Origin of the sequence: Pseudomonas sp. GZJR-8 (assembly GCF_002916705.1) — a bacterium.
Lineage (GTDB): Bacteria > Pseudomonadota > Gammaproteobacteria > Pseudomonadales > Pseudomonadaceae > Aquipseudomonas > Aquipseudomonas synxantha_A.
Genome location: NZ_JXSI01000017.1, coordinates 1 through 57,057, shown reverse-complemented (window position 1 = coordinate 57,057; position 57,057 = coordinate 1). Strand labels below are relative to the sequence as shown.

General features: G+C 61.1%; 52 protein-coding genes and 2 pseudogenes. 21 read left to right on the top strand and 33 right to left on the bottom strand.

All coding sequences use genetic code 11. The features are described from left to right. Window positions 1–43 precede the first annotated feature (43 nt). Window positions 44–2,878, bottom strand: coding sequence for an excinuclease ABC subunit UvrA (uvrA, locus tag TK42_RS25055; protein ID WP_032879214.1), 2,835 nt, complete (start codon window positions 2,876–2,878; stop codon window positions 44–46). 178 nt (window positions 2,879–3,056) lie between these two features. Between uvrA and TK42_RS25050 the strand changes: the two genes are divergently transcribed. Together TK42_RS25050 and TK42_RS25045 are read left to right on the top strand one after the other, a co-directional pair. After that, the gene (locus tag TK42_RS25050) at window positions 3,057–4,451 is read left to right on the top strand and encodes an MFS transporter (protein ID WP_103735410.1); all 1,395 of its coding nucleotides are present in this window, start codon (window positions 3,057–3,059) and stop codon (window positions 4,449–4,451) included. A 9-nt stretch (window positions 4,452–4,460) separates the two neighbouring features. Beyond that, entirely contained in the window at window positions 4,461–4,976 is a 516-nt protein-coding gene (locus tag TK42_RS25045) for a single-stranded DNA-binding protein (protein ID WP_005791904.1), read from the top strand. Between the two features lie 105 nt (window positions 4,977–5,081). Here TK42_RS25045 and TK42_RS25040 read toward each other — a convergent pair whose 3' ends face one another. From TK42_RS25040 to TK42_RS25000, 10 genes are all read right to left on the bottom strand, one after another. Further along, window positions 5,082–5,693, bottom strand: coding sequence for a LysE family translocator (locus tag TK42_RS25040; RefSeq protein WP_032879215.1), 612 nt, complete (start codon window positions 5,691–5,693; stop codon window positions 5,082–5,084). 86 nt (window positions 5,694–5,779) lie between these two features. Beyond that, the gene (locus tag TK42_RS25035) at window positions 5,780–6,409 is read right to left on the bottom strand and encodes a LysE family translocator (RefSeq protein ID WP_005791901.1); all 630 of its coding nucleotides are present in this window, start codon (window positions 6,407–6,409) and stop codon (window positions 5,780–5,782) included. A 76-nt stretch (window positions 6,410–6,485) separates the two neighbouring features. Further along, the gene (locus TK42_RS25030; protein ID WP_177464533.1) at window positions 6,486–7,094 is read right to left on the bottom strand and encodes a formyltransferase family protein; all 609 of its coding nucleotides are present in this window, start codon (window positions 7,092–7,094) and stop codon (window positions 6,486–6,488) included. 60 nt (window positions 7,095–7,154) lie between these two features. Next, window positions 7,155–8,474 carry an aspartate aminotransferase family protein gene (locus tag TK42_RS25025; protein ID WP_103735409.1) on the bottom strand — a complete coding sequence of 440 codons (1,320 nt, stop codon included), beginning with the start codon at window positions 8,472–8,474 and terminating at the stop codon, window positions 7,155–7,157. 26 nt (window positions 8,475–8,500) lie between these two features. Next, window positions 8,501–8,644, bottom strand: a complete 144-nt coding sequence (locus TK42_RS27025; protein ID WP_005791897.1) for a hypothetical protein — start codon at window positions 8,642–8,644, stop codon at window positions 8,501–8,503. A gap of 31 nt (window positions 8,645–8,675) precedes the next feature. Next, a complete protein-coding gene (locus TK42_RS25020; protein WP_005791895.1) occupies window positions 8,676–10,517 on the bottom strand; it encodes a carbamoyltransferase in 1,842 nt (613 codons plus the stop codon). Between the two features lie 89 nt (window positions 10,518–10,606). Continuing rightward, entirely contained in the window at window positions 10,607–11,230 is a 624-nt protein-coding gene (locus tag TK42_RS25015; RefSeq protein ID WP_032881200.1) for a LysE family translocator, read from the bottom strand. A gap of 13 nt (window positions 11,231–11,243) precedes the next feature. Then, a complete protein-coding gene (locus TK42_RS25010) occupies window positions 11,244–12,287 on the bottom strand; it encodes a hypothetical protein (protein WP_005791891.1) in 1,044 nt (347 codons plus the stop codon). A gap of 17 nt (window positions 12,288–12,304) precedes the next feature. Further along, complete coding sequence (locus TK42_RS25005; RefSeq protein WP_032879217.1) at window positions 12,305–14,509, bottom strand: iron-containing redox enzyme family protein; 2,205 nt, start codon at window positions 14,507–14,509, stop codon at window positions 12,305–12,307. A 119-nt stretch (window positions 14,510–14,628) separates the two neighbouring features. Next, a complete protein-coding gene (locus TK42_RS25000) occupies window positions 14,629–15,636 on the bottom strand; it encodes an SGNH/GDSL hydrolase family protein (protein WP_032879218.1) in 1,008 nt (335 codons plus the stop codon). Window positions 15,637–15,951: 315 nt separating this feature from the next. Between TK42_RS25000 and TK42_RS24995 the strand changes: the two genes are divergently transcribed. After that, window positions 15,952–17,421: a PLP-dependent aminotransferase family protein gene (locus TK42_RS24995; RefSeq protein ID WP_078822458.1), complete on the top strand. Its 1,470-nt coding sequence runs from the start codon at window positions 15,952–15,954 to the stop codon at window positions 17,419–17,421. 86 nt (window positions 17,422–17,507) lie between these two features. Continuing rightward, entirely contained in the window at window positions 17,508–18,269 is a 762-nt protein-coding gene (gene tam, locus TK42_RS24990; protein ID WP_103735408.1) for a trans-aconitate 2-methyltransferase, read from the top strand. A gap of 21 nt (window positions 18,270–18,290) precedes the next feature. On the opposite strand, the gene TK42_RS24985 is transcribed toward tam, so the two are convergent. Further along, on the bottom strand, window positions 18,291–18,854 hold the full coding sequence (locus TK42_RS24985; RefSeq protein WP_078822456.1) for a cysteine hydrolase family protein: 564 nt from the start codon (window positions 18,852–18,854) through the stop codon (window positions 18,291–18,293). A gap of 96 nt (window positions 18,855–18,950) precedes the next feature. On the opposite strand from TK42_RS24985, the gene TK42_RS24980 reads away from it, so the two are divergent. The 3 genes from TK42_RS24980 to TK42_RS24970 all read left to right on the top strand — a co-directional run bounded on the left by TK42_RS24980 (window position 18,951) and on the right by TK42_RS24970 (window position 21,948). Further along, window positions 18,951–19,922 (top strand): GlxA family transcriptional regulator, encoded by a 972-nt coding sequence (locus tag TK42_RS24980; RefSeq protein ID WP_103735407.1) that lies wholly within the window; start codon window positions 18,951–18,953, stop codon window positions 19,920–19,922. 171 nt (window positions 19,923–20,093) lie between these two features. Beyond that, window positions 20,094–21,203 (top strand): DUF3182 family protein, encoded by a 1,110-nt coding sequence (locus TK42_RS24975; protein WP_103735406.1) that lies wholly within the window; start codon window positions 20,094–20,096, stop codon window positions 21,201–21,203. After that, a complete protein-coding gene (locus TK42_RS24970; RefSeq protein WP_032879226.1) occupies window positions 21,193–21,948 on the top strand; it encodes a S9 family peptidase in 756 nt (251 codons plus the stop codon). The genes TK42_RS24975 and TK42_RS24970 overlap by 11 nt, the downstream gene beginning before the upstream one ends. Before the next feature lie 3 nt (window positions 21,949–21,951). On the opposite strand, the gene TK42_RS24965 is transcribed toward TK42_RS24970, so the two are convergent. Genes TK42_RS24965 through TK42_RS24950 form a run of 4 tightly spaced genes read right to left on the bottom strand, consistent with a single transcriptional unit; the run spans window position 21,952 to window position 25,856 of the window. Further along, the gene (locus tag TK42_RS24965) at window positions 21,952–22,908 is read right to left on the bottom strand and encodes a lysylphosphatidylglycerol synthase domain-containing protein (protein ID WP_005791882.1); all 957 of its coding nucleotides are present in this window, start codon (window positions 22,906–22,908) and stop codon (window positions 21,952–21,954) included. Beyond that, window positions 22,898–24,160 carry a cardiolipin synthase ClsB gene (gene clsB, locus TK42_RS24960; protein ID WP_103735405.1) on the bottom strand — a complete coding sequence of 421 codons (1,263 nt, stop codon included), beginning with the start codon at window positions 24,158–24,160 and terminating at the stop codon, window positions 22,898–22,900. The genes TK42_RS24965 and clsB overlap by 11 nt, the downstream gene beginning before the upstream one ends. Next, window positions 24,157–24,933: an endonuclease/exonuclease/phosphatase family protein gene (locus TK42_RS24955; protein WP_032879229.1), complete on the bottom strand. Its 777-nt coding sequence runs from the start codon at window positions 24,931–24,933 to the stop codon at window positions 24,157–24,159. The genes clsB and TK42_RS24955 overlap by 4 nt, the downstream gene beginning before the upstream one ends. Beyond that, complete coding sequence (locus TK42_RS24950) at window positions 24,930–25,856, bottom strand: DUF72 domain-containing protein (RefSeq protein WP_103735404.1); 927 nt, start codon at window positions 25,854–25,856, stop codon at window positions 24,930–24,932. The genes TK42_RS24955 and TK42_RS24950 overlap by 4 nt, the downstream gene beginning before the upstream one ends. 269 nt (window positions 25,857–26,125) lie before the next feature. On the opposite strand from TK42_RS24950, the gene TK42_RS24945 reads away from it, so the two are divergent. Then, the gene (locus TK42_RS24945; protein ID WP_103735403.1) at window positions 26,126–28,204 is read left to right on the top strand and encodes a mechanosensitive ion channel family protein; all 2,079 of its coding nucleotides are present in this window, start codon (window positions 26,126–26,128) and stop codon (window positions 28,202–28,204) included. A 107-nt stretch (window positions 28,205–28,311) separates the two neighbouring features. Here TK42_RS24945 and TK42_RS24940 read toward each other — a convergent pair whose 3' ends face one another. Next, window positions 28,312–32,559, bottom strand: a complete 4,248-nt coding sequence (locus tag TK42_RS24940) for a DEAD/DEAH box helicase (protein ID WP_103735402.1) — start codon at window positions 32,557–32,559, stop codon at window positions 28,312–28,314. A 167-nt stretch (window positions 32,560–32,726) separates the two neighbouring features. Between TK42_RS24940 and TK42_RS24935 the strand changes: the two genes are divergently transcribed. Beyond that, the gene (locus tag TK42_RS24935) at window positions 32,727–33,611 is read left to right on the top strand and encodes a sugar nucleotide-binding protein (protein ID WP_032879234.1); all 885 of its coding nucleotides are present in this window, start codon (window positions 32,727–32,729) and stop codon (window positions 33,609–33,611) included. Window positions 33,612–33,736: 125 nt separating this feature from the next. On the opposite strand, the gene TK42_RS24930 is transcribed toward TK42_RS24935, so the two are convergent. The 5 genes from TK42_RS24930 to TK42_RS24910 all read right to left on the bottom strand — a co-directional run bounded on the left by TK42_RS24930 (window position 33,737) and on the right by TK42_RS24910 (window position 37,787). Beyond that, window positions 33,737–34,435 carry an OmpW family protein gene (locus TK42_RS24930; protein WP_005791869.1) on the bottom strand — a complete coding sequence of 233 codons (699 nt, stop codon included), beginning with the start codon at window positions 34,433–34,435 and terminating at the stop codon, window positions 33,737–33,739. Window positions 34,436–34,528: 93 nt separating this feature from the next. Continuing rightward, entirely contained in the window at window positions 34,529–35,050 is a 522-nt protein-coding gene (locus TK42_RS24925) for a DUF3299 domain-containing protein (protein ID WP_103735401.1), read from the bottom strand. An 11-nt stretch (window positions 35,051–35,061) separates the two neighbouring features. Next, complete coding sequence (locus tag TK42_RS24920; RefSeq protein ID WP_103735400.1) at window positions 35,062–36,327, bottom strand: ABC transporter permease; 1,266 nt, start codon at window positions 36,325–36,327, stop codon at window positions 35,062–35,064. A gap of 1 nt (window position 36,328) precedes the next feature. Next, a complete protein-coding gene (locus TK42_RS24915) occupies window positions 36,329–37,039 on the bottom strand; it encodes an ABC transporter ATP-binding protein (protein WP_032879239.1) in 711 nt (236 codons plus the stop codon). A gap of 148 nt (window positions 37,040–37,187) precedes the next feature. Next, entirely contained in the window at window positions 37,188–37,787 is a 600-nt protein-coding gene (locus TK42_RS24910) for a DUF2796 domain-containing protein (protein ID WP_103735399.1), read from the bottom strand. 127 nt (window positions 37,788–37,914) lie between these two features. Between TK42_RS24910 and TK42_RS24905 the strand changes: the two genes are divergently transcribed. Then, window positions 37,915–38,256 (top strand): hypothetical protein, encoded by a 342-nt coding sequence (locus TK42_RS24905; protein WP_032879241.1) that lies wholly within the window; start codon window positions 37,915–37,917, stop codon window positions 38,254–38,256. Here TK42_RS24905 and trxA read toward each other — a convergent pair. The 4 genes from trxA to TK42_RS24885 form a co-directional block, all read right to left on the bottom strand. Next, a complete protein-coding gene (gene trxA, locus TK42_RS24900; protein ID WP_103735398.1) occupies window positions 38,253–39,125 on the bottom strand; it encodes a thioredoxin in 873 nt (290 codons plus the stop codon). The two genes, TK42_RS24905 and trxA, sit on opposite strands and share 4 nt — an antisense overlap. A gap of 73 nt (window positions 39,126–39,198) precedes the next feature. Continuing rightward, a complete protein-coding gene (locus tag TK42_RS24895; protein ID WP_078822447.1) occupies window positions 39,199–40,200 on the bottom strand; it encodes an Abi family protein in 1,002 nt (333 codons plus the stop codon). A 261-nt stretch (window positions 40,201–40,461) separates the two neighbouring features. Beyond that, window positions 40,462–41,115: a methyltransferase gene (locus TK42_RS24890; RefSeq protein ID WP_103735397.1), complete on the bottom strand. Its 654-nt coding sequence runs from the start codon at window positions 41,113–41,115 to the stop codon at window positions 40,462–40,464. Further along, window positions 41,112–41,567 (bottom strand): YbaY family lipoprotein, encoded by a 456-nt coding sequence (locus TK42_RS24885; protein WP_005791855.1) that lies wholly within the window; start codon window positions 41,565–41,567, stop codon window positions 41,112–41,114. Before TK42_RS24885 ends, TK42_RS24890 begins: the two co-directional genes overlap by 4 nt. Window positions 41,568–41,707: 140 nt before the next feature. Here TK42_RS24885 and nrdR point away from each other — a divergent pair, with 140 nt between their 5' ends. From nrdR to TK42_RS24830, 11 genes are all read left to right on the top strand, one after another. Continuing rightward, window positions 41,708–42,172, top strand: coding sequence for a transcriptional regulator NrdR (gene nrdR, locus TK42_RS24880; protein WP_019818855.1), 465 nt, complete (start codon window positions 41,708–41,710; stop codon window positions 42,170–42,172). Further along, on the top strand, window positions 42,169–43,296 hold the full coding sequence (gene ribD / locus TK42_RS24875) for a bifunctional diaminohydroxyphosphoribosylaminopyrimidine deaminase/5-amino-6-(5-phosphoribosylamino)uracil reductase RibD (RefSeq protein ID WP_103735396.1): 1,128 nt from the start codon (window positions 42,169–42,171) through the stop codon (window positions 43,294–43,296). The genes nrdR and ribD overlap by 4 nt, the downstream gene beginning before the upstream one ends. 48 nt (window positions 43,297–43,344) lie before the next feature. Then, window positions 43,345–44,007 (top strand): riboflavin synthase, encoded by a 663-nt coding sequence (locus tag TK42_RS24870; protein WP_005791849.1) that lies wholly within the window; start codon window positions 43,345–43,347, stop codon window positions 44,005–44,007. A 15-nt stretch (window positions 44,008–44,022) separates the two neighbouring features. Beyond that, the gene (gene ribBA, locus TK42_RS24865) at window positions 44,023–45,114 is read left to right on the top strand and encodes a bifunctional 3,4-dihydroxy-2-butanone-4-phosphate synthase/GTP cyclohydrolase II (RefSeq protein ID WP_003194579.1); all 1,092 of its coding nucleotides are present in this window, start codon (window positions 44,023–44,025) and stop codon (window positions 45,112–45,114) included. 88 nt (window positions 45,115–45,202) lie between these two features. Beyond that, a complete protein-coding gene (ribE, locus tag TK42_RS24860) occupies window positions 45,203–45,679 on the top strand; it encodes a 6,7-dimethyl-8-ribityllumazine synthase (protein WP_078822443.1) in 477 nt (158 codons plus the stop codon). Next, complete coding sequence (gene nusB / locus TK42_RS24855; protein ID WP_032879249.1) at window positions 45,676–46,176, top strand: transcription antitermination factor NusB; 501 nt, start codon at window positions 45,676–45,678, stop codon at window positions 46,174–46,176. Before ribE ends, nusB begins: the two co-directional genes overlap by 4 nt. An 18-nt stretch (window positions 46,177–46,194) precedes the next feature. Next, a complete protein-coding gene (gene thiL / locus TK42_RS24850; RefSeq protein ID WP_103735395.1) occupies window positions 46,195–47,160 on the top strand; it encodes a thiamine-phosphate kinase in 966 nt (321 codons plus the stop codon). A gap of 54 nt (window positions 47,161–47,214) precedes the next feature. Continuing rightward, complete coding sequence (locus tag TK42_RS24845; protein WP_032879252.1) at window positions 47,215–47,949, top strand: ABC transporter substrate-binding protein; 735 nt, start codon at window positions 47,215–47,217, stop codon at window positions 47,947–47,949. Between the two features lie 120 nt (window positions 47,950–48,069). Further along, window positions 48,070–48,687: a GTP cyclohydrolase II gene (ribA, locus tag TK42_RS24840; RefSeq protein WP_005791841.1), complete on the top strand. Its 618-nt coding sequence runs from the start codon at window positions 48,070–48,072 to the stop codon at window positions 48,685–48,687. Further along, window positions 48,684–49,103: a nuclear FMR1 interacting 1 family protein gene (locus tag TK42_RS24835; RefSeq protein WP_032879254.1), complete on the top strand. Its 420-nt coding sequence runs from the start codon at window positions 48,684–48,686 to the stop codon at window positions 49,101–49,103. Before ribA ends, TK42_RS24835 begins: the two co-directional genes overlap by 4 nt. Next, the gene (locus TK42_RS24830) at window positions 49,100–49,885 is read left to right on the top strand and encodes a cobalamin-binding protein (protein WP_103735394.1); all 786 of its coding nucleotides are present in this window, start codon (window positions 49,100–49,102) and stop codon (window positions 49,883–49,885) included. The genes TK42_RS24835 and TK42_RS24830 overlap by 4 nt, the downstream gene beginning before the upstream one ends. Window positions 49,886–49,975: 90 nt before the next feature. On the opposite strand, the gene TK42_RS24825 is transcribed toward TK42_RS24830, so the two are convergent. From TK42_RS24825 to TK42_RS24795, 7 genes and pseudogenes are all read right to left on the bottom strand, one after another. Beyond that, window positions 49,976–51,850 (bottom strand): TonB-dependent receptor domain-containing protein, encoded by a 1,875-nt coding sequence (locus TK42_RS24825; RefSeq protein ID WP_078822437.1) that lies wholly within the window; start codon window positions 51,848–51,850, stop codon window positions 49,976–49,978. A 132-nt stretch (window positions 51,851–51,982) separates the two neighbouring features. Then, window positions 51,983–53,881, bottom strand: a complete 1,899-nt coding sequence (gene dxs / locus TK42_RS24820; RefSeq protein WP_103735393.1) for a 1-deoxy-D-xylulose-5-phosphate synthase — start codon at window positions 53,879–53,881, stop codon at window positions 51,983–51,985. 110 nt (window positions 53,882–53,991) lie between these two features. Then, window positions 53,992–54,879 carry a (2E,6E)-farnesyl diphosphate synthase gene (gene ispA, locus TK42_RS24815; RefSeq protein WP_032879258.1) on the bottom strand — a complete coding sequence of 296 codons (888 nt, stop codon included), beginning with the start codon at window positions 54,877–54,879 and terminating at the stop codon, window positions 53,992–53,994. Beyond that, complete coding sequence (locus TK42_RS24810) at window positions 54,876–55,118, bottom strand: exodeoxyribonuclease VII small subunit (RefSeq protein WP_005791829.1); 243 nt, start codon at window positions 55,116–55,118, stop codon at window positions 54,876–54,878. The genes ispA and TK42_RS24810 overlap by 4 nt, the downstream gene beginning before the upstream one ends. A 75-nt stretch (window positions 55,119–55,193) precedes the next feature. Further along, a pseudogene (locus TK42_RS27455) lies at window positions 55,194–55,297 on the bottom strand (hypothetical protein); the annotation flags it as partial. A 528-nt stretch (window positions 55,298–55,825) separates the two neighbouring features. Continuing rightward, window positions 55,826–56,158: a hypothetical protein gene (locus tag TK42_RS24800; RefSeq protein ID WP_103735391.1), complete on the bottom strand. Its 333-nt coding sequence runs from the start codon at window positions 56,156–56,158 to the stop codon at window positions 55,826–55,828. After that, window positions 56,155–57,057, bottom strand: a pseudogene (locus TK42_RS24795) (RHS repeat domain-containing protein); the annotation flags it as partial. The pseudogene TK42_RS24795 and the gene TK42_RS24800, both read right to left, overlap by 4 nt.

The window sequence follows — 57,057 nt, the reverse complement described above, 5'->3', positions numbered from 1 at the left end:
GTCACCGCAAAGTGACAGGGGCTTTTTATTGGGCTAGAAAAAGTCAGGCCCGGTCGCGCGCCAGCAACGGTTTCAAGTAGTAACCGGTGTGCGACTGTGGCATTTCGCAAACTTGCTCCGGCGTACCCACTGCGATGATCTGGCCACCCTTGGAACCACCTTCCGGCCCAAGGTCCACCAGCCAGTCAGCGGTCTTGATCACATCAAGGTTGTGCTCGATTACCACCACGGTATTGCCGTGGTCTCGCAGGCGGTGCAGCACGTCCAGCAATTGCTGGATATCCGCGAAGTGCAGACCGGTGGTCGGTTCATCGAGGATGTACAAGGTTTTGCCGGTATCGCGCTTGGACAGCTCGCGAGACAGCTTGACCCGTTGTGCCTCGCCACCTGACAGCGTAGTCGCCGATTGCCCCAGCTTGATGTACGACAAGCCCACATCCATCAGCGTTTGCAGCTTGCGCGCCAACGCCGGCACCGCGTCGAAGAACTCGCGAGCTTCCTCGATGGTCATCTCCAGGGTTTCATGGATGCTCTTGCCCTTGTACTTGATCTCAAGGGTTTCGCGGTTGTAGCGCTTGCTTTTGCACACGTCGCACGGCACGTAGATGTCCGGCAGAAAATGCATCTCCACCTTGATCAAGCCATCGCCCTGGCAGGCCTCACAGCGCCCGCCCTTGACGTTGAACGAGAACCGCCCAGGTCCATAGCCGCGCGAGCGGGACTCGGGTACACCCGCGAACAGCTCGCGGATCGGCGTAAACAGCCCAGTGTAGGTGGCCGGGTTGGAGCGTGGGGTACGCCCAATCGGGCTTTGGTCGATATCGACCACCTTGTCCAGGTGCTCCAGGCCCTTGATGCTGTCGTGCGCCGCCGCTTCCAGGGTGGTCGCGCCGTTCAGCGCGGTGGCACTGAGTGGGAACAGCGTGTTGTTGATCAGCGTCGACTTGCCCGAACCGGAAACACCGGTCACACAGGTCAGCAGGCCCAGCGGAATCTCCAGGTCGACATTGCGCAGGTTGTTGCCGCGCGCGCCCTTGAGATGCAGTGCCATCTTTTTGTTACGCGGCGTACGCTTGGCGGGCACTTCGATCTTCACCCGGCCAGACAGGTACTTGCCGGTCAACGAATCAGGATGCGCCATCACTTCGGCAGGCGTGCCCTCGGCAACGATATGTCCGCCATGCACACCTGCACCCGGGCCGATATCGACCACGTAGTCCGCCAGGCGGATGGCATCTTCATCGTGCTCGACCACAATCACGGTATTGCCGATGTCCCGCAGGTGTTTCAACGTGCCGAGCAGGCGATCGTTATCCCGTTGGTGCAAGCCAATCGACGGTTCGTCGAGGATATACAGCACGCCAACAAGGCCCGCACCGATCTGGCTGGCCAGCCGGATCCGCTGTGCTTCACCGCCCGACAAGGTATCGGCGCTGCGGTCCAGTGACAGATAGTCCAGGCCAACGTTGACCAGGAACTGCAGGCGCTCGCGAATTTCCTTGAGGATCTTGTCGGCAATTTCCCCACGACGCCCGGTGAGCTTGAGGACACCAAAATATTCACACGCATCGCCGATTGGCAGGTTAGTCACTGCCGGCAACGTTTTTTCGCCCACCCACACATGCCGCGCTTCACGGCGCAGGCGTGTGCCACGGCAATCCGGGCAAGGCTGTGTGCTGAGGAACTTTGCCAGTTCTTCACGCACACTTGCCGATTCGGTCTCGCGGTAGCGACGTTCCAGGTTCGGCACGATGCCTTCGAACGGGTGGGAGCGCTTGACGATGTCGCCACGGTCGTTCAGGTACTTGAAGTCGACATTCTGCGAGCCGCTGCCATGCAGAATGACCTTCTGCTGGTCTGCCGGCAGCTGGTTGAACGGCACTTCCAGGCTGAACTTGTAGTGCGAGGCCAATGACCCGAGCATCTGGAAATAGTAGACGTTACGCCGGTCCCAGCCGCGTATCGCCCCCTCGGCCAGGGTCAGGTCGCCATTGACCAGGCGCTTGATATCGAAGAACTGCTTCACGCCCAGGCCATCGCACGTCGGGCAGGCGCCGGCTGGGTTGTTGAAGGAAAACAGCTTGGGCTCCAGTTCGCTGATGGCGTGCCCACAGATTGGGCAGGCGAAGCGCGCGGAGAAGATGATCTCTTCGCCCGGCTCGTCATCCATCGGCGCCACCAGGGCAATGCCGTCGGCCAGCTTCAGCGCGGTCTCGAACGATTCCGCCAAACGCTGCTGCAGGTCGGCGCGTACCTTGAAGCGGTCGACCACCACATCAATGGAATGCTTTTTCTGCTTGTCGAGTTTGGGCGCTTCATCCAGCTCATAGAGCTTGCCGTTGATGCGCGCACGTACAAAACCCTGGGCGCGCAGCTCTTCGAAGACCGAAAGGTGCTCGCCCTTGCGCTCGCGGATGACGGGCGCCAGCAGCATCAGCTTGGCGCCTTCCGGCTGGGCCAGTACCAGGTCGACCATCTGGCTGACGGTCTGGGCTTCCAGGGGAATATCGTGGTCCGGGCAGCGCGGAATACCCACGCGCGCATACAGCAGGCGCAGGTAGTCGTAGATTTCGGTAATGGTGCCCACGGTGGAACGCGGGTTGTGGGAGGTCGACTTCTGCTCGATGGAAATGGCCGGCGACAAGCCTTCGATGGTGTCGACGTCGGGCTTTTCCATCATCGACAGGAATTGCCGGGCATAGGCCGACAGGGATTCCACATAGCGACGCTGACCTTCGGCATATAGCGTGTCGAACGCCAGGGACGACTTGCCGGAGCCGGACAAGCCGGTGATGACGATCAGTTTGTCCCGGGGCAGGGTCAGGTCGATGTTCTTCAGGTTGTGGGTTCTAGCCCCACGAATCAGGATCTTGTCCAAGATGGCCTCGCACGGCGGGCGTAAATAATGCCGGAGTATACGGCTAAAGACTGGATGAATATACACTGTCAAAAGGCCGCTTGCAGCCTTAGATGAAAGCTGCGCGGCAAAGCGCCGCATATACCCTCTCAATCGATGGGACTGGTAGAATCGCCGCCGGTTCACACGAGGTTTTTCCATGCACGATCCCCACAGCGAACGCATGAGTAGCGGCGAGACCCGAGCGGCAAGCGGTCTGGCCCTGGTGTTCGCTTTCCGTATGCTGGGCATGTTTATGGTGTTGCCGGTGCTGGCGACCTATGGAATGGATCTCGCAGGCGCTACCCCCGCGTTGATCGGCCTGGCGATTGGCGCCTATGGCCTGACCCAGGCGATTTTTCAGATCCCGTTCGGGATTATTTCCGACCGCATTGGCCGTCGCCCGGTGATTTATCTTGGCTTGATCGTGTTCGCCCTTGGCAGTGTGCTTGCGGCCCAGTCCGATTCGATCTGGGGCGTGATCGCCGGGCGCATCCTGCAAGGCGCCGGGGCGATTTCCGCCGCGGTGATGGCGTTGCTGTCGGACCTGACCCGCGAACAGCACCGCACCAAGGCCATGGCCATGATCGGCATGACTATCGGTCTGTCGTTTGCCGTGGCCATGGTGGTCGGCCCGTTGCTGACGAGCGCTTTTGGTCTGCATGGGTTGTTTCTGGCCACTGGCGGCCTGGCTCTGGTCGGGATTGTGATCGTAGCCTTTATGGTGCCGCGCTCTACCGGCACGCTGCAGCACCGAGAATCGGGCGTCGCACGTCAGGCGCTGCTGCCGACGCTCAAGCACCCGGACCTGCTGCGCCTGGATTTAGGTATCTTCGTATTACACGCAATGCTGATGTGCAGCTTCGTCGCCTTGCCCCTGGCCCTGGTGGAAAAAGCCGCCCTGCCCAAGGAGCAGCATTGGTGGGTCTACCTCACCGCGCTGCTGATTTCGTTCTTCGCCATGATCCCGTTCATCATCTATGGCGAGAAGAAACGCAAAATGAAACGAGTTTTACTCGGCGCCGTCGCGACATTGATGCTCACTGAACTATTCTTCTGGCAGTTCGGCGATAGCCTGCGGGCACTGGTCATCGGTACGGTGGTGTTTTTCACCGCGTTCAACCTGCTGGAAGCTTCGCTGCCGTCGCTGATCAGTAAAGTTTCACCGGCTGGCGGCAAGGGCACGGCGATGGGGGTGTACTCCACCAGCCAGTTCCTTGGCTCGGCGTTGGGCGGCATCATGGGTGGCTGGATGTTCCAGCATGGCGGTTTGTCGGTTGTCTTCCTCGGATGCGCCGGGCTGGCTGCACTTTGGCTGGTCTTTGCTGTTACCATGCGCGAACCTCCCTACGTCACAAGTCTGCGTTTGCCGCTATCGCCCGAGGCGATCCGCGAGGCTGGTCTGGTAGAGCGCCTGAAGGCCGTCGTAGGGGTAACGGATGCAGTCGTGGTCGCTGAAGAGGCGGCCATTTACATCAAATTGGACACCGAATTATTGGATCGCGCGACGCTCGAGCAACTGGTCAACCCAGTGCCGACAGCGCGCCCAGCCTAGGAGAACGTTATGGCCCGTGGGGTTAACAAAGTCATATTGGTCGGTACTTGCGGCCAGGATCCCGAAGTTCGCTACTTGCCTAACGGTAATGCCGTGACCAACCTGAGTCTGGCGACCAGCGAACAGTGGACCGACAAGCAGACCGGCCAGAAGGTCGAGAAAACCGAATGGCACCGCGTGTCGATGTTCGGCAAGGTCGCTGAGATTGCCGGCGAATATCTGCGCAAAGGTTCGCAGGTCTACATCGAAGGCAAACTGCAAACCCGCGAGTGGGAAAAAGACGGCATCAAGCGTTACACCACCGAAATCGTGGTCGACATGCAAGGCACCATGCAATTGCTGGGCGGCCGTCCACAGGGCGACCAACAGGGCCAGGGCGGCATGTCCAACTCGGCACCGCGTCCACAGCAGTCGCGTCCACAGCCAACCCAGCAGCCACAGCGTGAGTCGCGTCCAGCGCCACAACAGGCTGCGCCGCAACCGGCTCAGGATTTCGACAGCTTTGATGACGATATTCCGTTCTGATACTCAGCTTTTCAGAACGTAATCCAAAAAAGCGAAGCCATTGATTTGGCTTCGCTTTTTTTATGAGCGCAGATCTTGGTGGTGCAAAAAATACAGCGCCGGAACTCAGCTCGTCTGCTGCAGCAACGGATACAGCGATATCACCAGCAACGCCGCCATGCCGAAGTTGAACACGCGTAACCAGCGCGGGTTGCGCAGCACGTTGCGCAACACACTGCCGAATCCTGCCCAAACCCCCACGCTCGGCGCATTGATCAGGGCGAACACCGTAGCGATGATCACCACGTTCATGGTGTAGCCCTGCAACGGTGTGTAGGTGCTGATTGCACCGATTGCCATCACCCACGCCTTGGGATTGACCCATTGAAACGCCGCCGCGCCCCAGAACCCCAGAGGCTTGCCTTTACCTTCAGTGTCTTCGGATGCCGGGCCCGAACGGGCGATGTTCCACGCCAGGTACAGCAAGTAAGCCGCGCCCGCGTAGCGCAGGATGGTGTAGAGCACCGGATAGGCGGTAAACGCCGCGCCCAGCCCAAGCCCCACCGCCAATACCAGCACCAGGAATCCGGAGCTGATGCCCAGGATATGCGGGATGGTGCGCTGGAAGCCGAAATTAACCCCTGAGGCCAGCAGCATGGCGTTATTGGGGCCCGGGGTGACGGACGTGACAAACGCAAATAAAGCAAACGCCAGCATCAAATCAAACGACAAGGACATGGTTTTTTCCTGGAACGGGCCTTAGCACGTCACCTGCCACTCGGGTTTCGCGGTTACAGGTGTACGGAGGCCACTTAAAGTTGGAGTCAGAGCAACGAACTGAGAAAGCCGATGGCAACCATCGAGTAGAACGCTGCGCAAATCAGCCCGAAGGACTTGCGGGTCCGGGCAAAAAAAGGTTCTGCCGAATGGGCGGAAAACGCCAGGGCGTAGGTGCAGAAAATCAGGAAACCCAACAACGCACAGGCCGCCACCAGCACAAAACTCGCCCATGCCGGTGCGTTGACGCTCAGCCCCACTGTGGTCACGGTGAACCAGGTCAAGGCCGCCTTGGGGTTGGTCAGGTGAATGCCCAACCCTTGTAGATAGAAGCCCAGGTTGCGCGTCTGTTTTGCTCGCGCTTTGGCCACCGTCGTGGCGTTATGCGCCAGCGCACTGCGCACCGACTTCCAGGCCAGGAAGAACAGGTAGCAGGCGCCGAACACCTTCAGCCACAGGATGATCTGGGTGTTGGACATTAACAGCGCCGACACGCCGGCAGCGGTCATCGCGCCCCAGCACAACGACCCGGAAATAACCCCCGCCGCCAGCGCCAGGCCCGGTGTGCGCCCGTAGTTCAAGGAGGTGTTGGCGATGGCCAGGTTGCCTGGGCCCGGGCTGGCGGTGCCGATCACGTAGACCCCCAGTGCCGCTGCAAAACTTGAAAACTCAAACATAGGTGCACTCATACCCGTGGCGCCAGCGCGCAGTGAGCACCCCAAGCCACCGCGGCTTGAAGTGATGGTCAAAAAACTACTTGAAGCAACGATGATCCGGCTCTTGGGCGCGAATCTTCTCCATCCAGGGCTTGAGTTCCGATTGCTTGTACAGGCGCTCGCCCCAATTTTCCGGCGAAACCGGCAATGGCCGCCCCTGCAGGATGTAGTCGGTGAGCAGGTGAATGAACTGCTGCAGGCAATAGGCGCCCACGTGCAGGCGCAGCGAGGAAGCCGTCTCGGCGGGCGCGACGTTGAAGCGCGCCACATCGATGATCTGCCCGCTGTCCACCGAAGGGGCCAGGTGATGGCAGGTCGAACCGTAGGTTTCATCGTTGTAGTAGATCGCGTAATGCTGGCTGCCCAGGCCCCGATATTTGGGGGGCGCCGGGTGCAGGTTGATCGCGCCTTTGCGGGCATTCTTGTAGATGCTCTGCGGGAAGATGAAGTCGCCACGGTAGGAGATGATCCAGTCGCCTTCCCAATCATCCAGGTGATAAGGGTAGGGATCGCCCGGGTCCCAGCAAAACACCTCGAGGTTGGAGAACACGGTCTTGGCGAATTCCACGCCGTGATCACACCAGTCCATAGTGCACACCGACAGCAGGACTTTGTCCTTGCATGGTTCGATCGTCTGCATCTTCATTTCTCCCTTTCCAGCTAATGTGGGTGACAACGACCGTCCCCCGGTAAGCCCGCTCGATCGCTAGTAGGCGACAGCCCTGACCACTGCATTGAAGCGCTCGACCATTTGCCCCAGTTCCCCTTCGCTGGTGATAAACGGCGGTGCGAACAGCACATGATTGCCTTGTGTGCCTTGCACTGTGCCGCTGCCGGGATAAATCAGCAGGCCGCGTTGCAGCGCCTCTTGCTTGAGGGCCGCGGCATAGGCGCCGCCGCCTCTGAATGGCGCCTTGGTGGAACGGCTCTCGACAAACTCGACGCCCACGAACAATCCGCGCCCGCGCACATCGCCAACGATATCCAGGTCAGCCAGGCTTTCCCTGAGCCAGGTGCGCAGTTGCTCACCTCGTTGGCGCACTTGCGTCAGCAGGTCTTCTTCGACGATGACTTGCTGTACCTCCAGGGCAATGGCGCAGGCCAGCGGGTGGTTGACATGGGTTTGGCCGTTGCCCAGTACACCCGAGCCACGGGCCATCACCGAATGCACCCGGTCACTGATCAACAGCGCCGAGATCGGCATGTAACCCGCCGCCAGGCCTTTGCCGACCGCGACCATGTCGGGCACGATGCCGTCGTCGGTATAGGCGAACAGCTGCCCGGTACGCCCCATGCCGGCCATCACCTCATCAAGGATCAGCAGCACATCGTGGCGCTCGCACACCGCCTTGATCTTGCGAAAATAACCGGGCACCGCAGGCACCGCGCCGTTGGTGGAGCCCACTACGGTCTCGGCAAAGAACGCCGCGACGTTCTCACTGCCCAGGCTACGAATCTTGGCGTCCAGTTCATCGGCCAGGCGTGTGGCGTACTGCTCCTGGCTTTCGTCGGGCCGTTGATCACGGTAGGCGTAGCAGGGGGAGACGAACTCGGCGGGTGCAAATAGTCGACCGAATACCGACTGGCGCTGCGGGTTGCCGGAGATGCTCAAGGTGCCCAGTGTGCTGCCGTGATAGCTCTGTTGGCGGGAAATGAACACTGATTTGTCGGGCAAGCCGCGCTCGCACTGGTACTGGTAAGCGATTTTCATCGCCAGCTCCATCACCTCCGAGCCGCCGGACAAGAACTGCGCACGCGCCAGGCCGCCACTGGCTGCCACCAGGCGCTCAGCGAGCTCCTCGGCGGCAGCGGTGGTGAAGCTGCCCGCATGGGCCCAGGCCAGTTTCTTCGCTTCGCGCTCGAATGCCGCGGCGATCCGCGGGTGCCCATGGCCCAGGCTCGACACTGCGACACCGCCGCAGGTGTCGAGGTAGCGTTTGCCCGTTGCATCCTCAAGCCAAACCCCACTCCCGCCGACCGCCAGGATCGGTGAGCTGTTGAGGTTCTTGTAGATCACTTTTGACATGGGCGCAGTTCCTCAGGCAATGGGCGTTACCGTTTACTCACAGCGTGATCCCAGGCTGTCGGCGCCTGGTGAAAGCGCCGGCCGAAACGGGAAGAGTGAAACACCGAACGCGTCAGCCCGATGGGCAGCAACACGACGATAAACATCAGAAACGCAAGAAATCTCAGCACGGTAAAAGCTCCATTGAGTTAAAGGTAAGGATCAATCCAGCGGGATCTCGCTGCGCCAGTCCACAGCCTCGACGAAGGCCGGTTGGCCGGGGCGTTCCAGCACGTAACGGCCCAAAACCAGTACGTCCATTTCGGTGCGCATGAAGCAGGCGTACGCTTCCTCGGGTTTGCACACGATGGGCTCACCGCGCACGTTGAACGAGGTATTGACCAGCACCGAGCACCCCGTGCGTTCCTTGAAACTGCGCAGCAGGTAGGTGAACGGTGCGTTGTTTTCCTCGGTCACCGTTTGCACCCGTGCCGACAGGTCGACGTGGGTCACCGCCGGCAATTGCGAGCGAATATTGTTGATACTGCCCAGCCCGCGCTCCGGGCCGCCTTCTTGCCGCGACTGCTGGGATTTGATCGAGTCGGTGACCGGCGCGACCATCAGCATGTAAGGGCTTTTTTCGCAGATATCGAAATAGTTGCCGGCGTCCTCGGCCAGCACGGCCGGGGCAAACGGGCGGAACGACTCGCGGTATTTGATCTTCAGGTTCATGGTGCGCTGCATCTCGGGGTTGCGTGCATCGCCGAGAATCGAACGCGCGCCCAAGGCTCGTGGGCCAAACTCCATGCGCCCCTGGAACCAGCCCACCACCGCGCCCTCGGCCAGGCGACTGGCAACCTGGTCATACAGCCCGGCGTCGTCATAGCGGGTGAAGGGGTAGTGGTTTTCCAGCAGGAAGCGGGCGATTTCTTCGTCGCCAAAGCCCGGCCCCAGCAGGCTGCCGCTCATGGCATCAGACTTGCCACCTTCCAGGTGCGGACGACCGCTGTGCTTGACGGCAAAGTCCAACGCCGCCCCCAGGGCGCAACCGGCATCACCGGCCGCCGGCTGGATCCAGATCGAATCAAAGCGCCCCGAGCGGCTGAGCACGCCGTTGGCCACGCAGTTCAAGGCTACGCCACCGGCCAGGCACAGATTGCGCTCGCCGGTCTGCTTGACCGCGGCAGTGGCCAGGCCCAGCACCACTTCCTCGGTGACTTTTTGAATCGACGCGGCCAGGTCGCACTCGCGCTGTGAGATCGGACTTTCGGGTTGACGGATCGGCCCACCGAACAACTCTTCAAACGCTTCGCCGACCATGCGCTCACCGCGCAGGTACTCGAAGTACTTCATGTTCAGGGTGAACGAGCCGTCCTCGCGGATATTGATCAGCTCGTCGCGAATCTTGTCGGCGTAGATCGGCTGGCCATAGGGCGCCAGGCCCATCAGCTTGTATTCCCCTGAGTCGACCTTGAACCCGCAATAGTAGGTCATGGCCGAATACAGCAAACCCACCGAATGGGGGTAGGAAATCGAGTTTTTCAGTTCAAGATTGGTGCCCTGGCCGTGCCAGATCGTGGTCGAATGCCATTCGCCGATGCCGTCGATGCACAACACCGCCGCGTTCTTGAACGGTGACGGGTAAAACGCCGCCGCCGCGTGGGAGCGGTGATGCTGGGAGGCCTGGGTGCGCGGCGCCTTGCCCCGGCCCAGGATTTCGAGTTGCTCGTCGACGAACTTGAGCACGTTCCACTTCCAGCGAATCCATTCCGGCATCGCATTGATGAACGTACGTGCGCCGCCGATGCCGCCGCTGGCAAACGACGAAATCACCCGGGAGAATTTTTCCTGGGGGTCTTCGTAATAAACCACCGCTTCCAGGTCATCCAGGCTGATGCCCTCGGCGTCCAGGCAATAGGCAATCGCCTGGGCCGGGAACGCCGGGTCATGGCGCACGCGAGTGAAGCGCTCTTCCTGGGCGGCAGCGACGGGCACGCCGTCCTTGACCAGGGCGGCAGCACTGTCGTGGTAGAAGGCAGAAATCCCTAAAACATAATTAGCCATTTAACTGTGCATCCTCATCACATTCCGCCAATCCATGGAGTCGCCTGCGCCAATCGAACTGCTGGCGTGTAGGCAACCTTCTCTGCGTATCAAGACCACCATTGCGCGAATGGCAGGCTTCGTAGAACCGGGATCAAGGACACCACGAGCACCAGGCTCATGGTGATATTGAACGCCTTCAAACGTTGTGGCTGGGTCAGGAAGCGCCTCAGGTACTGCCCGAAAAACACCCAGACCATCGAACACGGTGAACCGAATACAAAAAACAACAGCGCAATCAGAAACACCTGCACCGTGTACGAGCCCAAGGGCGAGGTGTAGGCCAGCACTGCGCCCACCGCCATCACCCAGGCTTTCGGGTTGACCCACTGGAACAGCGCCGCAGCGGTGAACCCCAAAGGCTTGCCTGATTGGTCACCCAGATCGGTGGTGGGGGCACTTGCAATCTGATACGCCAGGAACAACAGGTACAACGCGCCGACCACCTGCAAGCCGTCATGCAACCACGGGTACTGGCGGAACACCGCCCCGGCCCCCAACCCGACCGCCACCAGCATCAGCGGAAAGCCGATGTTGATACCGGCCACATGGCGCAAGGTACGGCCGATGCCGAAATTGGCCCCGGACGACATCAACATCACGTTGTTCGGCCCTGGCGTGACACAGGTGGCAATCACGAACAGCACGATCGAGTAGTAATCCAGTGCCTGCATGGTCATGCCCTGCTCAACGGTAATCTTCCAGCGTGCCCTGTCGACGAATGTCCACGGACACACAATGGAAACCGCCGCTCAGACTGCGCGCGTGGCGCATCTTCAGCGGTGCCACATCGATGCCGTGTTTTTCCAGTGCGCGAATCAGCGGCACTTGCTGGTCATTGATCACCGCCAGCGACGGGTTGACCATGATGAAGTTCATGCCCTGCCAGATAGAGGCACGCGGGTACGACCAGCAGTAACCGGTGTCCACCATGTCGGGGGCCCAGATGATGTCCCAGTGCTTGAACACTTCGGGCACCTGATCCTTGCCGATGCGTTCGGGGTTCAACACCACCAGCCCTGGACGCACCAGGGTGATGGTGGTGTCCAGGTGCGTACCGTCGTAGAACCCGCTGAGGGCGTGCACGCGGTATTGGTCGCCGAGCACGCGCTTGAGCCACTCGTAGCCCATGCGGTTACCGCTGCGCGACACCAGGTAAAGAATGTCGCGGCCCATGCGCAGCACGTTGGCGGCATCGAAAATCGGCTCATCGTTGGCGATGATCGAGCCCTCGCGCGGGTTGACCCGGTAGGTACTGTCGGGCAGTTCCGGCTTGGGCGCGGAAATCCAGTTGGCGCCGCTGGCGAAGTACGCCTGCAGGTGTTCGCGGTAGGCAAAAGGTTCGAAGTAACGGCTGCGCAAGGCCATCGGCGCTTCAATGATGGTTTTGCCGATCGGCAGCAGAACGTCCCTTGGGCAGTAGTTGTATTCGCCGTCGGTCTTCCAGTCGCCGGTGCCGAACAGTGCCGCGTGATAAGTCTCTTTGGGCCGGCGCACGGTCACCCCATGGCCGACCAGGAAGGCGGCAAAGGCGTCCAGGTCTTCCTGTGCTTCTTCAACCAGTTGTTCGGGGTAAGGCCCTGACGGAATCTCATTGGGCGAGTCGTGGTGCTCGCTGTAGTCGAGGGCGAACAGGCCCTTGTCCGGCCGCGGCACGCGTGCGCCATGGGCAATACCCACGATCATTTCCTCGAGGGGGTCCCATTCGTTATGCACTTCTACCAAAGACATAATTGCTCCTCGTGGCGTTATTGTTCGTGGGTTTGCAGCAATACCTGCCGCGTGATCGGCAAGTGATGCAGATAGCCTTTTGAAGCCGCTGTGCGGGTTGGGCGCGGGAGTACATGGTCGGCCGATGAGAGGCGCAAGCGACGCAACATCGAGGCCCATTTGCCTGGCATCGGCGCCAGGGACTCATAGCCCACGCGCACGCGCTGCCATTGCGCGGCGACCTGTTCGGCACTGGTCAACGCACGCATGTACGCATCGATCGCATCGGCAGCCCAGGCCGAATGTCCGGTGGACACGTTATCAATGGTGTTGTGCAGGTCGACGAACGCCGTGCTGAACCCGTAGTGCCGTAAAAAGCGCCGCGCCGAACGATAGCTGCCGCCCACGCCGGACAGCTCCATCGCCAGGTTCATGCCGAGCACTTCGGGCATGAACGTCATCGGCAGTTTGCCCAGGCACAGCCAATACACGGGCAGGCGGAAGGAGTCTTCCTCCAGGCGCGGGTCTTCGGCGAATTCACGGCTACCGGTGGGGGCCAGTTCGAAATCCATGTCACGCAGGCCATCGCGATAAATTTTCGGATGATTGAGCGCCTCGATGCCGTTGCCCAATTCATCCCAATAGGTCTGGAACAGGGTGTAGCCCACGTGGGAAGACGCCAGCCCCAGGTCGGTAAAGCCTTGCAGCCACGCACCGTCGATCAGCGTCAGCGGCGCCAGTTGCAGGGTCGACTCGATGATTTCTTCACGGCTGGGCATTTGCGCCGGGTCGCTGTCATCGAACTGTTGGCCGTTCTGGTCATGCTTGTCCAGCAACCAGGCGCGCAGCACATTGGGGCCCCACTGGTCGGGCAATTGGCGCTCGGACGTCTTCAGCGACTGGCGCGAACGCTCAAGCCAACGGCTCACATAGGCATGGGCAAACTGGCGGGTGGCCGGCTGCAGCGCACGCCCCTGCAAGACAAAATAGGCTTCGCGCAGGCTCTTGGGCCAGTGTCCGGTGTCGGCAGGGCTGGCTGAGTCAGGGCGGGGCACCGTGGCGGCGCTGTCGACTGGCTGGCGTGGCAGTTGCGGCGTGGCGCCAGCCTGGGGCAACCAGTCGATCCACTGGCGAATCACGCTCAAGTCTGCCTCGCTGAAGATGCGGAACATGCGCCCGGTCGGCGCCACCAGGCTGGTGACCAGCAGGCTTTTTTTCGAGTTGCCCGGCACGATCAAACGGCTGCGCGACAGCACATCCAGCAGGGGCAACGGGTCGCGCTGCGCTTCTTCGATCCACAGCGCCAGGCTGCGCCCTTCAATCAGGTAACTCTGGTGATACACCGCGCCCACCCGCGCCAGACGCTGCATCAAATGCGCCATGGCCTGTTGGGGCGAAGTGGCGGTCAGCGAGGCGTTATACAGCCGCGCATTCCAGCGTTGCAGCGCGCCGAACAGCCAGTTGGCGCCGCGTAGCAGACGGGCCTGGCGCTCTTCGCCCTGCTCGATGATGCGGTGCGCGACCCATTGGCTGATATGGCGCAACGAAGCCGGTTCCAGGCCGGGGAATGACGCGCTCAGATCCAGCCGGCCGAGTTCCAGCGCCAGCCCTTCAAGCTGGCCCATGGCTGCCCAGCCCGGGCAAAGCCCGACGGCGCGCAAGGCCCAATCGACACCGCAGAGTTCATCACCGTAGGCATCGCTGCGTCGGCTGAGGGCAAGCAACAGCGCGGGCAGTTCGAACGCGTCGTCATGCAGGTCCGGCAGGGTCGCCAATTGCGCCGGCGCCAAGGCGTAGGTGGTCAGCTGTAGCTGGCCCAACAACGCGTTGAAGTGATGGCCGCGGGAGGCGTTCGGGTAGCCGACGCCGATATCATGGGCAAACAGTTGCATCAGGCGCAGCTGCGCGGGGTCTTCAAATACCCCGGGTGCGCTCAGGCCCTGCAGCCAGCAGCCGAGCACCGAGGCCATCGGTGCCGAATAAACCGCCAATGCCTGGGCAAAAGCGCGGGCGTTGTGCTGTTCGACGGCGGCGGTGGCGGCGCCGGCATACGCCGACGCCTGTTCTGACTGCCACGCATCGATCCGCTGTGACAGCAGCGGCAACTGCACCGGCTCGACGTCTTTGCCCAGCAGGGTGTCGAGGTACTCCGTATCCAGGAAACATTCAGGCTCCAGCGCCAAACGATAGAGTTCGCGCCACCTGTCGTCTGCGGGGATGCGTGTTGGAATCGAGCCATCCATAGCCATTACCTTCCAGTGCCGCGTCAGAACATCGGATAAATGGAGGAGTCAGGTTTCTTCTTCTTTTTTCCAAACAGGCGTTGGAAAAACTTCTTGATGGATTTCATGTGCAAGTCCTTTTAGCGGGTGACATCGAGAATAAGTTTTGAAACCAGGTCGTTGCCGGCATCGGTGAAATGGATGCGGTCGACGAACTGCCAGTCTTGCGGGCCCAGTGCCTCGGCCAGCAATGGCGTGATGTCGACAAACTCCACCCCCATGGCCCGCGCCCCGTCGCGCAAGCGCTGGGCGTAGGCTTCGCGCACCGAGGTTTGCAGGATGTCGCCATACACCTCGGTGAAATTACCGAGTTGGTCGAGTTCGGCAAACAGTTGCTCTTCCTCATGGCTGCCGGTCTCGCGGACCCAGCCGGCGAGCGGTTGCAGGATGAACGTCAGCTTCGCACCCATGTCGGTGGCCAGGGCGCGCCAGATATCCAGGTGCTGCAAGGTCAGGTTGGCGGCGTAGTCGATCTGTTCCTGCATCGACGGCGGCGTGGGTTGCTCGGGCTCCTGAGGCTTGCCGAACAGATTCGACAGGCTCCAGTTGCTGGCGGTCGGCTGCTGTGGCGTCAAGGCATCGAAAAACTGATGGCAGTTGAAAAACGCGCCGTGCTCGCCCCGATAGGCGTGAGGCTGACGTGCCAGGCCAAGGTTGTTGAAACCGGAGAACAGCACGATTTCATCCACCTTGGGCAGGTGGTGCCGGTTGAGGGTGAACAGCACCAGCTCTTGGGTAGAGTTGAAGCTGCGGCCGCCGAAATTGATCCAGCGCTGGCCACGGGGATCGTTCTTCGTGAGGCGCGAAGCAAGGGTCCAGCTGTCGGCGCTGGCGCCAATGCCGAACACGGTGGAGCTGCCCGCCAACAGGCGTACCGGGCCATTACCCTTGATACCGTCGACCACCGAATAGCGGGTACCCAATGACTCGGAGTAGCGAAAGCCGGATGAATCGGTATTGACCACGGGGGAAGCATGGTCAGTGGGGTGGAAGTACATCAAATAGGGCAGCCATCGAACTTCACCGGCATCGGTGAATTTCTGTTCGTACTCGGCCATCTGCGGTGTGAGCGTCGTCCTTGTCGTCATAGCGCTTGATCCATTTGGTATTCGCTGGGCAGATTCAAACACCTGGTTGGTTTGTCAGGTGCTTGCTTTGTAGGGCATTTCTGAAAATTTGGTGCGTACAGTGCTGCTTTACTATTGTGTGACTACTTTGTACCAACCTTGTCAAAGGTCTCGTGCACTGTTATGGGACCTATCATCCCAAGGCGACGACGTGTATTGCAGATACAGCAGAACTCAATCTTTTGAATACAGATTGGGGTTTTATGCTGAAAATTTTTCAAAAAAAGGCCAATCTGTAACTTCTTAAGCGACAGATCAGAAGCTACAGTCGGGCCTATGACTCTTTACCTGAACCTCGCCGAATTCATCAGCAGCCGCATCGAGCAGGGCCTGTACGGGCCCGGTGAGCGGTTGCCATCTGTACGCACCCTCAGCCATGAGCACGGCGTCAGCCTGACGACCGTGCAACAGGCCTACCGTGTATTGGAATGTTCGGGGTTGGCGGTATCGCGTCCCAAGTCGGGCTATTTCGTGCCGTCGGACCGGCGCGTGGCACCTTTGCCACAGATGGGCCGACCCATCCTGCGGCCGGTGGACATTTCCCAGTGGGACATGGTCCAGGAACTGATACGCCTCGACCAAGGCGCCGGTATCGTGCAACTGGGGTGCGGTATGCCGGACATCAGCGTGCCGACCCTCAAGCCGCTGCTGACCGCCATGGCCCGTATCAGCCGGCGCAGCGACAACACCAGCCTGCAATACAGCCACATCCAGGGTGTATTGGCCTTGCGCGAACAGATCGCCCGGCTGTCCATCGATGCGGGTGTTCGCCTGACCCCGGCCGACCTGATTGTCACCAGTGGCTGTCAGGAAGCCCTGTCTACCGCAATCCGTGCGATTTGCGCGCCCGGCGATATCGTGGCGATCGCCTCGCCGAGCTATTACGGGATGATGCAGATCCTCAAGGCGGCCGGTCTCAAGGCGCTGGAGATCCCCAGCGACCCCGTGACCGGCATCAACCTGGAAGCCCTTGAGATGGCCCTGGAGCAGTGGCCGATCAAGGTCATCCAATTGACCGCCAACTGTAACAACCCCATGGGCTACATCATGCCCGACGAGCGCAAGCTCAAGCTGATCCGCATGGCCCAACGCTTTGACGTGCCGATCATCGAAGACGATATCTACGGTGATCTGTCGCATCGCTATCCGCGGCCACGCTCGCTCAAGTCCTTCGATGAAGACAACCGCGTGGTGTTGTGCAGTTCGTTTTCCAAGACCGTGGCCCCTGGCCTGCGCGTCGGCTGGATCGCTCCGGGGCGTTACCTGCCCCAGGTGCTGCATATGAAGTTCATCGGCTCTGGCGCCACCGTCACCCAACCGCAATTGGCCGTGGCCGAATTTATCGCCAAGGGTAATTACCAGTTGCACCTGCGGCGTATGCGCAAGCAATACAAGCGCAACGGCGATCTGATGAGTGAGTGGGTCAAGCGCTATTTTCCGGCGGGGACCCGCGTCAGCCAGCCTCAGGGCGGCTTTACGCTGTGGGTCGAATTGCCCGGGGAGTTCGATACCTACGCCCTCAACCGACTGTTGGAAGCGCAGGATGTGCAGGTGGCCAACGGCAATATTTTCTCGGCAGCGGGAAAATACCGTAATTGCATCCGGCTGAACTTCGCCAACCCACCCACCCGCAAGGTCGAGATGGCCGTGCAAAAGGTCGGGCAAACCGTTGGCCAGTTGATACAGATGGAGCTGGACAACCCCCTCACCGCGCAACAATGGCAGCCTCAGCCCTCTGCGTTTTGATCGGTTGCGTGCTCACTTGGCGGCATTTGTTCTCAAGGATCACAAGATTTAGGCTGTAGCCCTCTTTGACAAGAAGGAAAGCAGCGATGACCTGGTCTGCCAAGCAGTACACCCTGTTCGAACAACAGCGCACTCGCCCGGTCCGTGACCTGGTGGCGGCGATTCCCGAAACCGACGTGCGCACTGCCGTCGACTTGGGCTGCGGGCCGGGCAACTCCACAGCGGTACTGGCCGAGCGCTTTCCCCAAGCGCGAGTCACCGGCATGGACAGCTCCGACGACATGCTGGCCGACGCCCGCGAGCGCTTGCCGGCGTTGAGCTTCGAACTGGCAGATATCGGCGCCTGGAATCCAGCACAAAAATTCGATGTGATTCTGGCCAATGCCTCACTGCAATGGCTGCCCGACCACGCCGCGCTATACCCGCACTTGGTCAAACAACTGAACCCTGGCGGTACGCTGGCGGTGCAAACCCCGGACAATCTCGACGAGCCCGCCCACCGGTTGGCCCGCGAAGTGGCGGCCGACGGCCCATGGTCGGCGAAGATCGGCGCGGTCAAACACAATGAGCGGCACACCGCGAGTTACTACTACGAGTTGCTGAGCAAGCACTGCAGTACGGTGGATGTGTGGCGCACCACCTATCAGCACCCGTTGGCAGATCATGCGGCGGTGGTGGAGTGGTTCAAGGCGTCGGCATTGCGGCCCTTTCTTGCGCCGTTGACCGACGATGAAAAGGCCGCCTTCCTGCAGCAATATCAGGCGCGAATTGCCCTGGCTTATCCAGCCCTGGCCGATGGCACTGTGTTGCTGCCCTTTCCGCGCCTGTTCATCATCGCGACACGCTAACGTGATCGGCGTAAGTGGCGGTCACGCGGCCGCCGTTTGCGTCTGCAAGTATTCCTGCGCCGACATGACGCCCGCATAGCCAAATGCCAAGGATGCCATGTACGCCCCATGCACCTGCGCCGCTGGAATCACCTGGCCGTTGAATTCCTGATCGCGAGTAGCACAAGCGTCATGGATCACCGTGACCTTATAGCCCAGGTCCGCCGCCGCCCGCACCACGGCGTCCACACACATATGACTCATGCTGCCGACCACCACCAGATCGGTGATGCTGCGCTGCTCCAGCAACTCGCGCAGGTTGGTTTGGCGAAACGCATTCACAAAATGCTTGAGCACTACCGGTTCATCACCCTCGTTCAACACCTTGTCGTGCAAGCGGGCGCCGTCGGAGCCGGGCGTGAAGAACGGCGCGTCGTCGCCTTCAAACTCATGGCGTACGTGAATCACCGCATCGCCTGCCTGTCGAAATGCCTGTAGCACCTGCGCCGCCTTGTCCGCCGCGGCTTCTACGCCGTCAAGCGGCCACTTGCCCTGAGGGAAGTAGTCGTTCTGGATATCGATTAGGATGAGCGCTTGCTTGGCCATGTATGTTGCCTCCTGATGGGTTGATGGGCCCAGTATCTTAGCTGGCGCCGAGGTTGAGAATTGGCCGCACCGACAATAACAGGGGGAAAACTGACAATGGCCGTGGAACGCGCGACGCTCGAACTGGGTGTATTGATCTATCAGGGCGCGCAACTGGCCGCCGTGCATGGCCTGACCGACCTGTTCGGGGTCGCCAATCGCATCGCCGCCGAGTACCAATCTGCGCAACTGCCGCTGCTGCGGGTCAGCCACTGGCAGGTGGACGCCCACGGCACGCCTGCGCGCGTGTTCGACAGCCACCCGTCGCCGGCCCAACCGATGATGGCTCTGCTGGTACCGCCGTCGATTGGCGAGTTCACCGAAGACCAGGCGCCGCCCGCACTGCTGGAGTGGATCCGCCAGCAGCATGCTGCCGGCACGGTGCTTGGCGGTGTGTGCATTGGCTCGATCATGTTGGCGCGTAGCGGTCTGTTGGATGGGCGTAGCGCCACCGCTCACTGGTCGTCCTCGGAGTCCTTCGCGGCCCGTTACCCGGCAGTGCGCCTGGAAGCGGATAAGCCCATCGTCGATGACGGCGACCTGATCACCACCGCCGGGCTGATGGCTTGGTCCGAACTGGGCCTGCGCCTGGTCGACCGGCTGATGGGGCCCAGTGTCGCCGCCGACACTGCGCGTTTTCTGGTGATCGAACACAGCGACAGTGCCCGCCAGTGCGGCAGCAACTTTGCGCCGATCCTCAGGCATGGCGACAGTGCGATCCTGAAGGTCCAGCATTGGCTGCAAGCCAGTGGCGCAGTGGATGTTTCGGTGGCGGCGATGGCGCAGGCGGCAAACCTGGAAGAGCGCACGTTTTTGCGCCGTTTTCGCAGTGCGACGGGGCTTAAACCCACCGAGTACTGCCAGCATCTGCGGGTCGGCAAGGCGCGGCAGATGCTGGAGTTCACCAACGGCACGATCGACCACATCGCCTGGGCCGTGGGTTATCAGGACCCCAGCGCTTTTCGTGCACTCTTCAAGAAGATTACTGGCTTGACCCCCAGTGACTACCGCACCCGGTTTGGCGTTTGAATCGTGCAGAACGCAGGGGGGGTGGGGCATCGTCGTGCAGAATAGAGCAGGCTAACTGCCATCGCTTTTAGTGCAACTCATTGATTTGATAAACATCCCTCACAAAGCCGCGTTGGCCTGATCCCTGCAACTTTCCCACCACACACATGGCGGGATAGCCAAGGGGGACGCATGACCCCGACAAATCGCAACAAATTGGTGGTCGCACACTCGACGCGCGAAGGTGCGCCATTGCATGAGGTTGAAACCAACCGCGCATTGGCCCGCTGGCTGGCGCAGATATTGGGGCTCAAGTTTGGTGGCAGTTACGACCCCCAGATGCACGCCGGTCGCGAGCTGTACCTGCTACCCACGCAAACTCTGGTCGGTCCCGCCCTGGCGTTGAAGCTTGACGTCAGAGGGCCGGAAGATTTGTGGGGGGGCTATGTCGATCACGATTTCATTTGTACCAAAGCGATCAGCCACGGCCTGTTGAGCCCTGAGGCAAAGGCCCCTGAAGGTTGGTCGCCGATCTTCTGCGAGCGCGTACGCGACGTTGTGTTGGATGGCTTGAGTGTGTTCGCCCTGGAAGACGCCAAGCCCGCCGCCGCGCGCTTGCTCTATAGTGGCCCGATCCGTATGAAACCGGTGCACGCCTGTGCTGGACGGGGCCAGGAAGTTATCCACAGTCTCGATGAGTTCGACGCGATAGTGGCGCGTCCTGACGCCGCGAAGTTGTTCAGCGCCGGCGTGGTGCTGGAGCAAGACCTGCACGACGTAGTTACCCACAGCGTGGGCCAGAGCTTTATCGGTGAGCACGTATTCAGCTATTGCGGCGAGCAATACCTGACCCGGGACGGGCAGAGCGAGGAGGTCTACGGCGGCTCCAACTTGCTCGTCGTGCCCGGCTACTATGAAGACTTGCTGCAATTGGCCCTGCCTGACGATGTGCGGCAAGCCATCGAGCAAGCCCGGGTTTTCGATAATGCTGCCGACGAAGCCTACCCGGGGTTCTACGCCTCGCGGCGCAATTACGACATCGCCCAGGGCCTGGACAGTAACGGCCAGCGCCGTAGCGGCGTGCTCGAACAGTCCTGGCGCATGGGCGGGGCCAGCAGCGCGGAAGTCGCGGCGCTGCAGAGTTTCATCAACAACCCGAGCCTCAAGGCCATCCGCGTGTCCTCGGTGGAAACCTACGTGGATCAAGCGCTGCCGGCGGATGCCATTGAGGTGTACCGAGGCCCGGCCGAAAACAGCGACTTTCTTCTCAAGTATGTGACGGTTCAATCTTATGACGGCTAGAAGCGAGAGCATCAGTATCGATGTAGATGACGAACAGATGAGTGGGACATTCCTCAGCCCCAAGTCCAAAGTGCCCGGCGTATTGTTTGTGCACGGTTGGGGCGGCAGCCAGGAGCGCGACCTGGAACGCGCCAAAGGCATCGCGGGGCTGGGTTGTGTATGCCTGACCTTCGACCTGCGGGGGCACGCCGGCACCGGCATTCCCTTATCGCGCGTCACCCGCGAAGACAATCTGCGCGACCTGCTGGCCGCCTACGATCGGCTGCTGTCCCACCCGGCCATCGACACCTCGGCAGTGGCGGTGGTGGGCACCAGCTATGGCGGATACCTGGCGGCAATTCTCACTTCGTTGCGCCCCGTGCGTTGGCTGGCGCTGCGGGTGCCCGCGCTGTACCGCGACCAAGAATGGCTCAAGCCCAAGCGTGAGCTGGATAAAGCCGACCTGATGGATTACCGCGGCACGTTGGTACGTGCCGAAACCAACCGTGCCCTGCACGCCTGCGCGCAATTTACCGGTGATGTGCTGATTGTGGAATCGGAAACCGACGACCATGTGCCCCATGCCACCATCATGAGTTATCGCGCGGCGTGCCAGCAGACTCACTCCCTGACCCACCGCATCATCGACGGCGCGGACCATGCCTTGAGCGACCCGGTGTCGCAACAGGCCTATACCTCGATCCTGGTGGACTGGATTACCGAAATGGTAGTGGGGGAGCGGTTGAGCATTATCCAATCCCGATAGACGTTAAGCGGGTGTCTTCTTCACCCGCAACGCCTTGGCCTTGGCCTCCACCCCCAGGTACATCACCAACGCAATCAGCAATGGGCAAATAAAGTAGATTGCCCGATACGCGATCAACCCGGCCAGCAGACTCCCGCGCGACGCCTCATGCTGTAACAACCCGATAAACACTGCCTCCAACACCCCAAGCCCGGCGGGTATATGGGTGACCACACCGGCAATCGCGCTGATCAGCAACACGCCCAATACCAGCGGGTAATCGAGTTTGGCGGGCAGCAAGGTAAAAATAACCGCTGCCATGAGTGACCAGTTCAAGGCGCCCAGGGCCAGTTGCAGGCAGGCCATGCGCAGCGACGGCAAATTGATCTCGATGCCGCGGATCGACCACGCACGTTTTTTCGAAAACCGGCACGCCGCCAGGTAACCCAGGCTCGCGATCACCAGCAACACGCCCACACCTTGCAGAGCGCCGGTGCTGAGCTTCCAACCCGGTGGCAAGGTGACCAGCCCGCTGCTGAACACTACCCCGGCCAAGGCCATATAGCCGAACCAATTGGTGGCCAGGCTCAGGCCGAGGATCTTGGCGATATTGCTGGTGCTTACCCCCAATCGCGAATACAGCCGGTAACGCATGGCGATGCCGCCGACCCAGGCGCTCAGATTGAGGTTGAACGCATAACTGATAATGCCCACCGGCAGGATCTGCTTCCAGCGCAGGGGCTGGCGAATGTAGGTCCGGCCGATCAGATCGAAGCAGGCGTACACGATAAAACTGCACAGCGTCAGCGCGCCGGCGATCAGCAATGTGCTGACTTTGAAGTCGCTCAACGTCTGCAGCACTTCGCTCCAGTCGATGCGCCGGGCAAGCAGGGTGAAGAGCACGATCAGCAGCAGGAAGAACGCAATGGTCAGGGGCTTCTTCCAGCGCTGGAACCGTGAGCCGTTTTTCTCAGACGTCATGGGCCGGACTCTCAATGGGTTTCAAACGCGGCTTGTGTGCCGGCAACCAACTCGCCAGCGCGGGAAAGTGGCGCATGACATGGAACACCAGAAACCCCACGGTCAGGCGCCACAACCACAGGCGCGGCTTGCGCTTGGCCGGCATGGTCTGGCAATGGTCTCGTGCCAGGGCTTCCAGGCTCTGGTACAGCTGCTGGTTGAAGGCGCGGTCACGAATCAGCACGTTGGCTTCCAGGTTCAGCGCCAGGCTCAGCGGGTCGAGGTTACTTGAGCCCACGGTGCTCCATTCGTCGTCCACCAGCGCCACTTTGCCGTGCAACGGGCGTTGGCAGTACTCGTGAATCACCACGCCATCCTTGAGCAGATAGTCGTAGAGCATGCGCGCCGCCAGCTTGGCCAGCAGCACGTCGGGCTGGCCTTGCATGATCAACTGCACCTGCACGCCACGGCGCGCTGCGTTACGAATCTCGCGCAGCAAGCGATAGCCGGGGAAGAAATAGGCATTGGCAATTACCACCCGCTGCCGGGCCTGGCTCAAAGCGTGGATATAGGCTTCTTCGATGTCGTCGCGATGCTGGATATTGTCGCGATAAATCAGGCGCACCAGCCCGTCGCCGTGCTCGTCTGCCCATGGCGAAGGCCGTTGCTGGCGTCGGCGCCAACCTCTACGGGCGCGCACCTGGCGGCCACTTTGGGCGAGGGCGAAATGGTGCAAGTCGGCCACTGCCGGGCCGATGACCTGTACCGCGTAATCCTGCTTGGCTTCGGGGCCGAAGTCCCCCAGGTGATCAGCGGAAAAATTGATCCCGCCGATAAACGCCACGCTAGCGTCCACCACCACGATCTTGCGGTGCAGGCGACGAAACCAGTTGGTGCGAATGCCGAGGGTTTTGGATGCCGGGTCAAACATCTGCACGATCACGCCGGCTTCAGCCAGTGCGCGCAGAAAGGCCGGGCTCAGTTCGCCGCAGCCGAAACCGTCAAGGCTGACCACTACCTTGACCCCGCGTTGCGCCGCTTCGATGAGAATGCCTTGCAGCTCATGACCGACCTTGTCTTCAAAGAGGATGAAGGTCTCCAGCAGGATTTCCCGCTGGGCGTCGCGCATGGCCTCGAACACCGCGGGAAAATAGGCCTCGCCATTTTCCAGCAATTGCACACGATTGCCGCTCTGCCAGCCGTAGTCCAGGTCGCGGGCCTTGCTGTCATCCGGCGGCTGGTCGGTGGCGATATGTTCTACCGCAATGCTCATAACTCAATCTCCACCGACAGGGGCACATGGTCTGACAGGTGCGACCACGGCCGCGTGGTGAGCACGCGCGGGTTGTGGATGGTCAGGTTGCGCACATAGATGCGATCCAGCGGCAGTAACGGCAGGCGTGCCGGGAACGTACGCGCAGGCTTGCCGTGGGCGTGGATGAACACCTCCTGCAGGCCGCTTTGACTCAGGTCGGCCTTTTGCCGCCAGTCATTGAAATCGCCGGCGACCACCAGGGGCGCATCCGCCGGGATCTGGCCAATACGCTGCTCAAGCAAGCGCAGTTGCTGTTGGCGATGTACCTCGCGCAAGCCCAGGTGGATGCAGATGGCATGCACCTCGCGTTCGCCGCCCGGCAGGCGCAGTACGCAATGCAGCAGGCCGCGGTTCTCATGGCCGCTTTGGGAGATGTCGAGGTTGTCGTAACGAATGATCTGGAATTTTGACAGCAGCGCGTTGCCATGGTCGCCATGGGGGTAGACCGCATTGCGACCATAGGCAAACTGCGGCCAGATGCTGTCGGCGAGAAATTCGTACTGCGGCATCTTCGGCCAGTCGCTATAGCGCTGGGGATGGCGCTCGTGGGTGCCGTGGATCTCTTGCAGGAACACCATATCGGCACCGACGCTGCGCACCGCTTCGCGCAGTTCGGGCAGGATGAAGCGTCGATTCAGGGCGGTGAAGCCTTTATGGATATTCACCGTTAGCACGGTAAAACGCGTGATGGCGGTGGTGGGGGGCACGGGGATCAGCTCGGGGTGAGTCATGGCAACACTCCCGGTTCCGGCAACTGCCCGGCTGCCGTGAGCAGGTGCTTGTCCAGCCCGAAGCGCTGTAACAACTGGCGCGCATCGAAAGGCGCGCGCACCTTGATGTCATTGTCGAAAAAGCAGAACACGTCACGCTGTTTGCGCACGCGGGGTTTGCGTTGCGGGGCGACAAGGTGCGCATCCGCCGGTTGTTTGCCGTGCGCCCAGCGCTCGATACGGTCACCCCAGCGTTTGAGCGCCTCACTGGTATAGCCACTGGCGTAGAGCTGCTTGTCGCCGTGTAATCGCAGGTACATGAAGTTGGCGGTGACGTCTTCGATATAGGGCCACTTGCCGGCGGTGTCAGCCACTACGAGGGCAACACCGTACTTGTCCAGCAGCTGCACAAACTCCGGTACCGCAAAGCTCATGTGGCGAATTTCCACGGCATGGCGCAAGGGTTTTTTGCCATAGGCTTTCATGCTTGCCTTGCCGTTCAGGCGCGGCTCGTGCTGGCGGGCGAGGGCGGCGGCCTGTTGGGTGTTGGTGGGTAAATCGGCCAGGAAGGCTTCGAACAGTGCGGCGTCGAATTTGAAGCTGGGCGGGAACTGCCAAAGGATGGGGCCGAGTTTTTCTTTGAGCTCCAGCACCCCGGAGGCGAAGAAATTGGCCACGGGCTTGTGCACCTCGCGCAAGCGCAGGATATGCGTGACATAGCGTGGCGCCTTGACGCTGAACATGAATCCCTCAGGCGTATCGGCGTACCACTGCGCATAGCGCTTGGGGGTTTGCAGCGCATAGAAAGAACCGTTGATTTCAATGCTGCTCACGGCGCGTGACGCAAACTGCAACTCGCGTTTCTGGGTCAGCCCGTCGGGGTAGAAGTCCCCGCGCCAGGGCGTGTAGCGCCAGCCGGAAATGCCGATATGAATCGCCGCCATGGTTGCTCCTGTGGAGGTGGGGTGCGTTATGGGATGACTGCGATATTTGGCTGAAAGTTTCCACGTTCCTACAGACGGTACGGGGTGCGAAATGTGGGAGGGGACTTGCCCCCGATAGCGGTGCATCAGTCATGAAGTTGTTGACTGACAGCCTGCTATCGGGAGCAAGCCCCCTCCCGCAATTTGAATCACATGCCCGCAAACACAGGGAACGATCAAGGCTCAAACCCGTCAGTTCCTTACAGACCCTTCTGAAGGAGCCCGCTGTTTTGCTGAATTTAAAGACTGCATTACTGCTAGGGGCGCTGCTGTTCTGCGGCAGCGGCGCATTGCAAGCTGCTGCCACCGCGCCTGAGCCTGACGCGGCGGCCAAGCCCGAGTTGCTGGTGGAGGGCGGCCTGCTCGGGGCCATCAGTTCCAGCATTGATGATGTGCAGCAGAAGCTCGATCTGAACCAGAACTTTATCGACGAGTGGCGCCTGCGGGCCGACCGGGCCGCGAATGAAGTCGGGCGGCTGGTCGACCAGACCGCCGCACGCTCGCCGTGGAGTGTGGCCGGGGATTTCCTGCTGTTATCCGCCGTTTGGGTGGGTGCTTTTGCGCTGCTGACGTTACTGGGGCGCTTTATCGTGCGGCGCTTGAGCCTGCGCGCCTTTTTCCGCCGGCGGGCACGCTTGCTGGGCGTGCTGGGGTATGTGGTGCCTTACACCATCCCTGCGGTTATCTGCCTGCCATTGACGCTGTATGTCAGCCATTTTCTCGCCTCTTCCGTAGGACGGGCACTGGCGCTGTGTTTTGCCTACGCCACCAGTAGCGGCATCTTTTCCACCTCCATGCTGCTGTGCGTGATCGTCATGTTCAATGTCGGTCACAAGCGCCCAGCGGTGCAGATCATTCGCGACTATTGCCCCAAACCGCTGTTCCTGATCGGCTTCCTTGCCGCTCTCAGCGACGCGCTCACCAGCCCGCAGATCGCCCGGCAGCTGGGCGGCAACATCACCAGCAGCGTTGCGGTGTTTACCGGGCTGTTCGCGACAGTGATCTTCGGTGTGCTGGTGGTTCGCCTGCGTCGCCCGGTGGCGCATTTGATTCGTAACCGGCCGTTGGCGCAGCGCCTTAAGCATCCGGCGTTGCAGCAATCGCTGCGGGTATTTTCCGGGCTGTGGTATTGGCCGATCCTGTTGATGGTACTGGTCTCGGCGATCAACTTGATCGGTGCCGGCGACGATAATCAAAAGGCCCTGCGCTGCGCCTTGTTGACCACCATCCTGCTGATCGGCACGGTATTTCTCAGCACGGTGCTGCAACACTTGTTCAAGTCGCGCAGCCAAGTGGCGATACAGCGCAGCAGTGCCTACAAGGAGCGCTTTCTCAGCCTGTTGCACGCGATATTGCGCATTGTGATGGCCATCGCTTTTATCGAGATACTGGGGCGTATCTGGGGCGTGTCGCTGTTCGAGTTCGCCCAGCGCAACTCAGTGGGCCGGGCGATCAGCGATTCGCTCAGCAGTATCGGCCTGATCCTGCTGATGACGTGGCTGTTCTGGGTGGTGCTCGATACGGCGATTCAGGAAGCGCTCAAGCCCCCGGTGAACAAACGTTCCAGCCGCCAGCCCAGTACGCGGGTCAAAACCATCCTGCCGCTGCTGCGTAATGCGGTGAAAATTATTCTGGTGGTTATCTGTGCGATCACCACCATGGCCAATCTGGGTATCAACGTCGCGCCGTTACTCGCGGGTGCGGGGGTGGTCGGCCTGGCGATTGGTTTTGGCTCCCAGCAGTTGGTGCAGGACGTGATCACCGGCCTGTTTATCATCATCGAAGACACGCTCTCCATCGGCGACTGGGTGGTGCTCGATTCCGGCCACGCCGGTACCGTCGAGGGCCTGACCATCCGCACCCTGCGCCTGCGCGACGGCAAGGGCTTTGTGCATTCGGTACCGTTCGGGCAGATCAAGGCGGTCACCAACCAGTCGCGCCAATTCGCCTATGCGTTCTTCTCAGTGCAGTTCACCTACGACACCGACGTGGACAAGGCCGTGGAGCTGATCCGTGAAGCAGGCCAGTCGATTCGTGACGACGTGTTCCTCAAGTACAACCTGCAAGGGCCACTGGAAGTGTTCGGCGTGGACAAGATGGACCTCAATGGCGTGGTGCTCACGGCGCAATTCCGCACGGTATCGGGTGGGCAATATGCGGTGAGTCGGGCGTTCAATCAGCGCTTGAAAAAGCTTGTGGATAACTGTGACGAGGTGCATTTTGCGCAGACTTATCCACAGCAGGTGTTGTTGCCCAAGCGTGTGGCGCAGGAGGATGAGCCAGAGGCCGAGCAAGCCAGGCCGCAATGATGAGAGTGGCTGTTCCGGCCCCATCGGGAGCAAGCCCCCTCCCACATTTGAATGTGTTCACACATCAAAATGTGGGAGGGGGCTTGCTCCCGATGAGGGCCTAAAGGTCAGCGCCTGATCAACTTCTCCTGCACTGCCTGCTGATCCATCTCCAGCAACACCTGCTGCTTGCCGGCGACCATCACCGCCGCCGGCAGCCCATCGCGATATACAATCCGATTACCGCTCACCGCCGGCACTTTGGCCCCCGGTAGCAGCGTGCCCACAAGGTTCAATGGATCCGCCCCGCACACCGCGATCAAGCTCCCGTCATGTGCCCGCCGCCGCACCTCGCGCAGCAAGGGTATCGCCTCCGGCAACGCAAACTGTTCGCCCGCCAACCCACTGACAAACCGCCCGCCACGAATCTCCCCGCGTGCCTCCAGCCGATGGAAGGTGCGCAGCAATTCACGCCAGCTCGGCAACCAATCCGCCTCGCGTTCCAGCAAGCGCCAGAACACCACGCCGTAACGGCGCAGCAGGGTCATCGCCACATGCTCCAGGGTCTCGGCCGAATGTGGGCCGGCAGCGCTGGCTGAACGGCGAACCAAGGCCCAGCGACCGGCATCATCCATGCCGCCGACAAACGCTCCGCGCCCACGCCGACTGCTGCGGGCCTGGCGTTTGCTGGCGGGCGTGGTCAGGGCGCGCAGCCCGGCGAAGCTGTCGGCATTCACCAGGCCGGCGCCTACCAGTTCCTGCAAGGCTGTCTCCAGCTCGCTGCGCAGCAGGTGGGCCTCGTGCACCAGTTCATCAAAAAACAAGGCGCCGTGTTCGCGCAGGGCCGAGTGGACTTTCTGCGCCTTGGGCGACAGCGTGGTGCTGTCGGTGGGCTCGGTCAGCCCGCTCCACAACGCTACCTGGCTACGGGGGAGCAAAACCACCGGGGTGCTGCGCAACGCCATGGCGCCGGCCTTGTTGCTTAAGCGCGTCCATACCAGCTTGCCGCTGCGGCACAGGTCATCGAGCCAGGTCGATGAATAATCCTTGATGCGCGCGCTGAGCAGGTCAGTGTCCCAGGCCGACGTGGCGGCGGCATAACCTTCGAGTTGGCTGACTATCTGCGGCAATACGGCGCTGCCCTGGCCACGGGTGCTGTCGGACAGGTGCTGCCAATCGAACAGAAAGCGCATGAAATCCTGCAATGCCACCGGCTCGATCTCTCGGCGCAGGCGCTTGACCGTGTAGCGATGAATGCGTGCCAGCAAGTGACGTTCGCACCATTGTTCCTGCGTGGCACCGGGGCTGAAGTGCCCGCGCAGCACGTAGCCTTCCTGCTCCAGGCGCGACAGGGCCTGAGTGATTGCCGCCACGGGCAGCGCCAGGGGGGCAGCGATTTCGACCAGGTTCAACGGGCCAAAACCACTGAGGCGCGCACGCAGTACTTCTAACAGCGCGTCATCAAACTCCCAGGGCTCGTCGAACCCGGGCAGCAGTGGCAAATCGTTAGGGTAGAGCGCCTGCAAGCAACTCAAGCGCTCAACGGCGACCCACATGCCGTTGTGCAACTGACAGGCTCGCCCGGCCTTGGCCAAGGCGTGCAGCCATGCGGCCCATTGCGGCGCAACTTCAGGCGCTGCGATGCACGCCAGGCTCATCAGCGCTTCATGCATTTCATCTACGCCATTGGGCGCGGGCCAGGCTTCTTCGCGAACGCCGGCGATAGCCTCGGCATCCAGTGCGCCCAGGTCATCGGTGCTCTGCGGGTCGCTCCAGCGTCGGTTGAGCACGGCCTGGGTGCGGCGCTCTTCCAGCGGGGCGTCGTCGAGAAAGGTGTAGGGCTTGGCGCTGAGAATTTCCGCAGCCATGGGCGAAGGGGCGGGCAGGTCGCGGCTGATCAATCGGACTTCCCCGCGTTCCATGCGCCGCAGCAGTGCCAGCCAGGCTTCACTGTCCATGGCTTCATGCAAGCAATCGTCGAGGGTTTGTTCCACCAGTGGGTGATGGGGGATTTCGCGCTCGCCGGCGAGGTTTTCCAGGCAGGCGATCTGGTCCGGAAAGACGCTGGCGATCAGGTCTTCGCTCTTCATGCGCTGGATCTGCGGCGCCACCTTGCGCCCACCGGTGTAGCGCGGCAACGCCAGGGCCACGCCGGCATTCCAGCGCCAGCGCACGCCGAACAGCGGCGCATCCAGCACGGCCTGGATCAGGAGGTGTTCAGCACTGTTGCTGTTAAGGTAACGCCACACCTCATCCAAGGCAAAACTGTGGCTGGTGGACAGCGACAGCACGATGGCGTTTTCGCTGGCCGCCGCTTGCAGCTCGAAGTTGAAGGTGCGGCAGAAACGCTTGCGCAACGCCAGGCCCCAGGCGCGGTTGATGCGGCTGCCAAACGGCGTGTGGATGATCAACTGGGTGCCGCCGGACGCGTCGAAAAACCGCTCCATGATCAACGTGTCCCGGGAGGGCAGGGCGCTCAGGGCCTGGCGCGACCGGGCCAGGTAATCCAGCAGTTGTTCGGCGCTGGCGCGATGCAGGCCCAGGGTGCCGGTTAGCCAGTCGAGGGCCGGTTGCAGGTCGCCGGGCGTGGCACCCAGCAAGCTGTCGATTTGCCCTTGCAAGCGCGCCACGGCCACCGACAACTCGTTGCTGCGCCCGGGTGCTTCGCCCAGCCAGAACGGGATGGTCGGCGGTTGGCCATGGGCATCCTCGACACGCACCTTGCCCGCTTCGACCCGCAGGATGCGGTAAGAGGTATTGCCGAGTTGGAAGATGTCGCCGGCGATGCTTTCCACCGCGAAGTCTTCGTTGACGCTGCCGATGTTCAGGCTCTGAGGCTCCAGCAACACGCTGTAGTCGGCGTTGTCCGGGATGGTGCCACCGCTGGTGACGGCGGTGAGCCTGGCACCGCGGCGGCCGCGCAGGGTGTGGGTCACGGCGTCACGGTGCAGGTAGGCGCTGCGGATACCCTGGCGGCCGTTGTAGCCCTCGCTGAGCATCTGCAACAGGGCCTGGTAGTGGCGCTCATCCAGCTCGGCGTAAGGCGCAGCGCGGCGAACAAGCGCCAGCAGCGCCTGTTCCGGCCATTCACGGGCGCTGACTTCGGCAATGATCTGCTGGGCCAGCACGTCCAGCGGCGCCACTGGAATATGCAAGGTATCCAGCTCGCCACGGCGTACGCAGTCGAGCAACGCGGCGCATTCGATCAAGTCGTCACGGGTGGTGGCAAACAAGCGCCCTTTGGGCGTACCGCCGACCTGGTGCCCGGAGCGGCCGACGCGTTGCAAAAAGCCATTGATCGAGCCGGGTGAGCCGATCTGGCAGACCAGATCCACCTCGCCAATATCGATGCCCAGCTCCAGGGACGCGGTGGCGATCAGCACTTGCAGTTCGCCGGCCTTGAGCCGTTGCTCGGCGTCCAGGCGCAGTTCCTTGGCCAGGCTGCCATGGTGGGCGGCCACGGCGGTCTTGCCCAGCCGCTCGCTCAGATGCCGGGCCAGGCGTTCGGCCAGGCGCCGGGTGTTGACGAAAATCAGCGTGGTGCGGTGTTCGCGGGCCAATTGCGCGAGGCGGTCGTAGACCAGGGCCCACACATCGTTGGCCATCACCGCCGAGAGCGGCACTGGCGGCACTTCGATATCCAGGTCCCGTGGGCGCGCATGGCCGATGTCGACGATGGCACACTCACGGTCGGTGCCGACTAAAAACCGCGAGACCGCTTCGATGGGTTTTTGCGTGGCTGACAGGCCGATACGGGTCAATGGCTCGGCGCACAGCGCTTGCAGGCGCTCCAGGCTCAAGGCCAGGTGGCTGCCGCGCTTGCCGGCGGCGATGGCATGGATCTCATCGACGATCACCGTACGCGTGCTGGCGAGCATGTGTCGGCCGGAATCCGAACCCAGCAGCACATACAGAGATTCGGGCGTGGTCACCAGGATATGCGGCGCGCGCTTGCGCATCTGTGCGCGGTCTTTTTGCGGGGTGTCGCCGGTGCGCACGGCGGTGCGGATCACCAGCGGCGGCAGGCCCAGGCTTTGAAGCTGCTCGGTAATGCCGGCCAGCGGGTTTTGCAGGTTGATCTGGATGTCGTTGGACAGCGCCTTGAGCGGTGACACATACACCACCAGGGTCTCGTCCGGCAGTTGCCCGCCGTTGGCCAGGCCTTGGTGGACCAAATCGTCGAGTACCGCCAAAAAGGCCGTCAAGGTCTTGCCCGAGCCGGTGGGCGCGGCGATCAGCGTTGACCGCCGCTGGCGGATCAGCGGCCACGCCTGGGCCTGGGCGCCGGTCACCGAGGGGAAGGTCCTGCAAAACCAGGCACTGACGGCGGGGTGAAAACCATCCAGTGCGCTGGTCGTTGATTCGGGAAGGTTCATGAAGTGATTGATGCCACCTGCTCCAACAAGTTGCAAACACGTACTTTATCCGTGACGGTTGCGCTACAAACCCGCAAAATGCAACGATTCTGGCAACTACCTACGGCAAGGCGCACACGCCTGTCGATAATAACCATCGTTCCAAACAGACCGGGCCTGCTCAATCTATGCGAATGCGCCTTATGTTACTGGGCGGCGGGAATGCCCTCGGGCAAGCGCTGATTCGCCTCGGTGCAGAGGAAGACATCGGTTTCCTCGCCCCCAAACCGCCCCAAGACGGCTGGGATGCCGCGAGCCTTACCCAATTGCTCGACGACACCCGTCCCGATGCATTGATCAACCTCGCCTACTATTTCGACTGGTTCCAGGCCGAAACCGTGAGCGAAACCCGCTTGGCCGCCCAGGAGTTCGCCATCGAACGCCTGGCTGAATTGTGCCAGCACCACAGCATCACGCTGCTGCAACCGTCCAGCTACCGGGTGTTCGATGGCTCGCGCGCCACCGCCTACAGCGAAAAAGACGAGCCGGTGCCCCTGGGCCTGCGCGGCCAGGCGTTGTGGCGTATCGAACAGAGCGTGCGCGCCACTTGCCCACAACATGTGCTGCTGCGATTTGGCTGGTTGCTCGATGACAGTGTCGACGGCACGCTCGGGCGGTTCCTGGCCCGGGCCGAAAAACCTGATGAACTACTGATGGCCGACGACCGTCGTGGCAACCCGACGCCGGTGGACGATGCCGCACGGGTGATTATCTCGGTGCTCAAGCAGCTTGATTGCGCGGCGCCGCTGTGGGGCACCTATCATTACGCCGGGCATGAGGCGACTACGCCGTTGGCCCTGGGCCAGGCGATCCTGACCGAGGCGCGCAACTTCCACGCGCTGGCCATTGAATCCCCCACTGCCCAGGCCCACGCGGCTCGGCCGGATGCGGCGGATGAACCGCAGCACGCGGTGCTGGCGTGCAAGAAGATCCTGCATACCTTTGGCATCAAGCCAAGGGCATGGCGGGCGGGGCTTCCGGCGTTGCTGGACCGGTTCTACCGCCACAGCTGACACGCTACAAAACCAAATGTGGGAGGGGGCTTGCTCCCGATAGCGATGGGTCAGTCCATGAATCTGTTGACTGACACTCTGCTATCGGGAGCAAGCCCCCTCCCACATGGGTTATGCAGTGTTGCTTAGAACTTGTAGCCAATACCCACCATGTAAACCATCGGATCCACGTCCACATTGACCTTGGCCCGAGTGCCCTGGCCCAGCGCATTGTTATCCACAGTCGCCTTGGTGCTGATGTCGATGTAGCGCGCCTGGGCGTTGATCATCCAGTTGTCGTTGATCATGTAGTCGGCGCCGATCTGTGCGGCCCAGCCCCAGGAGTTTTCGGCCTTGAAGTTGCTGAAGCCGGCTTGTTGAGCGCGACCGCCGACGTGCTCGTCGTAGATCCAGGTGTAGTTGATACCGGCGCCCACGTACGGCTGGAATGCCGACTTGTTGTCTAGCGGGTAGTACACGACGCTCAGGGTCGGCGGCAGGTGCTTGAGCGAACCGAGCTTGCCGTTGGCGGCGCCCAGTGCGGTGTTCTTGAGTTTCACGTCATGCTCGAAGGGCGTGGCGGCCAGCAATTCGATACCGACGTGGTCGGTGATCATGTAGGCGAAGTTCAAGCCCAGTTGGGTGTCGCTGCTCATAGTCGCCTTGCCGCCCAGGTTGGTGCCGGCCAGCGGGCCCTGGTCAACCTTGACTTTGCCGCTGTCGGCCTCCGGGTTCACGGTGATTGCACCGGCACGCACCAGGATATCGCCCGCTTGGTGAGCGTGTGCGACCGGTGCGACGAGGGCGAGCGCGAAGAGGGACGCGCCGAGCAGAGACTTGTTCATGGGAGCTCCAGAGGACGTTAAAAGTTGTACGTCCAATGGTAAAGATCGTTCCGTTCGGTCTTTTGACTCAGCTCAATGAAAGGGTGATCAGCGCTACTCCTGCAGCTCGTACATGTAAATCTTCTGGGCATCCATCTGGTAACCGGCGTCGGCCAGTTCACTCGACGACGGCTTGACCTGCATCGCACCTTCGATCCAGTACGGCTGATACAGCTCATCGAGCTTCACGCCGACTTCGCTTTTCACATGCACGATCTGGTTCGACGGCGGTGGCGGCACGTGGATGCACGCGCCGAAATACGGCACCAGCAGAAACTCGGTGGTGCGGCCCTCTTCGCTGACTTCCAGCGGCACGATATACCCCGGCAGGCGGATGTGCTGGCCGTCGAGGCTCTGCACCACCGGCGCGTTGGGCAGATCCTGCTTGGCCGCCGGCGCCGCCTCGACGGACAAGGCATCGGCCATGTTCGACAGGTCGTGCAGCGGCTTCATATTAGGCACTTCCGGTGGCGCATCCGGCGGTATCATTTCCTGCCAGGACAGGTCCTTGGGCTGTTCATCCGCCCACACGGGCACGGCCGTCAGCAGTAACAGGGCAAACAGGGCACGACGCATCGAAGCCTTCCTCATACACGGATGGACAGGCCATCGGCCAAAGATTGTTGATAGGCGCGCCACGCGGGCACGCTGCCCATCAACAGCGCTGCCGCGAGGATACCCGCCAGCAGGGTCCATTCATATTCGCTCGGCCAGGACATCGGCAGGTCCAGCCCGTAGTTGGCCTGCAAGTAACCACGGGAGGCGGCGATGCAGACATACAGCAGGCCCACGCCTGCTACCACACCGGACAAGGCCAGGGCGAAGGCTTCGAAGATCAGCAGGCTCGCGATATGCCAGGGGCGTGCACCCACCGAACGCAGAATCGCCATCTCGCGGCGGCGCTCGTTGAGGCTGGTGAGGATCGCCGTGAGCATGCCGATCAAGCCGGTCAGCACCACGAACAGCGAGATCACGAACAAGGCTTTCTCGGCGGTGCTCATCATGCTCCACAGCTCTTGCAGGGCCACGCCCGGCAGGATCGCCAGCATCGGCTCGCCACGGAACTCATTGATCTGCCTTTGCAACGCGAAGGTGGAAATCTTGTTGTTCAGGCCGAGCATGAACGCGGTGATGGCTTGCGGCGTCAGGTCCATATTGCGCGCCTGGTCGGCGCTGATGCGGCCTTTGCCCTGGGCCGGCACACCGTTGTGCCAGTCGACATGGATCGCCTCCATGCCACCCAAGCTGATGTGCAACGTGCGATCTACCGGCGTACCGGTACGCTTGAGGATTCCGACCACGGTGAAGGGTTTGTCGTCGTGCTTGACCAGGCTGACCACCGCTACACCGTGGGCCAGCACCAGCTTGTCGCCGAGTTTGTAATGCAGGGCGTCGGCAACTTCGGCGCCGAGCACCACTTCAAACGGGTCGGTAGCGAAGGCGCGGCCGCTGGCCAGTTCGAGGTTTTGCTTGCGCCCGTACTGGTAATGCTCGAAGTAGGATTCGTTGGTGCCCATCACGCGGTAACCGCGATGGGAGTCGCCGAGGGAAATCGGAATGGCCCATTTCACCTGGGGGCTGGCGGCGAAATGCTCAAAGCTGTCCCAGCGGATGTTGTTGGTGGCGTTGCCGATGCGAAACACCGAATACAGCAGCAGGTTGACCGAGCCCGAACGTGCCCCGACGATCAGGTCGGTACCGCTGATGGTGCTGGCAAAACTGTTGCGCGCCTCGACACGCACGCGCTCCACCGCCAGCAACAAGCACACGGAAAGCGCGATGGCGAAGGCAGTGAGGATCGCAGTAAAGCGGCGGTTAGCCAGGCTGGCCATGGCTAGACGAAACAGATACATCTCAAACCTCTGCGGGCGTGGCGGCGCGATTGAGTTCGGCCAGTGACAGGTTGCGGTCGAACAGTGACGCCAGGCTCTGGTCATGGCTGACAAACAACAGGCTGGCGCCAGCTTCACGGCATTCAGCGAACAGCAACTGGATGAACGCTTCGCGGGCGTCATAGTCCAGGGCTGAGGTGGGCTCGTCGGCGATCACCAGTTCCGGTTGGCCGATCAACGCACGGGCGGCAGCCACCCGTTGTTGCTGGCCGATGGACAGCGAGTCGGCGCGGCGCTCCAGCAAGTCCTTGTCCTTCAAGCCCAGGTGCGCGAGCAAGGTCGCAGCCGCCTGGTCGACACTGCCGTGGCGCTGTTTGGCCCGTTGTGCGCGCAACCTGGAAAAATGGCAAGGCAACTCGACGTTTTCGCGCACCGATAGAAACGGCAGCAGGTTGAACTGCTGGAAGATGTAGCCGGTGTGGTCCACACGGAAACGATCACGGGCGCCGGCCGAGAGTTCGGTCAACTCCTGCCCAAGCAGGCGGATGCTGCCCTGGCAGGGTTTCTGCACGCCCCCCAACAGCCCCAGCAGCGTGGTCTTGCCACTGCCGCTCGGGCCCTTGAGGAACAGGGTTTCCCCGGGTTCCAGGCGGAACGCGGGGATGTCCAGCAACTGCGGGTGACCGGGCCAGTTGAAGCCCAGGTCGGACAGTTCGATTAACGCTTGAGTCATGGGAAGTCAGTGTCGCCTGGTAGTCGAAAATGGCGCCGATCCACTGTGGGAGCTGGCTTGCCTGCGATGGCATCGCTACGGTGTGCCTGCTGCACCGCGTCGCCAGTATCGCAGGCAAGCCAGCTCCCACATGGACTGTGCTTTCAAGTCAGAACTTCAGGGTGGCGGCGGTGGCCGTCGCGTCAACACCTTGCTGACCGCTCGGGCCGATCAGTTGTACCTGAATTTTCTTGGTGGCGGGGAAGGTCTTGAACACTTGGCTCAAGTCCAGGTTGCCCAAGGCCGTCGGCGTGGCGCAGGTGAATTGGTAGTGGGCGTGGATTTCGCTGTGGTCGTGATGGTGCTCGTGAGCGGCGGCGCCTTTGCCGTCGGTGGCGTGGTCATCGTCGTCATGGTCGGCTTCTGGTTTGTCACCGAACAGCGGGCTATTGAGTTCCTGGCTGCTGACCACACACCCTGCGGCCTTGGGCAGGTTGAACAGGGCCAACGGGTTCTCCAGTTGTTTGCGTACACCGGCGACCTTGGCTTTATCGGCGGCGCTGGTCGCTACATGCTCGAAACCCACCAGGTTCATGGCCGGGCTGTCCAGTTCAAGCTCAAGGGCCTTGTCATCCAGCACGGCATTGAGACGGCCGACCCCATGTTCATGGGCGCCGAGGCTGCCGTGCTCGTGGTCATGCTCTTCGTGAGCGTGGGCAACAGCCAGTGGCAGCAGGGCGAACGGCAAAGCAAGCAGCAAACGGCGCATGGGAGGCTCCAGGATGAAAGTTTTGTTATGTGATCTTATAACAATAGAGCCGAGAGTTTGACCGCCTGCTTGGTGTTGCGCAAGCTGCATGGGAGCATGACGGTCAGAAAAATGCAGGAGTACAGCGATGTTGCGAATTCGTGGAACCATCGGCGACCTGCCGGTGGACTTGACCCTGGAACTGGACGACGGCGATTGGGCGCGCTTGGGCGCACAGCTTCAGGCCGCCCCAACGCCCAGTGCGCCAACCGCGGCGCCGGTCAAACAAAACGACGACCTATGGCAGAGCGCCCAAGAGGTGCTGCGCAAGGCAGGGCAGCTCAACGGTCTGGAATTACTCGATCAACTGGAAGGGTTGGCAGGCGATGCGGGCGCGGGCAAGCGCCTGTTGGTGCGCCTGCGCCATAGCGCCAAAGTCAAGGTGAGCAGCGGCGGGGATACGCCGCTGTACCGTTGGATCGGTGATTAGTACAACGCGGCAAACAATTTGCGGCGGTACACCGTGACCAGCGGGTGCTCATTGCCCAGCAATTCGAACACCTGCAGCAACGTCTTGTGCGGCAAGCCTTCGCTGTAGCTGCGGTTGCGGGTAAACAACTTGAGCAAACCTTCCAGTGCCGCATCGTACTGCTGGCGCGCCAGTTGCTGGATCGCCAACTGATAGGCCGCTTCGTCGTCCTGCGGGTTCTGTGCCAGACGGCTCTTCAGATCGGCGGTGTCCGGCAAGTCTGCGGCCTGGCGCAGGAAGGTGATCTGCGCCTTGGCCCCGGCCAGGGCGGCCTTGTGGTCGTCGCTTTTGACAGCGTCAAGCACGGCCTGGGCTTCACCCAACTCACCGCGCTCAGCCAGGCAGCGTGCATACAGGATCAGGGCTGCGGCGTTGGTATTGTCCTCGCCCAACAACTGCACCAGCAGCGCTTCAGCCTCGCTGATGCGCCCTTCGCTGAACAGCGCCTGGGCCTGTTCCAGCGGATCCGCCGCAGCCGGTGGTGGCATCTGCACATGTGGCTCCAGCATCGCCCGTACTGCCGACTCCGGCTGCGCACCGGCAAAGCCGTCCACCGGCTGACCATCCTTGAACAACACCACCGTCGGCAGGCTTTGAATGCCGAAACGCGCGACGATGTCCTGTTCGGCCTCGCAATCGACCTTGGCCAACAGCAACTCGCCGCGATAGGTCTCGGCAATCTGCGCCAGCATCGGCATCAGCGCCTTGCATGGCGCACACCATTCGGCCCAGAAGTCCACCAGCACAGGTTTTTCAAAAGAATTCTGAATCACCGCCTGGTCGAAGTTGGCGGTGGTGACGTCGAAGATGTACGGCGTGGGCTCACTCATGGGGCGTCTCGAATAAAGCGGGAATGGGGGCAACTATAAGGGCTGGCGCTAGCTATCGGAAGCCGCCTGGCATTCAGTAATCATGCGCGTGCCAAAACGGGTCCAGATACCAGTCCTGAGGAAAACCCATTGCTTCGATACGGACGTCGGGAAACTCGTCGATCAGCAGATGCAGGCTGTGACCCCAGCGAGTATGTGGGCTCACCTGGCCCATCAGGTGATTGAGTATGCATAGCGTGGAGAACATGCGGCTATGTGTCCCCGGTTGAAGCAAATACTGCGGCCATGGAAAGCTGGCTTTTTTGGGCAATTCAGGACGGATACCCAATTCTCGGTTCCACATGCGTGAATGGTGAGCGCAGATATTTCGGACAGTGGTCAGCGTGTGCAGCCAGGACTGCATGAGTGGTGCCGGGAGTAGAAGGCGCCTGGAGATCGCTTTCTTGTCGGCGTCCTTGGCCAAGCCTTTGTACAGATGGGATAAGTCTCCCAGTGTCAATTCTTCCAACATGGCCCAACCCGGCATCAACGCGGGCTGGACGTAGGTCACGGAGTAATGACGGGCATAACTTTCTTTTGCCCTTTGGCGTTTAAGAAGATCTTTTCGTGCATCGCTGGCATGTGATCTATCGATGCGTTCGCATTCGCGCTGGTAGTCACGGGTTGCGCTGGCTTGCTTCATGGACAGTGTTGCAAGCAGGCGTTGATGATCAAATTTGAGGTGGAACAACCCTGGATTGAGATACCAATGACTGCCATGGGCGGGTCCCATGTGATTACTGATAACCGAACGTGAGGCTATTTCGACGCGCTCAATGGCATCCATGGTCAGTAAGCGAAGCCTTCTATCAAAATCGTATAGGCGGGTTAATTGGCGGAACTGGCTACCTTCACGAAAAAGATGGTCAATAGCGTCAGGCTGTTGAAAGGGCCGCATATAAGGGCTGAGTCGAAAGAAACTGACGGATTGCAAGAAGTGCTCGGCACGAGCTTCATTGTGAATTATCAGTCCGCGCCGCTTGAGGAGTCCCAGCTGGGCAGGAACGTCGATGGCAGGTTTGCTGAATGACCTCATGCCCAAAAAGTACCGGGCATAAAAAACCCGCACAATTTGTGCTTAGTTACTGATGCAACCAGAGGCATGGCGGGTGTATTGCCGCAAAGATTAAGCAGGTGCCTGACGTTTGGCAAGGCCGTTGAGTCGTAAGTTATTAGCGAAACTGTCTGCCAGGACATGTCAGGAAATTTTCCATCCGTGAGCGAAGGATGGCATTTTCCATGCCTCGCCTTTTCCTGTCTTAGCCAATCTGTTGCCGGGAATTTGTAACGCGAAGGCTCAGCGCCGCGAATGGTACAGACTCACCTTGCGAAACTTCCAAGGCTCGGCCAGGTCCGGCAGGGTCAACGCGTCCAGAACCTCCAGCCGTTGATAACGCGGGTGTTGGAAGTCCCGCACCCGCGAATCGGCCACCAGCGCTTCGCGGCCACGGGTGAGGAATTGATCCAGCAGCGGCAGGTTGGCGCGGTCGTAAAGCACGTCGGCCACCAGGATCAAGTCAAAACGGTCGGCTTCGGCGAAGAAGTCGGCGCAATAGCCCAGCTCCACCGCATTGAGTTCGGCGTTGGCGCGGCAAGACGCCAGGGCCAGCGGGTCCAGGTCACACGCCACTACTTCCAGGGCCCCCGCCTTTACGGCGGCAATCCCGGCCACGCCGGAACCGGCGCCGAAATCCAGCACGCGTTTGCCGGCGACCCACTCGGGATGCGCCGCCAGGTAGCGCGCCAACGCCAGGCCGCTGGCCCAGCAAAAGCTCCAGTAGGGCGGCTCATGCAGGATGCGCCGGGTTTCTTCCTGGCTGAAGGCGCGGTCCATATTGTCGGCATCGAGCAGCCATAGCGACAATTCGGTACCCGGTAGCGGGCAGGGCACCAATTGCGCGTCGCCGATCAACTCGCTCAAGGCGCGCTGCAGGTGCAGCGGTGGCGTCATGGCGCCTTGACGAGTTGCAGGGGGCCGGTGCTCTGGGTGATCGCCTGGGTGACGCGCACGGCGGGCAGGTGCAGGATCAACTGGCCGGACTGGCTGGCGCGGCCACGCAATTCAACGCGTGCACCGGCCGGGAAGGCTTCAGGGTTGAAGCGCAGGCGGAAGGCCAGGGGCTTGCCATTGCCGCTCAGCACGCTGCTGGCGAGCAGTTGCTGCGGGCGCGAACGGTCGTCGATCACCAGCAGCGCCATCTCGACTTCGGCGCCGGCGGGCACGTTGGTCAGGCTGCCGCTGATTTCCCGTTGATAGGCGGGCAGGGGGCCGAGGTCTTCAATACCCGGGACTTTTTTCTCTTGTGCCGGTGTCGGTTGAGGCGCGGCCGGTTTGGGGGCTTCGCTGCTGCAGGCGACCAGAAAACTGAACAGCGTGAGTAGAACGAGTGGTCGTAACTGCATGTACGGCTCCAGAAAGGACAAAATCCGTGGCTTAAAAAATATCAAACATATAAGCCTGCCTATATACCGTAAAGGCTATGGCTTGTCTTGCGACGGGGATGCGCTACCATGGCCCTCCCATTTTTTGTTGCCTGCCAACCATGCACTGTCCCTTCTGCGGTGCCAACGACACCAAGGTCATTGACTCGCGTCTGGTCGCCGAGGGCGATCAAGTGCGTCGCCGGCGCGAATGCCTGGCCTGTGGTGAACGTTTCACCACCTTCGAAACCGCCGAACTGGTATTGCCCCGTCTGATCAAGTCCGACGGCAGCCGCCAGCCTTTCGACGAAGAAAAACTGCGTGCCGGTATGCAGCGCGCCCTGGAAAAACGCCCGGTGAGTGTCGAGCGCCTGGAAGCGGCGCTGGTGCATATCAAGCACAAGCTGCGGGCGACCGGCGAGCGCGAGGTCAAGAGCCTCGTGGTCGGCGAGCTGGTGATGGGCGAACTGCAAAAGCTCGACGAAGTCGCCTATATCCGTTTTGCCTCGGTGTATCGACGCTTCCAGGACCTCAATGAGTTCCGCGAAGAAATCGACCGCCTGGCCCGTGAGCCCTCCAAACAATGAAGTCTGAACAGGCAGTCCTCGACGCCCATTACATGGCGCGTGCCCTCGAATTGGCGCGCAAGGGCCTGTACACCACCCACCCCAACCCACGGGTGGGCTGTGTGATAGTGCGTGACGGGCAGATTGTCGGCGAAGGCTGGCATGAGCGCACCGGCGAGCCCCATGCCGAGCCGAATGCCCTGCGCGCCGCCGGTGAAAAGGCCCGCGGCGCGACGGTGTACGTGACGCTGGAGCCGTGCAGCCACCATGGACGTACGCCGCCGTGCGCCGATGCACTGGTGAGCGCCGGTGTGGCGCGGGTGGTGGCAGGTATGCAGGACCCGAACCCGGAAGTGGCCGGGCGGGGCATGCAGCGCCTGGCCCAGGCGGGTATCGAGGTGCGCAGTGGTGTCCTGGAAGCTGAGGCGCGGGCGCTTAACCCGGGGTTCCTCAAGCGCATGGAGCACGGTTTGCCGTTCGTGCGGGTCAAGCTGGCCATGAGCCTGGACGGCCGCACGGCGATGGCCAGCGGCGAAAGCCAATGGATCACCGGCCCCGCTGCCCTCGCCGCCGTCCAACGCCTGCGTGCCGAGGCGAGTGTGGTGTTGACCGGTGCCGATACGGTGCTGGCCGACGGCGCCCGCTTGACTGTGCGCGCCGCTGAGTTGGGCCTGGATGAACAAACCACCGCCCTGGCCATGTCGCGCCCGCCTCTGCGCGTGTTGATCGACGGCCGATTGCGCGTGCCGCTCAATGCACCCTTCTTCAAGGCAGGCCCGGCACTGGTCATCACCTGCGTAACCCCGGAGAACCAGTTCCCCCGTGGCCCTGAATGCCTGGTGGTACCGGGCGTGGAGGGCCAGGTCGACCTGCGCTCGGCGCTGGTGGCATTGGCCGCCCGTGGCGTCAACGATGTGCTGGTGGAAGCGGGCCCGAGCCTGGCGGGCGCGTTTGCCCAGCAGGGCCTGGTGGATGAGTACGTCATATTCATCGCCGGCAAGTTCCTCGGCTCCGCTGCCCGGCCGTTGCTGGACTGGCCGCTTGAGAAGCTGGTCGACGCGCCCCAACTCAAGATCACTGACATGCGCGCTGTAGGCGACGACTGGCGAGTCACTGCCATTCCCGTCCCGACAGCGAGCGTATAATTCCCGGCCTGCGCTTAAGCGTCAGCCCCTCGTTTTCAGGAGAGCGAAATGTTCACCGGCATTATCGAATCCATCGGCAGCATCCGTGCAATGACCCCCAAAGGCGGCGATGTGCGCCTGCTGGTTGAAACCGGCAAGCTGGACCTCGGCGACGTCAAGCTGGGTGACAGTATCGCCGTCAGCGGCGTGTGCCTGACCGTTATTGAGCTGCCGGGCAACGGCTTTGCCGCCGACGTCAGCCGGGAAACCCTGGACTGCACCGCGATGAACGACCTCAAGGCCGGCAGCCCGGTCAACCTGGAAAAAGCCCTGACGCCGACCACGCGCCTGGGCGGTCACCTGGTCAGCGGCCATGTCGACGGTGTCGGCGAAGTGGTGGCCCGCAGTGAGAACGCACGCGCCGTGGAATTCCGCATCCGTGCGCCCAAAGAGCTGGCCAAGTACATTGCCCACAAGGGTTCGATCACCGTTGATGGCACCAGCCTGACCGTGAACGCCGTCAATGGCGCCGAATTTGAACTGACCATCATTCCCCACACCCTCAGCGAAACCATCATGGCCTCCTACCAGCCGGGGCGCCGGGTGAACCTGGAAGTGGACTTGCTTGCCCGTTACCTGGAGCGCCTGTTGCTGGGCGAAAAGGCCGCAGAGCCTGCATCAGGCAACATCACCGAAAGCTTTCTGGCCGCTAACGGCTACCTGAAATCCTGACCAAGGGGGTGCCGCGTGGCGCTCAATAGCATCGAAGAACTGGTTGAAGACATCCGCCAAGGCAAGATGGTCATCCTTATGGATGACGAAGATCGCGAGAACGAAGGCGACATCATCATGGCCGCCGAGGCGTGCAAGCCTGAGCACATCAACTTCATGGCCAAGCACGCCCGTGGTCTGATCTGCATGCCCATGAGCCGCGAACGCTGCGAGTTGCTCAAGCTGCCGTTGATGGCGCCGCGCAATGGGTCGGGTTTTGGCACCAAGTTCACGGTATCGATTGAAGCCACCACTGGCGTCACCACCGGTATCTCCGCCGCTGACCGCGCGCGTACCGTGCAAGCCGCCGCCGCCAAAGATGCCAAGGCCGAAGACATCGTCAGCCCCGGTCACATTTTCCCGCTGATGGCTCAACCGGGTGGCACCCTGGCTCGCGCCGGTCACACCGAAGCCGCCTGCGATCTGGCGCGCATGGCCGGTTTCGAGCCGAGTGGGGTGATCTGCGAAGTGATGAACGACGACGGCACCATGGCCCGTCGCACCGAACTGGAAGCCTTTGCCGCCGAACACAACCTCAAGATCGGCACCATTGCCGACCTGATCCACTACCGCATGATCCACGAACGTACCGTTCAGCGGATTGCCGAGCAGCCGCTGGACAGCGAACTGGGCCAATTCAATTTGGTGACCTACCGTGATTCAGTGGAAGGCGACGTGCATATGGCCCTGACCCTGGGCAACATTTGCGCCGAAGAGCCGACCCTGGTGCGGGTGCACAACATGGACCCTCTGCGCGACCTGTTGATGGTCAAGCAACCCGGCCGCTGGAGCCTGCGCGCCGCCATGGCCGCGGTTTCCGAGGCTGGCAGCGGTGTGGTGCTGTTGCTCGGTCACCCGCTGGACGGCGACGTATTGCTGGCGCACATCCGCGAAACCGCCGACGCCGTGCCGGTGAAAAAACCGACCACCTACAGCATCGTCGGTGCCGGTTCGCAGATCCTGCGCGACCTGGGCGTGCGCAAAATGCGCCTGATGAGCGCACCGATGAAATTTAATGCGATATCCGGATTCGACCTGGAAGTTGTAGAATACGTGCCCTCCGAATAAAGGCCGGCGATTTTTGCCCCTTGTTCGCGGTTAAATCATCACTGAGGGACGCACTTTTCGCGTCCCGGCTCTTTAAGAGATTTGTCGAATGACCCTGAAGACCATCGAAGGTACCTTCATCGCCCCCAAAGGCCGCTATGCCCTGGTGGTTGGCCGCTTCAACAGCTTCGTGGTTGAAAGCCTGGTAAGCGGTGCGGTTGACGCCCTGGTTCGCCACGGTGTGAGCGAGAGCGATATCACCCTTATCCGCGCCCCTGGCGCCTTCGAAATTCCACTGGTTGCGCAAAAAGTTGCTCAGCAGGGTGAATACGCGGCGATCATCGCCCTGGGCGCGGTCATTCGTGGCGGCACCCCGCACTTCGAATACGTAGCCGGCGAATGCACCAAGGGCCTGTCCCAGGTGTCCATGGAGTTCGGCGTGCCAGTCGCTTTCGGCGTACTGACCGTTGATTCCATCGAGCAAGCCATCGAGCGTTCCGGCACCAAAGCCGGTAACAAGGGCGCTGAAGCTGCCTTGTCCGCGCTGGAAATGGTCAGCCTGCTGTCGCAGTTGGAGGCCAAGTGATTTCCGACGAAAGCGATCGTTTCAACCCGCGTGACGAGCGTCCAGCCGATGCCGGCAAGCCTTCGAAAAGCGAAAAGCGCCGTGCGGCCCGTCAGCTCGCCACCCAGGCGCTGTACCAGCGTCATATGGCTGGCACTTCGCTGAACGAGATCGAAGCGCAATTTCGCGTCGATAACGACTTCACCTTTGCTGACCAGAGCTACTTCCACGACATCCTGCACGGTGTTCCGGCCAACATGACCGAGATCGATGCTGCGCTGACGCCATGCCTGGACCTGACCCTCGAAGAGCTGGACCCGGTTGAGCTGGCGGTACTGCGCCTGTCCACCTGGGAGCTGCTCAAGCGCGTTGACGTACCGTACCGCGTGGTGATCAACGAAGGCATCGAACTGGCGAAGGTCTACGGTTCGACCGACGGTCACAAGTTCGTCAACGGCGTGCTCGACAAGCTGGCCCCGCGCCTGCGTGAAGCCGAAGTAAAGGAACACAAGCGCTAATCTGCGCTTGAGTCCCGCATGGGCGAGTTCGAGCTGATCCGCAAGTACTTCGCCGCCGCGCCTTGTGCGCAAGGCGGCGATGGCATTGCCCTGGGGATCGGCGACGACTGTGCCTTGCTGGCGCTGCCCGCCGGAGAGCAACTGGCGGTCTCTACCGATACGCTGGTGGCCGGCGTGCATTTTGCCGACCCCTGTGACCCGTACCTGCTCGGCCAGCGCTCGCTGGCCGTGGCGGTGAGCGACCTGGCCGCCATGGGCGCCGACCCCCTCGCGTTTACCCTTGCCCTGACCACGCCGACCGTGGATGCCGATTGGCTGCAACGCTATGCCCAAGGCCTGAACGCCATGGCGCAACGTTGCGGCGTGGGCTTGGTGGGCGGCGATACCACCCGAGGGCCACTGAGCCTTACCCTGACCGTATTTGGCCGCGTACCGGCCGGGCAGGCGTTGACGCGCAGTGGTGCGCAGCCGGGTGACCTGCTGTGTGTGGGCGGCGAACTGGGCAATGCCGCTGGTGCTTTGCCATTGGTCTTGGGCCAACGCACGGCGGATGCGGCAGTCGCCGAGCCCCTGCTGGCACATTACTGGTCGCCGCAACCGCAGCTGGCCCTGGGGCTTGCATTGCGGGGCAAGGCGAGCGCGGCCATGGATATCTCCGACGGGCTGCTGGCCGATTGTGGGCATATCGCCAAGGCTTCGGCGGTCAGCCTGGTGATCGAACGTCACAGGTTGCCGTTATCTACCGCCTTGCTGACATTTGTCGGCGAGGATCAGGCCCGCGTCGCGGCGTTGAGCGGGGGCGATGACTACGTGCTGGCATTTACCTTGCCGATATCCGCGTTGGCACCTTTGCAAGCGGGCGGCTGGCCGGTTCACGTGATCGGTCGGGTCGAAGCGGGGCAGGGCGTGACCCTGCTCGATGCCCATGGTCAGGACATTACACCGGCCGTGCGCGGCTATCAGCATTTTCGCGAGACGCCGTAGCCAGCGTCCTGCGCTACCCTTTATCTGATGATTACCACGTAGGAAGCCGTCACTATGGTCGTGCGCTGCTGGCTGCTGATCGCTCTGTGTGCCTTTACCTCTGTACTTCAGGCGGATGAGGCGTCGGTGCCCGGCAAGGTCATGCTGGCCGGCGAAGAGTGGAACGACTACACCAATAAAGATGGCAGCGGCCTGGCCTGGGACGTGGTGCGCCAGATCTTCGAGCCGGTAGGCATCACCCTGCAGACCCGCAGCGAGCCCTACACCCGCTCGGTCGGCCTGGCCCAGCGTGGCGAGGTGGATGGATGCGTCGGCACCTATCGCAATGAAGTCAGCGGGGTGTTGTACCCCCGCTGGAACTTCGACGCCGACCACGTATACGCCCTTGGGCTCGCCACTGCGCCTACGCCGACACAGGCGACGCTGGGCGACTACCGCCTGGCCTGGGTGCGTGGCTACAAGTACGAGCAATACCTGCCCAATGTGCGCCGCTTCAACCAGATCGAACGGCGCGACGGTATCCTGCCAATGCTGCAATACGGTCGCGCCGATTTCTATATCGATGCCCTCACTGAAGCCAAGTATGTACTCAGCCAGGCGCAAGACCCGGCGCTGTTCAAACTTACGCATATCGCCGAGTTGCCGCTCTACATAGCCTTTGCCGATACCGAGCGCGGCAGGGCGTTGATGGCGGTGTATGACCAGCGTTTGGCCGCCCTGGTCAAGACCGGCGAGCTCAAAGCGACTTTTGCGCGCTGGAAACAGCCGTATCCGTTTCCGGGCCCATAGAACTGACGCGAAGGCCAATCGAACCTATTGATCTTTATCAGCGATAATTCAGCTTAAGCGTCTGTAGGAACCTGCTGTTACAATGGCCGCCTCTGTGAAATCTGAAATCAGGAGCACACGGTGCCCGTCGTTTTCGTCGCCGCTTCCAAGCTGCCTACCCCTTTTGCCACGTTCACCATGAACGGCTTTCTCGAAGAAGCCACCGGGCGCGAGCACGTTGTGCTCAGCCTCGGCGACATCACGGATGGCGCGCCGGTGCTGGGGCGCGTGCATTCCGAGTGCCTGACCGGCGATGCGCTGTTCAGCCAGCGCTGTGACTGCGGCTCGCAACTGGAAGCCGCTTTGCAAGCCATCGCCCGTGAAGGCCGTGGCGTGCTGCTGTACTTGCGTCAGGAAGGCCGTGGCATTGGCTTGTTGAACAAGATCCGCGCCTACGAACTGCAAGATGGCGGCGCCGACACCGTGGAAGCCAACGAGCGCCTGGGCTTTGCCGCCGACCAGCGCGACTACGCGATCTGCCTGCCGATGCTTGAGCACCTGGGGGTCAAATCCCTGCGCCTGATGACCAACAACCCGCGCAAGGTCAAAGCCTTGACCGAGATGGGCATCACCGTGGCCGAGCGCGTGCCGCTGCACACCGGGCACAATCCGCACAACAAGCTCTACCTGGCGACCAAAGCCAGCAAGCTCGACCATATGATGGGCAACGAGCACCAGGGCGAGGTCGACCGCGCGTGACTCGCGGCCAGGTGAAACGGCGGTTATCCTTCAACTGGTGGCAGTACCTGGCTTTGGCATTGCTGCCCCTGTTTGTGATCAATCTGCTGTTTGGCCGTGCTGAACCCCTGCTGCCCGTGCTGGCCATGCCGTTCTTCATTGCCGGCGTGGCCTCGATGTTTCTCAGCCTGCGTTATTTTCACGGCTATAAACATGCGCTGATCGCCACTTCCAAAGCCCTCGATACCCCTGAAGAACCTGCTGCCTGGATCACCCTGGCGGCGCGTCGGCGCACGGCTTTGCTGGTAGCCGCGCTACCGGCCTGGATCGGTGCGCTGGCGGTGTTCGTGGGGCTGGAAGCGGTGCCACTGTTCCTGCTGGCAATGTCGACCATGGTGCTGTTTTACCTCTACCGCATTCCGCGTCAACTGGGATGAGCCGCTACTGGCTGGCACTGCTGCTCGTATTGAGTGTTCAGGCGATGGCAGCCGAACGAGTGGTCAGCCTGGCGCCGTCGCTGTCTGAAATCGTCGTTGAGCTGGGCGCAGCCGACCTGTTGGTGGGTGTGCTTGATGGTGGTGAGCGGCCAACAGCACTGGCAACGGTTGCGTCGGTCGGGCATTACGGCCAACTGGATATGGAGCGTCTGCTCAGCCTGAAGCCCGACCTGGTCCTGCTGTGGCCCGGCAGCGTCGGCCCGGCCCAGCGTGAGCAGCTTCAGCGGTTGAATATCCCGGTGTATATCGCCGAGCCCCATAGCCTTGAGCAACTGACTACTCAGGTCCAGGCCATTGCCGAGCAATTGGGCCGAGCTGAGGCAGGGCGCCAGCTCGCTGCACAACTACGCCAGCGCTTGGCCGAGTTGCGCCAGCGCTATCAGCGGGCCGAGCCGTTGCGGGTGTTTTACCAAGTGTGGAACCAACCGCTGTACACCGTGGGTGGTGGGCAGATCATCAGCGATGCGCTCAGTGTGTGCGGGGCGCGTAATGTGTTTGATGATCTGAAGTTGCCGGCGCCGCAGGTCAATATCGAGTCGGTGCTGGCGCGTGATCCCGAGGTGATCCTGGTGGGGGATCAGGCTCAGAAGGAGGCCTGGAAGGCATGGCCGGCGATGGCTGCTCGGGTACGGTTAGTGCCGGACAAGGGCCTGGAGCGGCCCAGCGGGCAGATGTTGGAGGCGGTGGGGCGGTTGTGCCAGGTGATTGCGCCGAACCTGTGACAACGCTATCGCAGGCAAGCCAGCTCCCACAGGGGAATGCATTTCAATTGTGGGAGCTGGCTTGCCTGTGATGACGTCGGTGCAGGCCCCTCAGAACTCAGGCGTCCATGTCAGCCCAACCATCCACACCCGACCTTCTTCACGATAATTCTGAGCCTCCCCGAGGTAGCTGTACTTCGCCCGGGCATAGGACCTGTCCAGCACGTTATCCACCTTCAGCGACAACGACACCTCTCGGTTCAACGCCCAACTGCTGCGTAGCCCCAACAAGGCATACCCGCCCAAACGGTTGCGGTTGGCTTCATCATCGTAGCTGCTGCTGATCGCCTGCCAGCTCGCGCCAACGCCCAGCTTGTCGAACTGCCGATCCAGATCCAGGTTCAATGTACGCCGAGCGCGACGTGCCAGGGTGTGGCCGCTGTCACGGTCACGCGGGTCGATAAGCGACAGGCCCAGGTTGCCCTGCCAGCCAAACACTTCCTGCTTGAGCGCCGCTTCAAAGCCGTTGATCCGCGCCGATGCCACGTTTTGCGGCTTGCCGGCGTCAAGGATGATCGCGTCGCTCAGGTCGGTACGATACAGCGAGGCTTCCACCCGTGTGCTGTCGGTCAGTTGGCTGCGCCATTGCAGCTCGTAGCTCTTTGATGTCTCGGGCTGCAGATTGGGGTTGCTGTACTGCGTGTCGGGGTAATAGAGGTCGTTGAAGGTCGGCGCGCGGAAGCCTTCGCTGTAGCTCAAGAGTAGGTCGTTGTCAGGGTTGACCGGTACGGTCAGGGTGCCGCTCCAGCTATTTTGACCGCCGAACTGCTGGTTCTGGTCGCGACGCAGCCCAAGCTCGGTGGAAAACCACTCGCTGTGGAAGCGGTGCTGCACAAAGGCGGCGCGGTTCCAGCGGCTGTTTTCGGTAAAGGTGGTGGAGCCGTGGAAGCGGTCTTCATACCAGTCGCCACCGACGATCAGGTTGTTCTGCTCATTCAGCGTCAGGTCGTTCTGCCAGTTGACCGAGTCGCGGTAGGTATTGAACACGCTGAAATCATCACTGAGCGTATCGCGCTTGGTGTCACGGTTTTCGCTGTGGCCCAACTCCAGGCGCGACTGCCAGGTCTCATTGAGCTTGGCATCGACATAACCGCTGGCGCTGCTGACGGTGTAATCGGTGTAGGGTTTCTGGCCGACGCTCTGCCCGGTGGCGCCGTTGTAGCGGCCATAACTGTTGTCGTACTCCGACTTGCCACGGTTATCCAGCAGATTGAAACCTACCTCCAGCTCATCGCTGAACGAATGGCGGAGGTTCAGGCTGATGGACTGGTTTCGGTAGGCATCATGGTCGCCGTCACTGGGGAACGACGCGTGGCTCGCGTTGATACCTGCGGTTTCATCCAGGCTTGCGCCCAGGTTGAAGCGCGTATGTTCATCGCCGCCCGACAAGCCCAGGCTACGTTCCCACGTCTGGTTACTGCCAAACCCGAGCTTCAAGCGCGGCTGCAAGCCTTGCTCGGCATTGCGCCGGGTAAACACCTGGATCACTCCGCCAATCGCGTCGCTGCCGTAAATGACCGAGCGGGAACCGCGCAGCACTTCCACCCGTTCAATCTGATCGACGTTGAGGTATTGCAAGCCGCTGTCGCCGGAGGTGGTGTTGGCGATGCGTTGGCCGTCCACTAGCACCAGGCTCTGCGCCGACTTGGTGCCGCGAATGAAGATCCCCGGCAGACTGCCACGCCCACCGGTCGGCGCAACTTGCACGCCCGGCACGCGGCTGAGCAGGTCGGTGACGCTGCTGGGTTGCAGGCGGTCGATGTCGGCGCGGGTGAAGACGGTGTTGGCGGCGCTGCTGTCATTACGCGCCTGCACTTGGCGGTTGGCGCTGATGACCACGTCGGAGAGCTTCAGGGCCTGGTCGCGGGTGTCGGCGAGCAGGTCAGCGCAGGGCAGAAGCAGCAGGGCAAGGCACAGGCGTTTCATGGGCTGTCCATAGCATTGGAAGGTCATGCAAAACCACTGTGTGGATTGCCTGCGATAGCGGTGTATCTGACACATTGTTAGCGAATGTGCCGCCGTCATCGCAGGCAAGCCAGCTCCCACAGTTGGGGCTGATTACAGGTTCAGTAGCGCCAGGCGCTCGCGAACGGACGCCTCGATACCCGCCTCATCCAGCCCGCATTCAGCCAGCATCTGCGCCGGCTTGGCGTGTTCGACGTATACATCCGGCAAGCCCAGGTGCAGCACCGATTTGAGGATGTTCTCCCGCGCCAGGAACTCGCTGACTGCCGCGCCGGCGCCGCCCATGATGGCGTTCTCTTCGACGGTCACCAACAACTCATGGCTGGCGGCGATTTCGCGTACCAGCGCCTCATCCAACGGTTTGACGAAACGCATGTCCACCACCGTGGCATCAAGCTTTTCAGCCACTTTCAGCGCTTCGGCCAGTTGTACGCCAAACACCAGGAATGCAGTTTTGCTGCCTTGGCGACGCACGACGCCTTTGCCGATTTCAATCGGCTCCAGGTCTTTCTCGATCACGGCATTCGGGCCATTGCCCCGGGGATACCGCACAGCGGCCGGGCCGTTGTACAGGTGGCCGGTGCTGAGCATCTTGCGCAGTTCGTTTTCGTCGCTGGGCGTCATCACCAGTATGCCGGGGATGCAGCGCAGGTAGGACAGGTCGAAGCTGCCAGCATGGGTCGGGCCGTCTTCGCCCACCAGGCCGGCGCGGTCGATGGCGAACAGCACGTCGAGGTTCTGCACCGCCACATCGTGAACCAACTGGTCATAACCGCGTTGCAGGAAGGTGGAGTAGATCGCCACCACCGGCTTGGCGCCTTCGCAGGCCATGCCGGCGGCGAAGGTGACAGCGTGCTGCTCGGCAATCGCCACGTCGAAGTAACGCAACGGGAAACGCTCGCTGAACGCCACCAGGTCGGAGCCTTCCTTCATCGCCGGAGTAATGCCCACCAGGCGTGGGTCGGCAGCCGCCATGTCGCACAGCCATTCGCCAAACACACCGGAATACTTCGGCCCGCTAGCCTTTTTCGGCGCGGCGGCGGGCGCGTCCAGGGGTTCGAGCTTGGTGATCGCGTGGTAACCAATCGGGTCGACTTCAGCCGGGGCGAAGCCTTTGCCCTTCTTGGTGACGATATGCAGGAACTGCGGGCCCTTGAGGTCGCGCATGTTGCGCAAGGTGGCGATCAGGGTCGGCAGGTCGTGGCCATCGATAGGGCCGATGTAGTTCCAGCCCAGCTCTTCGAACAGGGTGCCGGGCACCAGCATGCCCTTGGCATATTCTTCGGTGCGACGGGCGATTTCCCACGCGCCAGGCAGACGCGACAGCACTTTCTTGCTGCCTTCGCGCATGCTGGCGTAGGTGCGGCTGGAGAGGATTTTCGCCAGGTAATTGGACAGGCCACCGACATTGCGCGAGATCGACATGTCGTTGTCGTTGAGGATCACCAACATGTTGGCATCCACTTCTGGCGCATGGTTGAGCGCTTCGAAGGCCATGCCGGCAGTCAGCGCGCCATCCCCGATCACGGCAATCGCCTTGCGATCGCTGTTTTGCAGACGGGCGGCAATCGCCATGCCCAACGCTGCACTGATGGACGTGCTGGAGTGGCCGACGCCAAAGGTGTCGTACTCGCTCTCGGAACGACGCGGGAAGGCGGCCAGGCCGTCCTTCTGACGCAGGCTGCCCATGCGCTCGCGACGGCCGGTGAGGATTTTATGCGGATATGCCTGATGGCCCACGTCCCACACCAGCCGGTCGTCCGGGGTGTCGAACACGTAATGCAGGGCGATGGTCAGCTCGATCACGCCCAGCCCGGCGCCGAAATGCCCACCGGTCTGGCCGACCGTGTAGAGCAATTCCAGGCGCAACTCATCGGCCAGGGTTTCCAGCTCGGCTTCACCCAGTCGACGCAGGCCGTCCGGCGTGGCAGCGCGGTCGAGCAGGGGCGTGGACGGGCGTTTGCGGGGAATCTCTTGAAACGTCGTGGGCATCAGGCGAATCGTTATAGGTATAGAAGAGGCGGCAGTTTACCTCAAGCGGTGCAAACTGCCCACGCAGGGCGCCGAACTTGGCCGATATGCGGCGCAAATGGCCGGGGTTGTCAGTGGCGGCGCTCGACGATATACCGCGCCAGGTCACGCAGCGGCTCGGCCGCCGCGTCGAAAGGTCGCAGGGCATCCAGGGCCTGGTCACGCAGCTCAATGGCGTATGCCTTGGCGGCTTCCAGCCCCAGCAGAGCCGGATACGTCGGCTTGTCCCGTGCAATATCGGCGCCTTGGCGTTTGCCGAGGGTGGCGGTATCGCTTTCCACGTCGAGAATATCGTCCTGCACCTGGAAGGCCAGGCCGATCGCGCGGGAATAAGTCTGCAGGGCCGCCAGTTGCTCGGCGTCGGCGCGGCCGCTGGCCAGGGCGCCCAGGTGCACGGCGGCTTCGATCAACGCGCCGGTCTTGTGGCGATGCATGTATTCAAGGGCTTCTTGATCCAGCTTGAGGCTGACCGAACCCATGTCGATGGCTTGGCCGCCGACCATTCCGGCCGGGCCAGCAGCGTGGGCCAGAGCAGTAACCATGCGCAGGCGGATCTCGGCGTTGACGCTGCTTAGCGCCGGGTCCAGCAACGCGCTGAACGCCAGGCTCTGCAAGCCATCCCCGGCCAGGATCGCGTAAGCCTCATCGAAGGCTTTGTGGGTCGTGGGCTGGCCGCGACGCAGATCGTCGTCATCCATCGCCGGCAGGTCGTCGTGTACCAGGGAGTAAGCGTGGATCAACTCCACCGCACACGCTGCGCCATTGGCCTCGGCCGCCGGCGCGCCCAGGGCTTCGCAGGCCGCATAGGCCAGCAACGGGCGCACCCGCTTGCCGCCATTCATCACGCTGTAGCGCATGGCTTCATAGAGGCGCGTCAATTCCGGGCTTGGCGCAGCAAACAAGGGCTCCAGCGCCGCATTCACCCGGGCTTGGCTACTGGCCTGATACGCGCTGATCATTCCGGCTGTTCCGCATCGAAAGGCTCTTGCGCCAACTCCCCGTCGCGCTCCAGCAGCACCTGGACCTTCTGCTCCGCCTGCGCCAACGCGCTCTGACAGTCGCGGGTCAGGCCAATGCCTTGCTCAAATGCCGTCAACGAGTCTTCCAGCGACAACTCGCCGTTCTCCAGACGCTCGACCAGGGTTTGCAGGTCGGCGAGGGATTGTTCGAAATCCAGTGCAACTTTTTTGCGGGCCATGGCGGCAATTCCGGTAGACGGTAAACCGGCGCGACACTAGCAGACATGGGGGATTGGGGCAAATGAGTGGGGCTGTTACTGCTGGGCGGGATTGATCTGATAACGCGTGCTGCGGCCGCCTTCGGGGAGGCGTGTCAGGTAGTTTTTTCCAGTAGGTCGGCCAGGTGGCGTGTTGTTGATTCATAAGGGGACGCCTGGGGGCGTGTGAGCCGAATAGAGAGAGTATTCGGCTCATTTTGTGAGCTGATTGTGCTTTGTATTCGGCTCATCGTCGAGGCGCTACTGGGCCACAGAGTGCGTTCTCAGGGGGGCGTTTGATATTCAACGGAAGCTGACGTCGATTCTATCGACTTTTAGTTTTATGAAGCGCTCGTTACATTCAGGATGGTCGTAGTGAATGTCCTCATCGTTTAATGAGACGAAGCTGTGAAATTGTGTGTCGCGTAGGGTTCCATAAAGTAGGTAAGCATATATCCGGGATTTGTCTTTTCAATCAGTGGTGTTCTCGGTTCAACCCTTTCAATCTCGTAATCGTCAGATAGATTCATTGTCAGCTCGACGTCATACGTCTTTCCGACTTCTATCTCATGTGGGGAATAGCTGACGAAGCAATTAATGATGACTCCCTCGATGAGCAGTATTACGTCCTCTTCTATATGGATACTGGTTTCTATAACTCGTGCTTTCTTTAATTTCACGTCTAGTGCCTAGAAGTAGAAAAAAACACCGGTTTTTCTATCGATAGCTAACTGGGTTAAATGGATTATTTTTTCTAATAGTTCGGGGTTTTCAGGCAAGGATTTTTTTTTAAAAATTCTTAGCATTTCGGTGAGCTCTTCGGAAGTGTTAATGTGTTCGTCCTCATAGTCATCGATGATCTTTTTTAAAGAATCATTGATCTCCTCGTATATTCCCGATTTCAAGAGTTGTTGGTGCTCTATGCTTGTGAGGACCACACGCTCCATCTGGTCGTTTGGGCACGCATTTAGGTCTAGCAAAAACATGGCTTCGCCAGTCAAGGGCGTACAAATCAATTTCATCGAGAATTTCCTTTTTTAAAATGTGTGACTTCATTGTATTCGCTTTGTGTTCTTCCCATCTGTTTGCCAGAAGAGGAAGTTTTGTTGTTGGGGATTGCTCCGGCTAAACTAAGATAACGCCTGGATCCCGGCAAGGACGGGTCGTGAATTCTAAAGTAATTACCATTAAGGTCTTCCACTATTTCAATCCCGCTCTGAGGGTTTTTGTATATTTTCTTTCCTTTATCTGTAGTTATTACTATCGGGTCAGGTCCAGCAAATTTAACGATATTTTCGTTCAGGTCAGCGGTCTGCCAATTGGCCGAGTACCGGGCTGCTCGCTGTGCTCCTCCTGCTTTTGGTAGCTCTGGTTGACCCTCATTAACTCGAACTGCCTGGGCTGATTCACGCGCTTCAATCTCGGGCTTACAGCCATCTTCACCGGGGCATGCATTTAGACCTAGTGGATCCACCCATCCCGTCGGATTGGGTACATACCGGTACCCATTGACCCCACCCGCCAACTTCACCGGATCCGGCGTCAGGTAACGACCAATATCTGGATTGTAGTAGCGATGGCGGTTGTAGTGCAGGCCGCTTTCTTGATCGAAATACTGCCCCTGAAAACGCAGCGGATTGTCGATTTTTCCTACGTCGAGCCGGGCGATCTGACCGTAGGCGCGGTAGTGGGCGGACCAGACGATTTCGCCCTCGGGGCTGGTCAGTTACTGCGGTGTGCCGAGGTGGTCGAGTTGGTAGTGGTAGGGTGTTGTGGCTTGTGGTCCGTAGCCTTCCAGCAGTGCCAGCGGGCGGAAGCTGTTGGGCTCGTAGATATAACTGTGATGACAGTCCCCATGGTGCTCGGCAATCAGCTTGTCGCCTTGCCAGAAAAACTCCGTGGTTATGTCATCCACGGTCTT

Bases quoted from the DNA above. Each gene is read 5' to 3' on its own strand.
- TK42_RS25050 (WP_103735410.1), top strand. From the start codon at position 3,057: ATGCACGATCCCCACAGCGAACGCATGAGTAGCGGCGAGACCCGAGCG.
- TK42_RS25045 (WP_005791904.1), top strand. From the start codon at position 4,461: ATGGCCCGTGGGGTTAACAAAGTCATATTGGTCGGTACTTGCGGCCAG.
- TK42_RS25040 (WP_032879215.1), bottom strand. From the start codon at position 5,693: ATGTCCTTGTCGTTTGATTTGATGCTGGCGTTTGCTTTATTTGCGTTT.
- TK42_RS25035 (WP_005791901.1), bottom strand. From the start codon at position 6,409: ATGTTTGAGTTTTCAAGTTTTGCAGCGGCACTGGGGGTCTACGTGATC.
- TK42_RS25030 (WP_177464533.1), bottom strand. From the start codon at position 7,094: ATGAAGATGCAGACGATCGAACCATGCAAGGACAAAGTCCTGCTGTCG.
- TK42_RS25025 (WP_103735409.1), bottom strand. From the start codon at position 8,474: ATGTCAAAAGTGATCTACAAGAACCTCAACAGCTCACCGATCCTGGCG.
- TK42_RS25020 (WP_005791895.1), bottom strand. From the start codon at position 10,517: ATGGCTAATTATGTTTTAGGGATTTCTGCCTTCTACCACGACAGTGCT.
- TK42_RS25015 (WP_032881200.1), bottom strand. From the start codon at position 11,230: ATGCAGGCACTGGATTACTACTCGATCGTGCTGTTCGTGATTGCCACC.
- TK42_RS25010 (WP_005791891.1), bottom strand. From the start codon at position 12,287: ATGTCTTTGGTAGAAGTGCATAACGAATGGGACCCCCTCGAGGAAATG.
- TK42_RS25005 (WP_032879217.1), bottom strand. From the start codon at position 14,509: ATGGATGGCTCGATTCCAACACGCATCCCCGCAGACGACAGGTGGCGC.
- TK42_RS25000 (WP_032879218.1), bottom strand. From the start codon at position 15,636: ATGACGACAAGGACGACGCTCACACCGCAGATGGCCGAGTACGAACAG.
- TK42_RS24995 (WP_078822458.1), top strand. From the start codon at position 15,952: ATGACTCTTTACCTGAACCTCGCCGAATTCATCAGCAGCCGCATCGAG.
- tam (WP_103735408.1), top strand. From the start codon at position 17,508: ATGACCTGGTCTGCCAAGCAGTACACCCTGTTCGAACAACAGCGCACT.
- TK42_RS24985 (WP_078822456.1), bottom strand. From the start codon at position 18,854: ATGGCCAAGCAAGCGCTCATCCTAATCGATATCCAGAACGACTACTTC.
- TK42_RS24980 (WP_103735407.1), top strand. From the start codon at position 18,951: ATGGCCGTGGAACGCGCGACGCTCGAACTGGGTGTATTGATCTATCAG.
- TK42_RS24975 (WP_103735406.1), top strand. From the start codon at position 20,094: ATGACCCCGACAAATCGCAACAAATTGGTGGTCGCACACTCGACGCGC.
- TK42_RS24970 (WP_032879226.1), top strand. From the start codon at position 21,193: ATGACGGCTAGAAGCGAGAGCATCAGTATCGATGTAGATGACGAACAG.
- TK42_RS24965 (WP_005791882.1), bottom strand. From the start codon at position 22,908: ATGACGTCTGAGAAAAACGGCTCACGGTTCCAGCGCTGGAAGAAGCCC.
- clsB (WP_103735405.1), bottom strand. From the start codon at position 24,160: ATGAGCATTGCGGTAGAACATATCGCCACCGACCAGCCGCCGGATGAC.
- TK42_RS24955 (WP_032879229.1), bottom strand. From the start codon at position 24,933: ATGACTCACCCCGAGCTGATCCCCGTGCCCCCCACCACCGCCATCACG.
- TK42_RS24950 (WP_103735404.1), bottom strand. From the start codon at position 25,856: ATGGCGGCGATTCATATCGGCATTTCCGGCTGGCGCTACACGCCCTGG.
- TK42_RS24940 (WP_103735402.1), bottom strand. From the start codon at position 32,559: ATGAACCTTCCCGAATCAACGACCAGCGCACTGGATGGTTTTCACCCC.
- TK42_RS24935 (WP_032879234.1), top strand. From the start codon at position 32,727: ATGCGAATGCGCCTTATGTTACTGGGCGGCGGGAATGCCCTCGGGCAA.
- TK42_RS24930 (WP_005791869.1), bottom strand. From the start codon at position 34,435: ATGAACAAGTCTCTGCTCGGCGCGTCCCTCTTCGCGCTCGCCCTCGTC.
- TK42_RS24925 (WP_103735401.1), bottom strand. From the start codon at position 35,050: ATGCGTCGTGCCCTGTTTGCCCTGTTACTGCTGACGGCCGTGCCCGTG.
- TK42_RS24920 (WP_103735400.1), bottom strand. From the start codon at position 36,327: ATGTATCTGTTTCGTCTAGCCATGGCCAGCCTGGCTAACCGCCGCTTT.
- TK42_RS24915 (WP_032879239.1), bottom strand. From the start codon at position 37,039: ATGACTCAAGCGTTAATCGAACTGTCCGACCTGGGCTTCAACTGGCCC.
- TK42_RS24910 (WP_103735399.1), bottom strand. From the start codon at position 37,787: ATGCGCCGTTTGCTGCTTGCTTTGCCGTTCGCCCTGCTGCCACTGGCT.
- TK42_RS24905 (WP_032879241.1), top strand. From the start codon at position 37,915: ATGTTGCGAATTCGTGGAACCATCGGCGACCTGCCGGTGGACTTGACC.
- trxA (WP_103735398.1), bottom strand. From the start codon at position 39,125: ATGAGTGAGCCCACGCCGTACATCTTCGACGTCACCACCGCCAACTTC.
- TK42_RS24895 (WP_078822447.1), bottom strand. From the start codon at position 40,200: ATGAGGTCATTCAGCAAACCTGCCATCGACGTTCCTGCCCAGCTGGGA.
- TK42_RS24890 (WP_103735397.1), bottom strand. From the start codon at position 41,115: ATGACGCCACCGCTGCACCTGCAGCGCGCCTTGAGCGAGTTGATCGGC.
- TK42_RS24885 (WP_005791855.1), bottom strand. From the start codon at position 41,567: ATGCAGTTACGACCACTCGTTCTACTCACGCTGTTCAGTTTTCTGGTC.
- nrdR (WP_019818855.1), top strand. From the start codon at position 41,708: ATGCACTGTCCCTTCTGCGGTGCCAACGACACCAAGGTCATTGACTCG.
- ribD (WP_103735396.1), top strand. From the start codon at position 42,169: ATGAAGTCTGAACAGGCAGTCCTCGACGCCCATTACATGGCGCGTGCC.
- TK42_RS24870 (WP_005791849.1), top strand. From the start codon at position 43,345: ATGTTCACCGGCATTATCGAATCCATCGGCAGCATCCGTGCAATGACC.
- ribE (WP_078822443.1), top strand. From the start codon at position 45,203: ATGACCCTGAAGACCATCGAAGGTACCTTCATCGCCCCCAAAGGCCGC.
- thiL (WP_103735395.1), top strand. From the start codon at position 46,195: ATGGGCGAGTTCGAGCTGATCCGCAAGTACTTCGCCGCCGCGCCTTGT.
- TK42_RS24845 (WP_032879252.1), top strand. From the start codon at position 47,215: ATGGTCGTGCGCTGCTGGCTGCTGATCGCTCTGTGTGCCTTTACCTCT.
- TK42_RS24830 (WP_103735394.1), top strand. From the start codon at position 49,100: ATGAGCCGCTACTGGCTGGCACTGCTGCTCGTATTGAGTGTTCAGGCG.
- TK42_RS24825 (WP_078822437.1), bottom strand. From the start codon at position 51,850: ATGAAACGCCTGTGCCTTGCCCTGCTGCTTCTGCCCTGCGCTGACCTG.
- dxs (WP_103735393.1), bottom strand. From the start codon at position 53,881: ATGCCCACGACGTTTCAAGAGATTCCCCGCAAACGCCCGTCCACGCCC.
- ispA (WP_032879258.1), bottom strand. From the start codon at position 54,879: ATGATCAGCGCGTATCAGGCCAGTAGCCAAGCCCGGGTGAATGCGGCG.
- TK42_RS24810 (WP_005791829.1), bottom strand. From the start codon at position 55,118: ATGGCCCGCAAAAAAGTTGCACTGGATTTCGAACAATCCCTCGCCGAC.
- TK42_RS24800 (WP_103735391.1), bottom strand. From the start codon at position 56,158: ATGAAATTGATTTGTACGCCCTTGACTGGCGAAGCCATGTTTTTGCTA.